This is a genomic window from Williamsia sp. R60, from assembly GCF_054063855.1.
This window is the reverse complement of record NZ_JBSSGR010000006.1, coordinates 1-55,760: the sequence shown is the minus strand read 5'-3', so window position 1 is coordinate 55,760 and position 55,760 is coordinate 1. Positions and strand designations below refer to the sequence as shown.

Annotated in this window: 63 protein-coding genes and 2 pseudogenes (1 of these 65 running past the window's edge); 41 read left to right on the top strand and 24 right to left on the bottom strand. The window is 63.9% G+C overall.

What is annotated here, in order from left to right:
- The 22 genes and pseudogenes from ACVWY6_RS23815 to ACVWY6_RS23710 form a co-directional block, all read left to right on the top strand.
- Positions 1-531, top strand: partial view of a hypothetical protein gene (locus ACVWY6_RS23815; RefSeq protein WP_051722084.1) — the 3' portion only. It extends 456 nt beyond the left edge of the window; 531 of the gene's 987 nt are visible here — the last part of the coding sequence; the start codon falls outside the window, past its left edge; it ends in the stop codon at positions 529-531.
- Positions 532-771: 240 nt separating this feature from the next.
- On the top strand, positions 772-2,007 hold the full coding sequence (locus tag ACVWY6_RS23810; protein WP_156045814.1) for a hypothetical protein: 1,236 nt from the start codon (positions 772-774) through the stop codon (positions 2,005-2,007).
- Positions 2,008-2,061: 54 nt separating this feature from the next.
- Entirely contained in the window at positions 2,062-2,715 is a 654-nt protein-coding gene (locus tag ACVWY6_RS23805) for a DUF6668 family protein (protein WP_051722082.1), read from the top strand.
- Positions 2,716-2,776: 61 nt separating this feature from the next.
- Positions 2,777-3,064 (top strand): hypothetical protein, encoded by a 288-nt coding sequence (locus ACVWY6_RS23800; protein WP_030175593.1) that lies wholly within the window; start codon positions 2,777-2,779, stop codon positions 3,062-3,064.
- A gap of 30 nt (positions 3,065-3,094) precedes the next feature.
- Positions 3,095-3,358 (top strand): hypothetical protein, encoded by a 264-nt coding sequence (locus ACVWY6_RS23795; RefSeq protein ID WP_030175590.1) that lies wholly within the window; start codon positions 3,095-3,097, stop codon positions 3,356-3,358.
- A 29-nt stretch (positions 3,359-3,387) separates the two neighbouring features.
- Positions 3,388-3,972 (top strand): hypothetical protein, encoded by a 585-nt coding sequence (locus tag ACVWY6_RS23790; protein ID WP_400730848.1) that lies wholly within the window; start codon positions 3,388-3,390, stop codon positions 3,970-3,972.
- Positions 3,973-3,974: 2 nt separating this feature from the next.
- Positions 3,975-4,880, top strand: a complete 906-nt coding sequence (locus tag ACVWY6_RS23785) for a hypothetical protein (protein ID WP_051722080.1) — start codon at positions 3,975-3,977, stop codon at positions 4,878-4,880.
- Positions 4,865-6,442 carry a hypothetical protein gene (locus ACVWY6_RS23780; RefSeq protein WP_030175584.1) on the top strand — a complete coding sequence of 526 codons (1,578 nt, stop codon included), beginning with the start codon at positions 4,865-4,867 and terminating at the stop codon, positions 6,440-6,442. Before ACVWY6_RS23785 ends, ACVWY6_RS23780 begins: the two co-directional genes overlap by 16 nt.
- A 45-nt stretch (positions 6,443-6,487) precedes the next feature.
- Positions 6,488-7,984 carry an SCO6880 family protein gene (locus tag ACVWY6_RS23775; RefSeq protein WP_030175582.1) on the top strand — a complete coding sequence of 499 codons (1,497 nt, stop codon included), beginning with the start codon at positions 6,488-6,490 and terminating at the stop codon, positions 7,982-7,984.
- Between the two features lie 22 nt (positions 7,985-8,006).
- A complete protein-coding gene (locus tag ACVWY6_RS23770; RefSeq protein ID WP_030175581.1) occupies positions 8,007-8,270 on the top strand; it encodes a hypothetical protein in 264 nt (87 codons plus the stop codon).
- A complete protein-coding gene (locus tag ACVWY6_RS23765) occupies positions 8,270-9,298 on the top strand; it encodes an SCO6880 family protein (protein ID WP_030175578.1) in 1,029 nt (342 codons plus the stop codon). The genes ACVWY6_RS23770 and ACVWY6_RS23765 overlap by 1 nt, the downstream gene beginning before the upstream one ends.
- A gap of 34 nt (positions 9,299-9,332) precedes the next feature.
- The gene (locus ACVWY6_RS23760; RefSeq protein WP_051722079.1) at positions 9,333-11,342 is read left to right on the top strand and encodes a hypothetical protein; all 2,010 of its coding nucleotides are present in this window, start codon (positions 9,333-9,335) and stop codon (positions 11,340-11,342) included.
- Complete coding sequence (locus ACVWY6_RS23755; RefSeq protein WP_023954626.1) at positions 11,339-11,704, top strand: hypothetical protein; 366 nt, start codon at positions 11,339-11,341, stop codon at positions 11,702-11,704. Before ACVWY6_RS23760 ends, ACVWY6_RS23755 begins: the two co-directional genes overlap by 4 nt.
- The gene (locus ACVWY6_RS23750) at positions 11,704-13,737 is read left to right on the top strand and encodes a transglycosylase family protein (RefSeq protein WP_030175569.1); all 2,034 of its coding nucleotides are present in this window, start codon (positions 11,704-11,706) and stop codon (positions 13,735-13,737) included. The genes ACVWY6_RS23755 and ACVWY6_RS23750 overlap by 1 nt, the downstream gene beginning before the upstream one ends.
- A complete protein-coding gene (locus ACVWY6_RS23745; protein ID WP_051722078.1) occupies positions 13,734-14,285 on the top strand; it encodes a hypothetical protein in 552 nt (183 codons plus the stop codon). The genes ACVWY6_RS23750 and ACVWY6_RS23745 overlap by 4 nt, the downstream gene beginning before the upstream one ends.
- Before the next feature lie 25 nt (positions 14,286-14,310).
- Positions 14,311-16,092 (top strand): type IV secretory system conjugative DNA transfer family protein, encoded by a 1,782-nt coding sequence (locus ACVWY6_RS23740; protein WP_051722077.1) that lies wholly within the window; start codon positions 14,311-14,313, stop codon positions 16,090-16,092.
- 125 nt (positions 16,093-16,217) lie between these two features.
- Positions 16,218-16,832 carry a DUF4913 domain-containing protein gene (locus tag ACVWY6_RS23735; protein ID WP_457541436.1) on the top strand — a complete coding sequence of 205 codons (615 nt, stop codon included), beginning with the start codon at positions 16,218-16,220 and terminating at the stop codon, positions 16,830-16,832.
- A gap of 30 nt (positions 16,833-16,862) precedes the next feature.
- Positions 16,863-18,188 carry a coiled-coil domain-containing protein gene (locus ACVWY6_RS23730; protein WP_156045808.1) on the top strand — a complete coding sequence of 442 codons (1,326 nt, stop codon included), beginning with the start codon at positions 16,863-16,865 and terminating at the stop codon, positions 18,186-18,188.
- A 60-nt stretch (positions 18,189-18,248) separates the two neighbouring features.
- The gene (locus ACVWY6_RS23725) at positions 18,249-18,968 is read left to right on the top strand and encodes a hypothetical protein (RefSeq protein WP_030175553.1); all 720 of its coding nucleotides are present in this window, start codon (positions 18,249-18,251) and stop codon (positions 18,966-18,968) included.
- Positions 18,969-19,010: 42 nt separating this feature from the next.
- Positions 19,011-19,241: pseudogene (gene nrdH / locus ACVWY6_RS23720) on the top strand (glutaredoxin-like protein NrdH); the annotation flags it as partial.
- 164 nt (positions 19,242-19,405) lie between these two features.
- Positions 19,406-19,663: a hypothetical protein gene (locus ACVWY6_RS23715; RefSeq protein WP_457541434.1), complete on the top strand. Its 258-nt coding sequence runs from the start codon at positions 19,406-19,408 to the stop codon at positions 19,661-19,663.
- A 122-nt stretch (positions 19,664-19,785) separates the two neighbouring features.
- Positions 19,786-20,031, top strand: coding sequence for a hypothetical protein (locus ACVWY6_RS23710; RefSeq protein WP_156045806.1), 246 nt, complete (start codon positions 19,786-19,788; stop codon positions 20,029-20,031).
- A 50-nt stretch (positions 20,032-20,081) separates the two neighbouring features.
- On the opposite strand, the gene ACVWY6_RS23705 is transcribed toward ACVWY6_RS23710, so the two are convergent.
- Together ACVWY6_RS23705 and ACVWY6_RS23700 are read right to left on the bottom strand one after the other, a co-directional pair.
- Positions 20,082-20,276: a hypothetical protein gene (locus tag ACVWY6_RS23705; RefSeq protein ID WP_030175543.1), complete on the bottom strand. Its 195-nt coding sequence runs from the start codon at positions 20,274-20,276 to the stop codon at positions 20,082-20,084.
- A gap of 46 nt (positions 20,277-20,322) precedes the next feature.
- Complete coding sequence (locus ACVWY6_RS23700; protein WP_156045803.1) at positions 20,323-20,475, bottom strand: hypothetical protein; 153 nt, start codon at positions 20,473-20,475, stop codon at positions 20,323-20,325.
- Between the two features lie 674 nt (positions 20,476-21,149).
- Between ACVWY6_RS23700 and ACVWY6_RS23695 the strand changes: the two genes are divergently transcribed.
- A complete protein-coding gene (locus ACVWY6_RS23695) occupies positions 21,150-22,181 on the top strand; it encodes a tetraspanin family protein (RefSeq protein WP_036398620.1) in 1,032 nt (343 codons plus the stop codon).
- A gap of 85 nt (positions 22,182-22,266) precedes the next feature.
- Here the strand turns inward: ACVWY6_RS23695 and ACVWY6_RS23690 are convergent, their stop codons facing one another.
- The 4 genes from ACVWY6_RS23690 to mobC form a co-directional block, all read right to left on the bottom strand.
- On the bottom strand, positions 22,267-22,725 hold the full coding sequence (locus tag ACVWY6_RS23690) for a thermonuclease family protein (protein WP_030175540.1): 459 nt from the start codon (positions 22,723-22,725) through the stop codon (positions 22,267-22,269).
- Between the two features lie 128 nt (positions 22,726-22,853).
- Positions 22,854-23,375, bottom strand: coding sequence for a hypothetical protein (locus tag ACVWY6_RS23685; RefSeq protein WP_156045798.1), 522 nt, complete (start codon positions 23,373-23,375; stop codon positions 22,854-22,856).
- A gap of 52 nt (positions 23,376-23,427) precedes the next feature.
- Entirely contained in the window at positions 23,428-25,323 is a 1,896-nt protein-coding gene (locus ACVWY6_RS23680) for a relaxase/mobilization nuclease domain-containing protein (protein WP_051722074.1), read from the bottom strand.
- Positions 25,320-25,769 carry a plasmid mobilization relaxosome protein MobC gene (gene mobC / locus ACVWY6_RS23675; RefSeq protein WP_051722073.1) on the bottom strand — a complete coding sequence of 150 codons (450 nt, stop codon included), beginning with the start codon at positions 25,767-25,769 and terminating at the stop codon, positions 25,320-25,322. The genes ACVWY6_RS23680 and mobC overlap by 4 nt, the downstream gene beginning before the upstream one ends.
- 586 nt (positions 25,770-26,355) lie before the next feature.
- On the opposite strand from mobC, the gene ACVWY6_RS23670 reads away from it, so the two are divergent.
- The 8 genes from ACVWY6_RS23670 to ACVWY6_RS23635 all read left to right on the top strand — a co-directional run bounded on the left by ACVWY6_RS23670 (position 26,356) and on the right by ACVWY6_RS23635 (position 32,223).
- Positions 26,356-28,167: a hypothetical protein gene (locus tag ACVWY6_RS23670; RefSeq protein WP_457541430.1), complete on the top strand. Its 1,812-nt coding sequence runs from the start codon at positions 26,356-26,358 to the stop codon at positions 28,165-28,167.
- 12 nt (positions 28,168-28,179) lie between these two features.
- Entirely contained in the window at positions 28,180-28,815 is a 636-nt protein-coding gene (locus tag ACVWY6_RS23665) for an 8-oxoguanine DNA glycosylase OGG fold protein (protein WP_051722072.1), read from the top strand.
- Between the two features lie 288 nt (positions 28,816-29,103).
- The gene (locus tag ACVWY6_RS23660; protein ID WP_156045794.1) at positions 29,104-29,745 is read left to right on the top strand and encodes a hypothetical protein; all 642 of its coding nucleotides are present in this window, start codon (positions 29,104-29,106) and stop codon (positions 29,743-29,745) included.
- Between the two features lie 32 nt (positions 29,746-29,777).
- Positions 29,778-29,984, top strand: a complete 207-nt coding sequence (locus ACVWY6_RS23655) for a type II toxin-antitoxin system HicA family toxin (protein ID WP_030175481.1) — start codon at positions 29,778-29,780, stop codon at positions 29,982-29,984.
- A 23-nt stretch (positions 29,985-30,007) separates the two neighbouring features.
- A complete protein-coding gene (locus ACVWY6_RS23650) occupies positions 30,008-30,406 on the top strand; it encodes a hypothetical protein (RefSeq protein WP_030175478.1) in 399 nt (132 codons plus the stop codon).
- Positions 30,407-30,409: 3 nt separating this feature from the next.
- Positions 30,410-30,604 carry a hypothetical protein gene (locus ACVWY6_RS23645; RefSeq protein WP_030175475.1) on the top strand — a complete coding sequence of 65 codons (195 nt, stop codon included), beginning with the start codon at positions 30,410-30,412 and terminating at the stop codon, positions 30,602-30,604.
- A gap of 86 nt (positions 30,605-30,690) precedes the next feature.
- Positions 30,691-31,038, top strand: a complete 348-nt coding sequence (locus tag ACVWY6_RS23640) for a hypothetical protein (protein ID WP_030175472.1) — start codon at positions 30,691-30,693, stop codon at positions 31,036-31,038.
- Between the two features lie 144 nt (positions 31,039-31,182).
- The gene (locus ACVWY6_RS23635) at positions 31,183-32,223 is read left to right on the top strand and encodes a hypothetical protein (protein WP_156045792.1); all 1,041 of its coding nucleotides are present in this window, start codon (positions 31,183-31,185) and stop codon (positions 32,221-32,223) included.
- On the opposite strand, the gene ACVWY6_RS23630 is transcribed toward ACVWY6_RS23635, so the two are convergent.
- The 11 genes from ACVWY6_RS23630 to nrdH (ACVWY6_RS23580) form a co-directional block, all read right to left on the bottom strand.
- Positions 32,220-37,928 (bottom strand): DEAD/DEAH box helicase family protein, encoded by a 5,709-nt coding sequence (locus ACVWY6_RS23630; RefSeq protein WP_051722071.1) that lies wholly within the window; start codon positions 37,926-37,928, stop codon positions 32,220-32,222. The two genes, ACVWY6_RS23635 and ACVWY6_RS23630, sit on opposite strands and share 4 nt — an antisense overlap.
- 62 nt (positions 37,929-37,990) lie before the next feature.
- Entirely contained in the window at positions 37,991-38,617 is a 627-nt protein-coding gene (locus tag ACVWY6_RS23625) for a hypothetical protein (RefSeq protein ID WP_081907127.1), read from the bottom strand.
- 174 nt (positions 38,618-38,791) lie between these two features.
- Positions 38,792-39,346, bottom strand: a complete 555-nt coding sequence (locus tag ACVWY6_RS23620; RefSeq protein ID WP_081907122.1) for a thermonuclease family protein — start codon at positions 39,344-39,346, stop codon at positions 38,792-38,794.
- A 90-nt stretch (positions 39,347-39,436) separates the two neighbouring features.
- Positions 39,437-40,483 carry a DUF6924 domain-containing protein gene (locus tag ACVWY6_RS23615; RefSeq protein WP_156045789.1) on the bottom strand — a complete coding sequence of 349 codons (1,047 nt, stop codon included), beginning with the start codon at positions 40,481-40,483 and terminating at the stop codon, positions 39,437-39,439.
- A gap of 94 nt (positions 40,484-40,577) precedes the next feature.
- Complete coding sequence (locus tag ACVWY6_RS23610) at positions 40,578-40,805, bottom strand: hypothetical protein (protein ID WP_400730863.1); 228 nt, start codon at positions 40,803-40,805, stop codon at positions 40,578-40,580.
- Between the two features lie 49 nt (positions 40,806-40,854).
- Entirely contained in the window at positions 40,855-41,247 is a 393-nt protein-coding gene (locus ACVWY6_RS23605) for a hypothetical protein (protein ID WP_030175451.1), read from the bottom strand.
- A 34-nt stretch (positions 41,248-41,281) separates the two neighbouring features.
- Positions 41,282-41,497, bottom strand: coding sequence for a helix-turn-helix domain containing protein (locus ACVWY6_RS23600; protein WP_030175449.1), 216 nt, complete (start codon positions 41,495-41,497; stop codon positions 41,282-41,284).
- On the bottom strand, positions 41,494-42,123 hold the full coding sequence (locus ACVWY6_RS23595; RefSeq protein ID WP_051722068.1) for a DnaB-like helicase N-terminal domain-containing protein: 630 nt from the start codon (positions 42,121-42,123) through the stop codon (positions 41,494-41,496). Before ACVWY6_RS23595 ends, ACVWY6_RS23600 begins: the two co-directional genes overlap by 4 nt.
- A gap of 30 nt (positions 42,124-42,153) precedes the next feature.
- Positions 42,154-42,453, bottom strand: a complete 300-nt coding sequence (locus tag ACVWY6_RS23590; RefSeq protein WP_033336318.1) for a hypothetical protein — start codon at positions 42,451-42,453, stop codon at positions 42,154-42,156.
- 56 nt (positions 42,454-42,509) lie between these two features.
- Entirely contained in the window at positions 42,510-42,728 is a 219-nt protein-coding gene (locus ACVWY6_RS23585) for a hypothetical protein (RefSeq protein WP_033336316.1), read from the bottom strand.
- 14 nt (positions 42,729-42,742) lie between these two features.
- The gene (gene nrdH, locus ACVWY6_RS23580) at positions 42,743-42,985 is read right to left on the bottom strand and encodes a glutaredoxin-like protein NrdH (RefSeq protein WP_030175445.1); all 243 of its coding nucleotides are present in this window, start codon (positions 42,983-42,985) and stop codon (positions 42,743-42,745) included.
- Between the two features lie 613 nt (positions 42,986-43,598).
- Between nrdH (ACVWY6_RS23580) and ACVWY6_RS23575 the strand changes: the two genes are divergently transcribed.
- The 6 genes from ACVWY6_RS23575 (at position 43,599) to ACVWY6_RS23550 (ending at position 46,222) form a co-directional block, all read left to right on the top strand.
- Positions 43,599-44,150 (top strand): hypothetical protein, encoded by a 552-nt coding sequence (locus ACVWY6_RS23575; protein WP_051722067.1) that lies wholly within the window; start codon positions 43,599-43,601, stop codon positions 44,148-44,150.
- Between the two features lie 17 nt (positions 44,151-44,167).
- The gene (locus ACVWY6_RS23570) at positions 44,168-44,371 is read left to right on the top strand and encodes a hypothetical protein (RefSeq protein WP_030175440.1); all 204 of its coding nucleotides are present in this window, start codon (positions 44,168-44,170) and stop codon (positions 44,369-44,371) included.
- Complete coding sequence (locus ACVWY6_RS23565) at positions 44,371-45,000, top strand: DUF6349 family protein (protein ID WP_030175438.1); 630 nt, start codon at positions 44,371-44,373, stop codon at positions 44,998-45,000. Before ACVWY6_RS23570 ends, ACVWY6_RS23565 begins: the two co-directional genes overlap by 1 nt.
- Before the next feature lie 15 nt (positions 45,001-45,015).
- A complete protein-coding gene (locus ACVWY6_RS23560) occupies positions 45,016-45,300 on the top strand; it encodes a hypothetical protein (protein WP_030175435.1) in 285 nt (94 codons plus the stop codon).
- A 67-nt stretch (positions 45,301-45,367) separates the two neighbouring features.
- Positions 45,368-45,781, top strand: coding sequence for a hypothetical protein (locus ACVWY6_RS23555; protein WP_030175433.1), 414 nt, complete (start codon positions 45,368-45,370; stop codon positions 45,779-45,781).
- A gap of 222 nt (positions 45,782-46,003) precedes the next feature.
- Positions 46,004-46,222 (top strand): hypothetical protein, encoded by a 219-nt coding sequence (locus ACVWY6_RS23550; RefSeq protein ID WP_030175431.1) that lies wholly within the window; start codon positions 46,004-46,006, stop codon positions 46,220-46,222.
- Between the two features lie 7 nt (positions 46,223-46,229).
- Here the strand turns inward: ACVWY6_RS23550 and ACVWY6_RS23545 are convergent, their stop codons facing one another.
- Both ACVWY6_RS23545 and ACVWY6_RS23540 read right to left on the bottom strand, forming a co-directional pair.
- Entirely contained in the window at positions 46,230-46,889 is a 660-nt protein-coding gene (locus ACVWY6_RS23545; RefSeq protein ID WP_030175428.1) for an RES family NAD+ phosphorylase, read from the bottom strand.
- Position 46,890: 1 nt separating this feature from the next.
- Positions 46,891-48,369, bottom strand: coding sequence for a hypothetical protein (locus ACVWY6_RS23540; RefSeq protein WP_051722066.1), 1,479 nt, complete (start codon positions 48,367-48,369; stop codon positions 46,891-46,893).
- 249 nt (positions 48,370-48,618) lie between these two features.
- Between ACVWY6_RS23540 and ACVWY6_RS23535 the strand changes: the two genes are divergently transcribed.
- The 4 genes from ACVWY6_RS23535 to ACVWY6_RS23520 all read left to right on the top strand — a co-directional run bounded on the left by ACVWY6_RS23535 (position 48,619) and on the right by ACVWY6_RS23520 (position 53,050).
- Complete coding sequence (locus ACVWY6_RS23535; protein ID WP_030175422.1) at positions 48,619-49,167, top strand: recombinase family protein; 549 nt, start codon at positions 48,619-48,621, stop codon at positions 49,165-49,167.
- Positions 49,168-49,209: 42 nt separating this feature from the next.
- Positions 49,210-50,070 carry a hypothetical protein gene (locus ACVWY6_RS23530; protein WP_030175420.1) on the top strand — a complete coding sequence of 287 codons (861 nt, stop codon included), beginning with the start codon at positions 49,210-49,212 and terminating at the stop codon, positions 50,068-50,070.
- Between the two features lie 652 nt (positions 50,071-50,722).
- Complete coding sequence (locus tag ACVWY6_RS23525) at positions 50,723-51,160, top strand: hypothetical protein (RefSeq protein ID WP_457541419.1); 438 nt, start codon at positions 50,723-50,725, stop codon at positions 51,158-51,160.
- A gap of 702 nt (positions 51,161-51,862) precedes the next feature.
- Positions 51,863-53,050, top strand: coding sequence for a tyrosine-type recombinase/integrase (locus ACVWY6_RS23520; protein ID WP_197038137.1), 1,188 nt, complete (start codon positions 51,863-51,865; stop codon positions 53,048-53,050).
- Positions 53,051-53,134: 84 nt separating this feature from the next.
- Here the strand turns inward: ACVWY6_RS23520 and ACVWY6_RS23515 are convergent, their stop codons facing one another.
- The 5 genes and pseudogenes from ACVWY6_RS23515 to ACVWY6_RS23495 all read right to left on the bottom strand — a co-directional run.
- The gene (locus ACVWY6_RS23515) at positions 53,135-53,593 is read right to left on the bottom strand and encodes a mycothiol-dependent nitroreductase Rv2466c family protein (RefSeq protein ID WP_197038136.1); all 459 of its coding nucleotides are present in this window, start codon (positions 53,591-53,593) and stop codon (positions 53,135-53,137) included.
- Positions 53,523-53,735, bottom strand: a complete 213-nt coding sequence (locus tag ACVWY6_RS23510; protein WP_353582244.1) for a DsbA family protein — start codon at positions 53,733-53,735, stop codon at positions 53,523-53,525. The genes ACVWY6_RS23515 and ACVWY6_RS23510 overlap by 71 nt, the downstream gene beginning before the upstream one ends.
- A gap of 39 nt (positions 53,736-53,774) precedes the next feature.
- The gene (locus ACVWY6_RS23505) at positions 53,775-54,185 is read right to left on the bottom strand and encodes a DUF302 domain-containing protein (RefSeq protein ID WP_030175406.1); all 411 of its coding nucleotides are present in this window, start codon (positions 54,183-54,185) and stop codon (positions 53,775-53,777) included.
- Between the two features lie 37 nt (positions 54,186-54,222).
- Entirely contained in the window at positions 54,223-54,453 is a 231-nt protein-coding gene (locus tag ACVWY6_RS23500) for a YgaP family membrane protein (RefSeq protein ID WP_030175397.1), read from the bottom strand.
- A gap of 27 nt (positions 54,454-54,480) precedes the next feature.
- A pseudogene (locus tag ACVWY6_RS23495) lies at positions 54,481-55,760 on the bottom strand (MMPL family transporter); the annotation flags it as partial.

The following is a 55,760-nucleotide window of genomic DNA, read 5'->3' as shown; positions in this document are numbered from 1 at the left end:
GCAGTGTTGACCGCTGCCGTCGTGGTTCTGGGCCTGATCATCACCGCGGCTGCTTTCGTCGGCGATGCCAGCGATGACAGCGGTACCTCGATCGCGCAACCACCGGCTCCCTCTGCGGTGATCGCACCGCCGGCCACGCCCGAACAGGACGCTGACTGCCCCAACCGGTCAGAGAACGGCGTGATCACCGGCCGAGATCCTGGCGGCACCAGCAGTGGACCTGCGGTGATCAAGGCCTTCGAGCACGCCTACTTCGTGCAACGGTCCGGGGTTCAGGCGCGAGCGTTCGCAGCACCGTTGGCCCGGGTACCGACCGCCGAGCAAATCCAGACCGGCATCGATTCGGGCCTGGTGCCTGGAACTCGCCACTGCCTGGCGATCACCAGCCGCGGTGACGGCTTGTGGGGAGTGGAACTGACCATGCTCCCCCCGGCCGCCGGTGAGCCCGTCAAGTCGCGGCAACTGTTCCAGACCGCCGAAGTCGAGGGCCGCACCCTCATCACTGCCATCACCAAAGACACCGACCAGTGAACGGAACACCGTGGGTGCAACGAAACGACCTGTGCTCGAACACTCTTCACCCCGTCGATACGTCGGTGTACACCGACACCGACATCGCCCGCTTCTTTGGTGCCCTCGGCGTGCCAGCTGACAAGGTCGACGCCTTGATCGCGCAGCGCCATGCCGACACCTGTTCCCACCAATCGTTTCCGACCCCCGCAAGTCACCGCTAACCCACTGCTCGTCAACCAACGAAAGGCACTACCGCTCATGCAATCTCCACGGCACGCTCTGCCCGATACACCTTCCTGCACGGCCCCCACACTCAGCGAGACTCCCGCACCGCTACGCGCCCGGGCAATGGCCGCGATGGTGGTGACCGCGATCGCTCTCGGCGGTGCGGGCACCCTGGCTGGTCCGGCGTTTGCCGATCCCGAGCAGCCCGGAGTGACCGATGTCCCGCAAACGTCAGAGCAACCCGGCATCACCGACCAGCCAATCGCTCCCGAGCCCGCACCGGCACCAGCACCCGAGCCAGTGCCCGACTACGGTCCCGGCCTCCTGCCATCGCCGCAGTGGGAGACCGAACCAGTCATCTACACCGAACCGGCCGGCCCACCCTCGACCCCGTACACCCCACTGCCCCAGCCCACCCCGGCACCGGCACCGTCTGAGCCCGCGCCGCCGCTGGCACCGCTTCTGGTCAAAGATCCCGCTGCAGAAATCCGGGCTGGCAATTTCGTGGTCGACCGCCCCGACTGGGTGGCCCCGGAAGCGGCCATCACGGCCAACGAACAACTGGCGTACGTCGAATGGCGGCTCGCCCTGTTCTTTGAGTCGCAGGGCTTCCCCCGCGAAGAAGCCGCCCGCCGTGCTGCTGCGGCAGCAGCCGGTGCCGCTGTCGGCGGGGTCGCCGGAGCGGTGGTCCTGGGTGTCCCGGCCGCTGTGCTGTTGGCGATCCTCGGCGGTGCCGGCGGCGCGGCAATTGGCAGCGCCGTTCCACCCACCCCGTTCAACACCCTGCCGGGCCTCGCTATCGGCTTAGGTGGCGGCGCAGCGCTGGGGTTCGCCGGAGGCGCGGCAACTGGCGCACTCCTAGGTGGTCTGCTGGGTTGGGCCCTGGGCTTCGGCGACGCAAACGCCAACCCCCCCGCCCCCTGGGAATCCGAACCAGCAGCACCACTGCCCAACCCCGAGGGTGACCAGTACCGGCTAGTTCTTGATGCACCCGCCGCAGCTGATGCGGGCCTGCCCGCAGTCGACTACACCGTCGACACCGACGGTGACGTGTCCTTCTCGGCCAACATCGCCGGCATCCCACCGATCAATGTCGGATGGACCGCTGAGCAGGCCGAGGCCCCCCTGCAGGCGTTGGGCCCCCTCGAGCAACCCGCCAAGGACGCGATCGCCGGGGCCACCAAACAGATCGGTGACGGGCTCACCCAGATCGTGGATGGCCTGCACATCAGCTACCCGCAGACCGTCGCGCCGGCACCCGCGGCGTGACGACTGCCGCTCGATTCACCCCAGCACAGCGACCAACCAGGAGGCGATGAGCTGATGAGCACGGCCCCGATCACCCAATCCGAGCAACCAATCACCGGCCCCCAGCCCGTGATGGCCTTCACCGCGGGGGCCATCCGGCCCCCCGATGAGGCAGACATGCTCGACTGGCGCACCGAACCTGGTTCGCCCGCGTTGATCTGGGCCGTGGGATGCCACGGCGGGGCGGGAGTGTCCACCCTGGCCACCCAGCTCGCCCACGTCGGCGACAGCGGCCAACGATGGCCCGCTCGCCCCGACGAAGCCCCGTTCGTGGTCCTCATCGCACGCGAATCCGCGCGTGGCCTGGCCGCCGCCGAGGTGGCGGCCAGGCAGTACCACACCGGCCACGCACCGGGACACACCCGACTCCTGGGTCTGGTTCTCGTTGCCGCACAACCAAAACAGTCCTCGCTCACCGGGAAGAAGCCCGCTCCCTCGCTGCGGCGACATCGTGAACTGATCGTCACCCTGTTCGACCACATCTGGCGCATCGACTGGCACCCCTACCTGATCGAACGACCCCTCACCGACCTGCCCAGCGCCGGACCCGACGAACCGGTCGCCAAAAAGTTCGACCCAGCCACCCACGTCGCGCCCGACATCCTCACCCTCGGCCGCGAGCTCCGCGACCACGCCCGCGCCGCCCTCCAACAGACCGCCACCCCCTGACCTCATCGTCACCTTCCGCCACATCCCCTGCCCGCCTGGGCCCTACAGAAAGAGAAAGTCAATGAGTATCCGCAGCACCGTTCAAGCAGCCAACGTGCACGTCACCAATGTGGCCTTCGACCCGATTCCGATTCCTGGCCTGTCAGACAAGTTCAACACCTTCGGTGGGTGGGCCATGTTCGCGGCCTACCTGGCCACCGGTGTCGCTCTCATCGTCGGCGGCGGCTACATCGCGTGGGACAAGATCACCGACCACGGCGGCGGCAAAGGCGTCAAAATCGCAATCGGCTCGATCCTTGGAACCGCCGTCATTTCCTCTGCCAGCACCATCATCACGGCCGCGCAGTAAGCCGCACCGGTCTGATCATGAGAGGTAGCAATGCATCTGACCACCACAGTGTGGGCAGCAGATCTTCCACCGGAAGTCAGCCAACCGTTCATCACCCTCGGCGGGTACTTCCTGACTCTGCTGAACTTTTTCGCGCTGTGTCACCTGATCTTCCTCGGGGCGAGCATCGCCTACGAGAAGGTGAAGGATCGGCCGATGGCCGATATCGGCAGCGGCGAGTGGGCCACCAAGATCATCGTCGGGGTCTGGATCTCAGTCGTGGCCGGCGACATCGCCGCGGTGGCGCTCAGCTGACCGTCCTGGTCGCGGCCCTGATAACTGTCGTGCTGGCGGTATCAGGGTGCGGCGGCGACAGCGGCGAAGACACCGCGCCCCAGCCCACTCCGGTGCGGTTGGACGCTCCGCCGACGAACCTGACCTGGGCCTCGTTCAACGGCATGTCCATCCCACAGGCCGACCAGGGACCGCGCACCCCCGACCAACTCGCACCACGCGGGTTCGAACAATCCCCGGCCGGGGCCGCGCTCGCGGCAATCAACGCCACCATCCGCATGTCGGTGGCCACCGACGATCAGTGGCCGCAGATTGTGCGTACGTTGCTTGCGCCCGGTCCCGCCCGAGATGCGTTCATCGCCAGTCGTATTCAGCTCTCGACCACTGATCCGGTACCGGCCGGTCAAGCGCCACTCGTGCTGGGCTGGCAGGTCACCGCGTTCACCCCGCAGCAGGCGGGTGTCGATGTGTTCACCCAACTCCCCGATCAATCGCTCGCGGTCAACCACACCACGGTGGTGTGGACCGGATTCGGCGACTGGGGGCTGCTACTGCCCGACACCAACCCCTCCGTCCCTGCGGTGCAGACGGTTTCAGCTGTTCCTGCAGGCGCAGTACGGATCAAAGGAGACTGACCATGTCGATGCCCGACCCCGCCGATGACCGGTCCCGACTGCAACGCGCACGCGACGTGCGCCACAGCGGTGGCTACAAAACCACCACGTTGCTGCTGTCGTCACTGTTGATCGGCGCCATCATCCTCGGTGCCATCTACGCGGCGGTGTCGGGCAACGACGACGGCAACAGCGCCCCTCCCCCAGCATTTCCCCAAGGCACCGGGCAACCTTCCGCCCAACCTGCCCCAGCCACCGAGCTCGCGGCCGACGCCTTCGGCATTCCCACCACCGACTCACACGGCCGCCGGATCGAAACACCCACCAACCCCCTCGGACAGGTGCTCCCGCAAACCGCCAAACCCTCCCCGTCAGCCAGCATCACCGATCCCGATGCACCACTGGACGCGCCGAAAGGCTTGATGTGGCAACGCGTCAACGGCACCCCTCTGGGCTTCTCGACCTCAGACGGACCCACCAGCATCGACAGCTCCGGTGTCCCAGCCGGGTTCTCCCACACCCCGCAAGGCGCGGTGCTGGCCATCTGGCAGATCTTTCAACGCGCGGCATGGGGTCCAGGCGAACAAACCCAAGCAGTGCTGCGTGAACGGGCGGTGGTCACTGCCCAGTCTCAGCCGGTCGTGGACCGGATGATCAATGGCCGAGACGAGATCGAGCGGCTGCGCCCCCAGCTACCGGCAGGCATGTTCGATGTCCCCATCGCGGTCAAGGTGTCCAACTACGACACCGACTACGCCCACATCCAGATCGCGGTCCCCGCCTCACCGAACCGCAGCGACGGCGTCATCGCCGCCACCTACGCCTTCGACGTCGTCTGGCGCGACGGCACCTGGAAGTGGGTGGTGCCCAACGACGGCGCTGACACCGGCTCCACCATCGTCAGCCTCGGCGGGTGGTCGCAGTGGTGACGGCAACCCTCGAGGCGGCTCAGTTGCCTGCGGCCCCACCCCTGGCACCTGCGTCGGTGATCGAACCTTCAGTTGGCGGCCGAGTGGCGCGTTGGGTCCGCCGCGTGGCCGTCACCGTCGCCATGGCCCTGTTCCTGGCTACCGGTGGCGCGATGGTTACTGGCGGAGCTGGACCGGCCGCTGCCAATCCGGTGTGCGACGGTGCCGGCGCGGTGATCGGTGTGGTCGTCGGGGAAGCATGCGAGGCGGTCACCGATTTCGCTGGCGACAAAGCTGGTGACGTAGTCGATTCAGCGGTCGGCGGCACCTTCGAGAAGATCGTCAATTCGTTGCTCGACTCCTACCAAACAGTTCTGACCTGGGCGTTGTCGTGGTGGATCCAACTCCCCACTCCTGAACTCGACAACACCAACACCCTGATGCAAGACATCCACGAACACATGGTGCAGATCCAGGTGATCGGGCTGACGTTCTCGCTGATGTTCTTCGGCTTCCGGATGATCATTGACCGCAAACGCTCTTTGGCCGACGACGCCGAGGACGGATTCAAGATACTGATCCGGGCCGGATTGGCAGTCTCGGTGATTCCGCTGATGATCACCGTCGGCGGGCAAGCCTCCGATGCGTTCTCCACTTGGCTGGTCAGCGACGCCATCAATGCCGGCAACAACGACGGCGACATCATCAAGAACTTCCTCAAACTCAACCTGTTGACCGGATCTGCCTTCGGTACAACCGGACTGGGCATCCTGGGGTTCTTCGGTTTCCTCGGAGCCCTGGCACAGCTGGTGTTTCTGGTCGTGCGCCAGGCGATGCTGATGCTGGTCGTCGCCGCACTGCCGGTCGCTGCATCGTTCTCCGGGACCGGACCTGGCTCGCAAACCTATCAACGCCTCATCGGCTGGTCCGTCGCGTTCCTGCTCTTCAAACCGGTGGGCGCATTGGTGTACTTCATCGCGTTCAAAGGCGCAGGGCAGAAGGACAACGAACAGCAAGTAGTCCTGGGCATGGTGCTAATGGCGTTGTGCGCGTTCGTATTGCCCTCCCTGATGCGGCTGGTGGCCCCCGCAATCGGCACCATGGGTGCGGGCGCATCAGGAGCTGCAGCCGGCGCAGCGGTCATCGGCACCGCCGCAGCGGCAGGCACCATGGCCGCCACCATGGGCGCTGGCGGCGGAGCCGGTGGCGGCGCTGCCACCTCACCGATCGCCGGACGCACCGGCGGCCAAACCGGCGGCCAAATCTCCAGCTCGTCGGGCAACCCCGGCCCGGGCAGCGGCGGGGACAGTAACAACAGCCCACCCTCCTCGCCGCCCTCGGTCAAACCCGGGGCCCAACCAGCCCTCTCCGGTGGCGACGACTCCGGTAGCTCCTCGGGCAGCGGCGATTCAGCCGGGCCACTCAAAGCCCTCACCGAGTCCGGTGGTGTTGGCGCCATGGCCGGGGCCGGGGTGGGCGCGGCGGGCTCGGCAGTGGGCAACGAGTCCGACGTCGGCGGTCCCCCCATCTCGATGCAGCCGCGCATGCAATCGGGATGGGGCGAAAACGCCATGGACCGCTAACCCCACCTCCCCCAACCCAGTAGCCACCCGAAAGTGAGTGCCCCGATGAGTCAGCAGCCCTCCCAACAGCGGTTGTTGTACCGGCCCGCCCACGCGTTTCGTTCCGCAGGCGCGTTCGGCCTGACCATGTTCTCCACGATGCTCTTGTTGGGTGCCTTGTTCACCTGGGTGATCGTGCTCATGCTGCCGCTCCCAGCCATCATCAAGTACCTCGGCTACCCGGCTGCTTTGGCTGTGGGGATTGTGCCGCTGGTCATTTCAATCGGCGGTCGGTCACTGTGGGAAGTGGCGATGGGCAAGGGCGCGGTCATCGCCGAGCAACGGCGCGGACAATCGATGTACCGGTCCGGACCGTTCAGTCAGATCCCCAACGGCACACCACCACCGGGGTTGCTGGCCACCAGCCGCACCTTCGACTTTCACCCCGGCGATGGCAGCGCCCCGTTCGGGCTGATCCAGCTGTCCTCCCGCAACTTCTACACGCTGGTGCTGCGGACCTGGCCCCAGGGCGGGGAGTGGAACGTCCAAGCCACCCGTGACCGCTGGGTCGCACGCCTGGGCGACATGCTCACCTTCATCGGCCAGTCCCCCGACCTGGTCGCGGTGACCATCACCATCGAAACCCTGCCCGAATCAGGCAAAAGAGCCTCGACCCTGATGCGCTCACGCCTCGATGAGAACTCACCGGTCGATGCCCGCCAGGTCATCATCGAAGCCGTCGAGAAAATCCCGTCAGCCGAAGTCAAACTCGATGCCCGCGTAGCGGTCACCTGGCGCGCGGACACCGCGTTCCGCAAACGCGACGCCACGGACATGGGCGAGGAAATCTCCCGCCGTCTGGGCCGGGTCAAGGACTACTGCCACTCCGCGGGGCTGCGGGTGCGACCCATGCTCGAGCGCGAGATCTGCGCCATCGTGCGCCGATCGTTTTCTCCCGGAGATGAACTCGACTTGGAGACCGGGCTGATGACCGGCGAGCCCATGCGGTTGCGGTGGGAAGACTGCGGCCCGGTCTCAGCCTCCGATCAACACGACTGCTACCTGCACGACGCCGCCCGCTCGCTGAACTGGACGATGGCCGGCGAACCCGAGGCCCCGTTCGATTCCAACGTGCTCTCCGACCTGCTCAACACCCGCGCCGAAATCCCCCGCAAACGAGTCACCTTCGTCTACCAGCCCTACACCCCGTCCCAGGCCACCAAGATCGTCAACAAGGACCACAACGACGCCCGCCAGGCCATCAGAACCCATGTCGGGAAACTGTCCGAACGATCGCTGGTGCGGATGGAAGCCAGCGAAGCCGCCCGCCAGGAACAAGCCCGCGGCGCGGGCATGACCCGCGTGTCGATGATCGTCACCGCGACCCTTCCGGTCGAGGGCGACACCCGCAAAGTCGAAACCCTCGTCACCGACCTCGGTTTGGCTGCCGCCGTTCGCCTCACCGCAGCCAACGACCAGCAACTCGCCGTCTTTGAAGCCGGTCTTGGGCTCGGCGTGATCTTGGCCGAAGAAGCCTCCGTCTCCGACAAACTCGCCGCCTAACCGCCCAGCTCAGGAGCACACCATGCCTGCGTTCGACTCTCCCAGTGCCGGTCCCACTCGCCGCCAGCACCTTCTGCGACCCATCGTCCACGTTCTCGTCTTTTCCGGAATCGCCTTGCTCGGTGCCACGACGCTGTTGTGGCTGGTACCCAACGAGATGGCCGCGCCACTTGCACCCATCTACGCACTGATCATGGTCGTCTTCGCACACCACTGGTTCTCACCCAAGCGCAGGACCGCCTCCGGATCGGCGGCCGCCCCCCGCGATGACGAGCGGGGCCGGTGATGGTCTCGGTACTGCGGCGATCAGGCCGCTTGGTTCGCACCAGTGCCCGGTTGCCGCAGGTGTCTACGCCGCTCTCGATCGCGGACTACCGCTCGGCCGGTGGTCACACGTTCGCGTTGGTGCACGCTGAGCAGACCGCGCACTACACGGTGCTGCTCAACTGTGAGGGCTCACTGGCCCAGTGGGCGGACCTGTTTGGGCATCGGGCGATCAGTATGGGCCCGGACGCTCCGGACGTGGTCGGGCTCTCAGCGGTGTGTGAGAGCGCCCCGGCCAGCGTCGACGGCCGCCGCCAGTGGCTCCTGGCCGACGGGCACCACTACCTCGACCCCGACACCGACATCGCCGTGCGTGCGCACGTGTCGGTCACCTTCGCCGCGGTCGCCGACGACACGCGCAAAGAGCCTGAAGAGATGGGCGTGGAGGTCGGCGCCCGCCTTCCCGCGCTGATCGGATCGCTCTTGGGCACCGGGTTGGCGGTGACCCCGATGGGGTCGGGCGACGTGCTCGACGTGGTGTGCGCGGCCTACAACGAGATCACCGACACCGACGGGGTCAGCTGGCCCGAGATCGGGCCGGTGCAATCGCACCGGGTGCGTACCCTGCTGTGCCACGACGACTTTGTCTCCTCGTCCTGGCTGATCAGCCCCCATGTTCTCGACACCGAGGTCCTCCACTCCCTGATCGCGCCAGCAGCATTGGTGCCGCGCAAAAGGGTCACCGTCACCTACCGCTCGACCCGCCTGTCCCCCGAGATCGACCCGGACGATCCGTCGGCGCTGCTGCACGCCCCGCACCTGGAGCGCTTCGGCGGGATCATCACCGCGACCGAACCATTCGGCCGCACACCCACGATCGAGCCGGTCACCGACGGGCTGCCCCTCTTTGGCCGCCTGGGTCTGCGCAAGGGCTATGACCGGCACGCCGAGTTGTTCGCTGCCGGCATGGGCATCGGGGTGCTCCTGCCCGAACACAGCGACATCACCGACGAGCCCACTCGCCATCGCCACCGCCGCGCTGCGGACTGATTCCCGGCCCTTGACTCGAAAGTAGGTAGCGCTCGTGACCATTACCGATTTGTCCTCCCGCAGCGGCCGTCACCGCGACCCGCAGACCCCACTCCCGGCCGACGAGGACGTGCTGGCATTGCACGCGGGCACCCTGACCACCCCGCCCCCAGCCACCAAGGTCAAGAAGAAAAAACAACGGGAGCTCTACTCGGAGGAAGAGCGCGAGGATCTCGCCGACCAAACCCGCCAGGGTGGCCTCGGCATCAAAGCAGCCGTCGCCCGATCCCGCCTGGACAACGATGCCCGACGCCGCCAGCAGCGCCGCGAAGCCCAAGAACGCCCCATCGAGTTCGACATTCCGTCGCTGGCCCGTACCGACGCCGGCTATGACGGTAAAGGCGGCGGCACCGTCGCTCACGTCCCCCGCCCCAACGAGTTTCGGGGCACCACCGCCCAAGTGCCCGGGTTCTATCCCTTTCCCATCGGCGCCTCGGCGCCACTGACCGGCGCACCCACTGGCATTCATCAGGTGACCGGCGCGATCGTCGGATTTTCGGCGATCGAATGGTTTGAGGCCGGCGAGATCACCGCACCGTCAGCGATGGTGTTCGGCCTCAACGGTTTCGGCAAATCGACCTTCGGTCGACGCCAGGTGATGTACGACATCGCCACCGGGGTGCGGCCGCTGATCATGGGCGATCATCGCCCCGACTTCACCGACCTGATGCGCAAAATGGTGCAGCGCGACGAGCGCGGCAACGTGGTCATCAATCCCGAAACCGGTCGGCCGTACGCCCCGCAGGTGTCGGCAGTCGGCTTCGGCCATCCGCTCAACCCGCTGGCCGTCGGCGCGTTCGGCAAACTCATCGCCCGGCTGCCCGCTGCGCACCGGGAAATGGCCGAACGCGAAATGCGGGCCCGCCAGGTGTCCGCGGCGATCGGGTTGCTGGAGATCTCGGCCGGCAAACGTATCGCCCCGCACGAACGGACCTTGCTCACCACCGCACTGCGCGTGCTGTACGCCTCGAGCAACGAGTTCACCCTCACCCACGCTCCCATCCCCGGCGATGTGCTTGACCTGCTGCGCAAGGTGCCGCAGACCTTGATCGATGCCACCGCCGCCGCCACCGACACCGACCCCGAACTCGCCCGCGCCCGCGACCTGCTCGACGCCTCGGGCTCCCTGGGCCGGCGCCCCAGCGACGAACTGGCCATCGACCGCTACCTGCTGCTGACCGAGAACCTGCGTCAATCCCTGGACCAGATGGTCTCGGGGCAGTTCGGGGAAATCTTCAACGCCCAAACCGAGACGCCCATCGACATCGATGCCCTCGGGGTGTGCGTGGACATGTCCAACATCCCCGACAGCGACCACGCCCTGCGCGCAGCGGTGCTCCTGGCGTGCTGGTCCGACGGATTCTCGGCCGTGGAGGCCTCGCACAAACTCACCGACGCCGGTATGCAAGGCCCCCGCAACTACGACCTGGTGTGCGACGAGTTCTCGCTGGTCCTCGGCGTCGGTAACGGCATCGTGCAGCGAGTCGATGAAGTGACCCGCGTGCAACGCAAACAAGGCACCGGCACCCTGTTCACCACCCACACCGTCAAAGACCTCCAGGCGTTCGACTCGATGGAAGATCGCCAGCGCGCCATGGGATTTCTTGACCGGGCCCGCGCCACGATCTGCTTTCCGCTGCCCATCGAGGAAGCCAAATTGATGGAAGGCAAAGTCAACCTCAACGCCCAAGAATCAGCCACCCTCGCCGAATGGGCCACCACTCCCCGCGGCGTGGACGACCCGGTCGTCCCCGAGATCAGCGAAGACCGGTGGGCGGCCGGTGAACGGGCCGAACAAACCGGCGGGCACTCCATCCCGCCCGGCATGGGCAAGTTCCTCATCAAAAACGGCGAAAGCGACCTGCCCGGCATCCCCGTACAAATGCACCTGACACCCACCGAACGCGCCCTGGAGCTGCACAACACCAACAGCCGGTTCAAGCGGGGGCGGCCCACCACCCTTGCCGCCGAGCAGACTGCTGACGCCACGGGGGCACGTCGATGAGTGCCGACGCCGCCACCGACGGTTCGGGCGATGAGGTGGTCGAGGACCTCCTCGAACGCCTCGGATCCCATAACCCGACGCGGGCCGCGCACCCCGTCGAGGTGCAGGAGCTGGCCGTCTCAGCCGTGCGTGAACTGCTGCGCAACACCGGCATGTCGGTCTCAGCTGCCGCCACCGAGGTCGCGGTCAGTATCGGCTGCGGGGTGACCACGGTGCTGCGCTGGTGCAAACTGGCCGGCGTCGGCCGCGACGACACCCTGGGCGTGCGTGAACGCGAGTACGAAGCCCGCCTCGCGGTGGCCCAGCGCATCAACCGCGAACTCACCGACCTCGCCCGCCGCCACTACCGCGACGGTCTCTGATGGGTGAGGGCGCCGCGAAGGGGGCGATGGCCTTCATCCTGGGCATCGTCTTGTTTCTCGGTGCCTGCGGGATCATCGTGTCCTCGGTCGCCAGCGACGACGATGCCTGCGCTCCCCTGAACTCCAGCGTCATCGACGCACCAGCTGGCGCAAGTCTGTCGCCCGGCCAGCAGGTCAAGCCGATGAAAACCGCTGACTTCGTGATCAGTTCGGGTTTCGGGCCCCGCGACGGCACCATGCACCAGGGCATCGACCTCGCCGGCGACGACGGCTCACCCATCTACGCCGCCGCCGACGGCACCGTCATCGCTGCCGGTGACGCCTCCGGGTTCGGGCAGTGGATCGTGCTCGACCACAACATCAACGGCCACAAGTGGTCCACCGTGTACGGGCACATGTGGCCCCACGGCGTCCTGGTCAAACCCGGCCAGCACGTCACCGCCGGCCAACACATCGCCGCACTGGGCAACAACGGCCAATCAAGCGGCCCACACCTGCATTTCGAGGTCTGGGACGGTGGGCACCGCGACTTCGGTGGCGGCACCGCCATCGACCCGGCCGGATGGGTCAACGACAGCCCCGAACCCGGCAGCGCACCCCCACCTGCCCAACCCGCACCTCCGGCCGCGCCCGCACCGACTCCCGCTCCAGCCCCGGTAGGCGCGCGTGCTCCCCCAGCCGCTGACTCCACCGTGGTCTCGGCGGCGGACTGGGACAAGGTCGCCCAGCTCGAATCCGGCGGCAACTGGGCCATCAACACCGGCAACGGCTATTTCGGTGGGTTGCAGTTCAATCCGCAAACCTGGACCGGCAACGGCGGCGGCCAATACGCCCCCACCGCCGACATAGCCACCCGCGAACAGCAAATGGAGGTCGCCAACCGCGTCCTGGGCACCCAAGGGTGGGGCGCATGGCCGACCACGTCCATAGAAGCCGGGGTCACCAACAAAACGCCCGCTCCCGCAGGGGCCTTCGTCAACGCCGCGACCACGCCCGCGCCCGCTCCAGACGCCAAGGCTGCTGCCGAGAGCGGACCGCTGCCACCGCTACCAGCCACCAAGGGCACCGAAGCCCAGCTCCAGGTCGATTCGGTGCGCGTTGCGCGTGCCGTGGCCGCCAAGTTCCCTCAGATCCAGACCATCGGCGGATGGCGCGCCGGCGGCGGGCCGGTCGGAGATCACCCTGAAGGTCGCGCCGTCGACTTCATGATCCCGAACTACACCTCCCAGGACGGGATCGCCCTCGGCGACGAGATCAACAAGTACGTCCTGGACAACAAAGACTTCTTCCACGTCGAATACACCATTTGGCGCCAGCAGTATTTCCCCGCAGTCGGTGCCCCGAGCACGATGGGAGACCGCGGCACCCCCACCGAAAACCACTTCGACCACGTGCACGTCACCGTCGTCGGCGGCGGCGCACCCAAGGGCAACGAGGTCTACACCGCGCCCGGGGTTAACGGTTCAGGCAGCGCTCCGACCGCCGAGTGTGACCAGCCCGACGGCGGCACCCCTGGCGGCGGGGTCGACAACCTCGCGGCTGGCAAAGTGCCCCCGGAGTACGAGCCCTGGTTCCGCAAAGCCGGGAAGCTGTGCCCGCAAATCAGCTCCGCGTTCCTCGCCGGAATCGGTAAGCAGGAAACAGGTTTCAACGCCTCGCTGGTGTCCCCCGTCGGCGCCAAAGGCCCCATGCAGTTCATGGACTACACCTACCCGTCGTGGGCCAAAGACGATGACGGCAACGGCACGGCCTCACCCACCGACATCGGCGATGCGGTGATGGCCGCAGGCCGCTACTCCTGCGACAACGCCCGCATCGTGGACGAGGCGATCGCCAAAGGCACCGTCAAAGCCCCCGCCGACGGCGGCGCACACAAGCTCTATGCCGAGTCCTACAACGCCGGGGTCGGAGCGATCCTCGAGGCCGGTGGTGAGCCCTCCGGCGGCGACTACGACGTCCAAACCCGCCCCTACGGCACCAATGTCGTGCGCTACATGCATGAGTTCGCCCAACAAGGACTGGATCAACGATGACCCGCACCCCCGCAACCACAGTCGCCGTCACCGTGCTCACAGTGCTGGCCCTGCTCGGCATCACCGCATGCGGATCGGGCGACGACCACCCCCCGCACACCGACCACGAGCACGGTGAGCACTACACCGCCCCACCAGGACTCGTCGACGCCCAGGTGCCCAGCGGGGCGCTGACCAGAGCTCTGGCGGCGATCTTCAGCTGGGAACCGGTGACCGATAAATCCCCCACTGACGCCCTGCGCCGCGCGGCCCCTCACCTGACCGGCGACGCCCTCAGATCAGCGCAGACCCCGGATGCTCGCGGTGTGCGCACCAGCACCGAATGGGCCGGCTGGCGCAGCTCCGGTGATCTGATCACCGCCCGCGTGACCGACGCCCAAGCCACCCTCACCAGCCCCGGCGAGGCGTTCGGACGCGCCAACGTCGCCCAAACCGTCCTCCACCTCAACGGCGGATCCACCCCCTACCGCTCGTTCACCGTGACCGCCCAGCTCCGCCAGGTCGAGGGCACCTGGAAACTCGCCACCTACCCCGACAACGCCGAATAACCCTGCCGCACTTTAGGAGACACCGATGAACATGATGGGCACCACCCGCCGGGTCACCCCCGGTAAACGCGACTCTGCCACCGACCCCGGGCTGGTCCTCGCCGGCATCGCCATCACCGTTCTCGCGGTGGTCTCGATCGTGCTGGTGTCCTCCGTTCACCTGTCCGGCGCCGACAATGCCCCAATCAACCCGGCAGCCTTGACGTTGGCCATTGCACAGGACAAGACGCCCTGGACCGGTGCGATGACGGCGATTGCCGTCGCCGAAACGCTTCTGCTCGTCGGACTGGCTACGGCAGGTGTGTGGCTGTATGTGCGCCGCTCCAACCCCGCAGCCCGCGACTTCGACCGGGCCGCCCGTCTGATGGGCCGCGGCCGCCAGATCGAGTTCCTCACCGAACGCGGTGCCCTCGCCAAAGCCGCAACCTTGGGCGTCCCCCGAGCATTCGGTCCGGGGCTTCCGCTCGGCAAAGCAGTCGCCGGCGGCAAACGGCTGTACTCCAACTGGGAAACCTGCACCGTCGACATCTGGGGACCTCGGCGCGGTAAAACCCTGAGCCGGATCATCCCCGGCATCCTCGCTGCGCCCGGCGCGGTGCTGGCCACCTCAAACAAGTACGACTACATGGTCAAAGCCACCCGCGCCTTGCGCCGGCGCATGGGCCGGATCTGGCTGTTCGACCTCCAAAAGATCGCCAACCACGAACCGGACTTCTGGTGGAACCCCCTGACCTACATCACCGACGACGACACCGCCGAAAAAGCGGTCTCTGTCCTGGCCGTCGACGGCGTGCCCACCGGAGGGGGCGGCGGCGGCAGCGCCGAGTTCTTCCACAAAGCAGCCTCTCGCCTGCTCAAATGCCTCCTGCTCGCTGCTGCACTCGACCGCAAACCTGCACCGATCGTTGCCGCCTGGACCGCCATCCCCTCCGACGCCAGCGAGGCCGCTGAGATCCTCGACCGCCACGGATGGCCCCGGCTGGCCAACGAAGTACGCGCCGCGGTCGCCTCCCCATCCGATCAGCGTGGCGGCGTGTTCGAAACAGCCCTGAACTGGGCGTCAGTGTTCACCATGTCCACCGTCCAAGCCTGGATCACCGACCCCGGTGACGGCCGACCACACTTCGACCCGGACGCGTTCGTGCGGTCCAAAGACACCGCCTACGTCCTGTCTCGAGGCAAGGGTGATGGCAGCTCCGCCGGACCCATCGCCACGCTGCTCACCGTGGCCGTGTGCGAGGCCGCCGAACAGTTCGCCGCCGAACAGGGTGGACGTCTGCAGGTGCCGCTGGTCTGCCAGCTCGATGAGGCCGGCAACGTGCTGCGCTGGCCCGCCATGGCCGAGAAGTACACCCACTACGGCTCGCGCGGCATCCTGCTCTCGGCGATGTTCCAGTCCTGGAGCCAAGGCGTGGCAACCTTCGGCAAAGAAGGCTGGTCGACGCTCTGGGACGCGGCAGGCGTCGCGATCTACGGCGGCGGCATCAAAGACACCGACCCCCTGGGCGACTTCTCCCAACTGATCGGCCAATACCAGTACCAGTCGGTATCCCGCAGCTCCGGCGGCAGTGGCGGCTCGACCTCGCGCAGCGCCCAAACCGAACGCGTCCTCGACGTCGCCGACCTCGGCGCGATCCCGTTCGGCCGCGTCATCGCGTTCGGAGGATCAGCCGCCCCGGTCCTGATCGAGACCGAGTTCTGGTTCAACACCCCGCTGGGCAAAAAAGCCCAGCACGCCACCGACGAGGACGACGCTGCCTCCACCAAAACCCTCCTCGAGCTGAACGACGGAGGATCTGCGCGATGACTATGAACCACAACGGGTTTGACGCTCCTTCCCCACCACGTGACCCCGGCGCAGAAACTGTCGCAGCTATCGCGGACAAACTGGTCGAGACTCTAGGTGACGCTGCCCAACGATCCATCGGACAGGTGCTTGCGAAAGCTACCGGCGATCCGCTCAGCTCTGCGATCGAGGGCAGCGAGCTGCTCCTTCAGTTCGAAGCAGACACCGCTCGCGCGGTGCACCAAGCGTTCACCCCTGCTGCGGTGGACGAAGCGATTGTCGAAGCGGTTGCTGACCTGGTGTATCCGCCAGAACCGCAACTCCAATTTGAAACCCTCGATGCGTTCGTGACCGGCTACATCGCCCGGGTATTTCGCCGAGATGTGGTGCACGGCCGCGACTACCTGTGGTGCCCACGCTGGTTCGAGCACGAACCAGCCGTCGTCACACTGACAGGGTTGTGGCTGTCGTTCGAGGTGCTGCGCAACGACCCAGGCACCGGACCTGCGGTGTGGCAGCGCGACTACCTGCTGCCCCTGATGAATGCGCTGACCTCCCCGAGCGGACCTTTGGTCGGCTGCAAAGCCACCCACCACGCGAAGTCTCTTCCGCCGCTTCCGTGCGACCCCACCCCGCCCGGGCTGTTTGAAGACACCCCGGCAGAGGTCACCGACGCCGTGCGTACCCGCACCACCCCACCAGCAGTGCCCTTGGCCGAGGGCGGTAGAACGCCGCAACCCGCGGCCTCGCCCAGCCGATAGCCCGCACACCCCTAGGAAAGGAAACCCGTTGTGAGTGAGACAGATACCGGCCATGAACAGGAAGTAGGCCGAGCGTTTCGGCAGGTGATGCGGGTGGCGTTGGCGATGGCCTCCCAATTGGCCCAGCACCGCGCCCGCCTACACCAGCAACGCCAGCAAGAACTTGAACGTGCAGCGCGCGAGCAACAGGGGGTCATCGATGCCCGCGAACAACAGCTGCGCACCGCCGCCCGCGATGCTCTGGCTGCCGATCGCGAACGCCACCAAACCGCACGCCGGATCGCTGAGTACCAGCTCAACCGGGTCGATCGTGACAAGTGGTGGGAGAACGCCACACCCGAGAAGATCGCTACGGCCTATCGCCAAGCCCAGGAATGGCGCAGTGAGTCCGGAGCGGCGATCAATGCCGCAGAGGTCATCGAAGAACGCGTCGGTATCGACAAAGGACTCAACCTCGCCGCCGTGTCCGAGGAAGACCTCGACACGGCGTTGGCGGAGGCGTACATGACACCCCGCCAACGCGCCCAACGTAATGCCGAACGCAAACGCGAACAACAGCAAGGCCAAGACGCTGGCAGTGACCGGCTCATCGCCCAGAACCTCGCCGATTCGCTCGTTGCGGACGCCGACCGTGAGGACGCCCAAGTCGACGCCGAACTTGACGCCGACGGTGGACCGGCCCACACCCCTGTCGAGTACAGCCCGGCCGCCGCCAAAGCGCGCGAGGAGATCCGAGCGATGCTCGCCGGCAAGAAGCGCAGCGCGACCGGCCTTCCTGGCAGCACGCCGTCACCGCTGCTCAATCTGCCGCCCACCCCGGCTCGCGACGACCAGGTCGAGGACATCGATCCATCGAGACCCTTGCTCAACCTCCCGCAGCCGACCAGCGACAACAGCGACACGGTCACGCCCGAGGAACCAGCTGCCTCGCTGCTGAACATGCCCAACCCCACCACCGGCCTATCCCCTGACAGCACGCCGTCGCCGCTGGCGGACGCCATCAAGTCGGGTGCGCAGCTGGCCGCCGACGCCGAACCGACAGTGGCAGCAGTCAAAACACTGGCCACCGACGGGACGGGCCCAAACCTCCATGCGGCGGCAGCGACAGCGGCAGATCAGCGTCCTGCCGGCTACGACACCGTGGAACGGCGGGAGGCGACCGAAGAGTGGGTGCGCGAGAACACCGAAGCGACCGAGGGTGCGATCTCGGCTCGGATGACCGCTGACATCAGCTCCGCCCATCCGCCACAGGCCGCGGTCGGAGCGAAAGCCAAAACTGCCGGCAAAGCCAACACCACCGGCCAGGTCCGCAACCTCACCAACACCCAGGGCCCGCAACACCGCCAATCTCGCTGACCCCAACGAACGTTCGGCATCTCTGCAACCAACCACCCCGAGTGAGAAGGAGCACCCCTCATGGCGCTATCCCGCGCAGAAGAATGGACCAAGGCCAAAGAGTTCGTCGCCGAACACGCCGACGAGCTCCGCGAACTCGATTCACCCAGCGCACTGTTCAAATATTGCGAGAAGAAGCACCACGGCGGGAAGTCGCTATGGCCCAAAGTGCGCACGGAACTACGCAAACAGCTCGGCATCGACCTCGACCAGATGCGTGCTGACGCCGCGGCGGCCCTCGCCGACAAAGCCCGCCACCTGTCGGACTCATCAGCCGATGCGCCCACCGTCGAGCTGTACACCGCCGGCGAGCTCCTCGAAAAACCCAGCCGCGACGACCCAGATGAAGTCGAGATCGTTCCGGCGTTCGCGATCGCCGACCTTGCAGGAGAACCGGTGTGGTTCGGCAACGTGCACCCCAACGACCGGGACAAGATGACCGACGAGTTGGCGGTGGCCACCGATGCCGCCCGCAAAGCTGTCTGGCTTGCTGGCCAAGTCCGCGACGATCAGGGCCTGGAAATGGTGCGAGTCATCATCCACCACAGCCACCCTGGCATCGACGCTGCTGCGCTCGCCCGCGCCGGGGTCAAACACCTGGTGGCCGTGACACTCTCACACGTTGATGATTCGGCTGAGAACCCGGCCACCGCCATCTGCCTCGACGCTCCCGGATACCGCGACTGGCACGAACACCGTCTCTCCGACCTGCTGGCCACACCGGCCGCCTCGGGCAGGTGAGCACCCTTGAGCGCACCATCGCCCCAACAGCCCGCGGACCCGATCACCGTGTACAGCAAACCGGCCTGCGTGCAGTGCACCGCCACCTACAAAGCGCTCGACAAAGCTGGCATCGACTACGAGACCGTCGACATCACCACCAATCCGAAGGCCCGCGACTACGTGATGAGCTTGGGCTATCAGCAAGCGCCCGTGGTGGTGACCGGCGAGCACCACTGGTCTGGGTTCCGCCCGGACAGAGTCAAAGCGGTAGCAGCCCAGCAGCGCTCTTCCTCACCGTCACCGCCGGATACCGCAGCAGCAATGTCGGAGCTGCTGCGCGCCACCACCGTCCCGGCGACGACAGCATCCCTGGTCGTCGGGCCACCCGAGAACACCCACGCCGCCTCCACTCAGCCGGTGACACCACCGGCTCAACGCCAGCAGGGGCGCACGAGATGGTGATCGTGCGCGCCGCACTACCAATCGACGTCCAACCCGACGCCCACTGGGCAGCCAGCCTCGCCAGGCAACTGCGAACAGTGACCGTCGACGCCCACCCCGCCAGCGCCGGGGAGGTCTATCTCGTGCTCACGCCCGTCAACGGTGCGCACCCCGCCGCCGCCGACAAGGCAGCAGCTGAACTCATCGCGACGCCAAGCACCTTCGGATTGCGCATTGCTGCGCACACCTACGACCTCAGCGACCGGGACTAGCCCGATCCGCACGGCCACCTCGAAAGGAGGCACACAGCCGCAACATTCAACGATTCGACACAAGCAATCGCATACAGCAATCAGTCTTCTGCAACTCTCTGCAACCAAAGACAAGGATCACCATGACCTCGATACGCTCCAAAATCGCCGCCAGCGCAATGACAATCGCTGCCGCTGCCACCATCGCGGTGGGAGCCGGCGGCGGCACCGCCAACGCCGACGATCCCAACTGGCCCAATTACAAAGTGGGCCCGTACCCGTCGATGCAGGCTTGCCAAACGGCGATGACTCCCTACATCAGGGTGTCGGGATGTTTCCACGACTTCTGGCCCGTGCAGGCGTACTACTTCTGGGGCGAAACGATCTAACACCCGGACCTGGAGCCGCCGACACCCCACGTGTCGGCGGCTCTACCCATTCAACCAAAGGACCTCCACCAGTGAGCATTCCCGACGATCCCGCCTACCTCCTCGATGACGCCCGACAGAACCTGATCGACGCCGACAGAGAACCCCCCGGCAGCACCCGACGCCGCTCCTTCGCCCACCACGCCGAAACCCGATGCGCCGACCTCATCCTTCGGCCAGAGTCCTCCGAGACGCAGCGCGCCCAAGCCTCAGTGTTCCTCGTCGAGCAAGCCCAAGAGATTCCAGAAAGAACTATCCACCGACCCGCCCGGCAATCAGCTCGGTACCCGGGTAGCCCAACGCCGGCAACAACGCGACAACGATCGCGCCCAAGGCCCGCCGTCGGTCCTCGACGCCACAGCGAACCACCCTCGCCACGACATCCCCCGAGCCACCAACGGACACGCGCCCTCCGCACCCATCCACGACACGCCTCACCGCAACCCAACGGGCCCAACCCGCTGACCGTTCAAGTGCCCTGTGTGTCGAAACACCTCCTGGTGACATTACGAATGTCCGTGCGCACTGCTAACGTTCACCACCGAGCCTGGTCCCAATGCGACACTCCCCCCGTCGCATCCAGGTGCTCGCACCCCCCTTAGACCGCGAGCACCGGGACCAGGCTTGCCCCATTAGATCGACAGCAATGACACATTGCCACCAGCATCACCACGGCTTCGCGGTCGATACAGATGAAGAGGCGAGGCAGGAGCGCGTAAGCCCCCTCGCCGGACCCGAGACCCTGAGCGACAACTCAACGCAGCGCAACCGACACCTAGGTAGCGCAATACTGCTGTGCACTAACTAGTTTTGCTTTCCTTCGGATCATTCGTAGTTTCACGAAAGTCAGGCCGACAAGAGCACTACAGTCAGTGCACCTAGTTCGTAGGCGAAGGGAGCATTCCGTGAACAACCCCGCCGGCCCGCCTGTCGCTCCCCAAGGCCCGCCCCCGCCTGCTGCTCCCCAAGGCCCGCCCCCGCCTGTTGCTCCCCAAGGCCCGCCCCCGCCTGTTGCTCCCGAAGGCCCGCCAGAGCCAGGGCCAAAGACAACGGGGGCGATGATCACTGACGCTGCGCGCATGGCCATTCCGCTTGGCACCGCGGTCATCGTCGGCGTCCTCATCGCCCTCGGACTAGAAGGCGATGCGCGGTCGCGGTTTATTCGCGATGAACCAAATCACGTGTTTATTCCACTTGCGTTGGTTCTCATAGGAGTGACACTCCCTGCAGTAGCTGCGGCCGTTCGCGCACAGCAGGCGCGAACCGCCGCCCAGCACAAGGCAAGTCTCTCCGCCCCCGACAGAGCCCTCATCGTCTTCATACTGGGTGTAGCGGCCCTTGTTTTCGGACTCTGGTGGGCGGACGACTTCAGCTGGTCGGCGCCCGTAGCTATTGCCTTTGTTATCTCCGGGCTGGTGATCATCGTGCTGTCCTTTGCTGCGTTGCGATTCGCACCGGAGAAAACGCCCCGACTACTCGCTGACATCCACATCATTGGGCCGGAAGTCATTGGTTCCCTGCTTGTGCTGGCCGGTGCCTTGTTGGTCGCATTCTGGGGCACTGAGGCAATCGCTCAACGTGAACAGCCCGACATTGTTGTGTCTGCTCAGACAGATTCGGAGAACGCCCGGCTTGTGAACATACAGGTGGCGGGCTCTGGTCTCTCTCTTCGAAGTAGGGACAAGATGCTCGTGCGGGTCATGGCTGTCAAGACCGAAGTTCCAAGCACCATCGAAGCGGCATGCAGGAACCCTAGAAAACCCGGCCGCGAGGTTGTCGCTGGCGCCGCTCCTGACGCCGAGGGGGAACTTGAAACTCAGGTCGAAGGTGCGACGACGCGCACGTTGTACTGGGGTGAGAGTGGACCAACGTCAACGGGGTCTACCGACATGGCAGTCACATTGCAGGTGTCCCGCGACGAGTACCAATGGGTTTGTGTCTACGCCACTTTGAGTGCAAGAGAATTTCTTGCTCCCGCTGACAGGGTCAGCGATGCGCCGCGGCTCGCACTAACAATTCTCGACCTCAACAATGCCGGCCCAGCATCGCCTGGAAAGTCCACGCCTTCCTCGACACCGAGCGGGTCCGAGCCGGCGGCCACTACTGGCTAGTTGCGCGGCGGCGAGACCCGGGAGGTTAGTTCGGGTTCGCGGGCACTGTCAGAGTCGTGATCCGTCCTCCACAACCCATGGCTGATCAGCGACACTCATCGGGATCCCAGATCCCCACTTGCGCTGCACGCGCAGAATTTTCCGCGTCAGTCTGCATGTGCATGCCATCGTGGATCAGGTTCATGGCGTCGGCCGGGTCCGAGATTCTCCTGGCCCACCCTGTCGTAAGTTGCTCCACCGCCACCGATGAGCTGGCTGTCATGCGCCCAGTGAGATGTGCGCGAGTGTTCCCTTGACCGTCGGTTCGAGGTTGGCCGTCCTGGTAATGGACTCGGACACCGGTCTCCGGGAGAACGGACTTCAGGTGCTCGGCCGACTTCTTGGCCAGACAGCGTTCCCGGTTGTCTGACGACGTCGCATCGGCCGCCTCGATGCCGATGATCTTGATCGTCGTCTCCACCCCGTCGAGATCGACCACCACAGTGTCGCCCGAAACAACCTGGACCACGGGCTTGGCTTCAGGGTCTATCCGCTCGAGAACCACCGTCTCCGAAGGCGGTCTGTTGGTATAGCTGTAGCCCGAAGTTCGATCCCAATCACCCCCGCACCCGGCCAATATCAGCAGGACCGCGCACCCTACCGCCGCCGGCTGCCACCCGCGCTTCGCGACCGTCATTGTCTCTGTAGGCCACTCGGCCGCGGCGCGAACCCGCGTGCCCAAATCTCACGGACGGCGACCGCAACCAACACCACAGCCACGGTGAGCATCGTGCTGAACTCGACAGAGTCGAGGACGCCGGGGGTAGCCAACAACAACAGTCCAAACGCCACGCACGGCGCGGCGACCGTCACGATCCCCGGCACTACCTGGCGTACTGCAATCGCCTCGACCACAGCAGCGATGAGCACCACCACGAACGTCACCACCGACCACACCTCCAACTGCGTCCACGGGTCCTGGTACGACGACGATGCAGCGAAATCCGTAATGGCCACCGGCGCTTGAATCGGAGTGTTGGCCGTCCAATCCCCCGACCACCCAGCAAAAGACGTGGCGCCAAGGAAGTAGCCGTAGCCATAACTACTGGCACCCGTCCAAGTAATGCCACCCGCAAAGAGCGTCACCACCATAAAGACCCACCACACACTATGGCCAGTGATGCGGGCCAGTGAGAACACGCGGTGCCGGGTCATGGCCACAAGTGTTGCAGGGCTTGCAATCAGCCCGTGGGGTCGGTCAAACGGTCTACCGGCGTGGCCCGTCTCGCCGGCGGCGGAGTGCGTCGTCGTATCCGCTTCGCCGGGGCGAGGCGTCTTGGTGTCGCGTATCGCTGGGCGGTTGTGCGAGTGGGCCGCGTGTTGGTGTCGGTGTTTGCAGGGCGGCGAACTCGTCGTCCGAGAGATGGCGGCGTGCGGGTTCAGCTTCGAGGACTGCCGTGGTGCCAACGATTCGTTGGGCGCGTTCAGCGAGTTGTTGCTGGCGGAGCGCTGTCAGACGTTGTGCAGCAGCGGCGTTGTTCGCCGCTGCTTGTGCGTCGGCGATCGCTTCGACAGCGGCCAGGAGTTGGCCCATGACCATCGCCCACGCCATCGCCGGGTCGGTGTGCGCTGACGCCATCATCAACACCGCGGCGGCGCGTGTGCCCGATGACCGGGTGCGCATCACCGGGCGCGGTCGGCTGTAGGTCCGTGAGGCGGTGCGTGCCAATGTGTTCGCTGCGTGGGCCAATGGCCCGGGGATCGGTTCGGTGCGCGAGGACCACGCGGCGAACACCCCAGATACAACGCCGGCCGCTCGTGCGACCTGCTCGCGGTCTTCGGCAGGGATCGACCGTACGTAGTCGGTCCACCCCGCCAGCTCGCGGCGCGCCTGGTCTAGCTGCCGCCGCTGGATCGCGGCAGCATCGACACCTTCGGCCGTTGCGACTGCCGGTTCGTCGGGCACCGTGTACGGCAGCTTCGCGCGCGCTCGCTCGACCGCGTCGGGATCACGTGCGGGTGCGCCAATTGCATGCGTGCGCCACCGTCGCCGAGCCATGCTGTCGATCTCCGAACTGGCCACACCCCACTGCTTACGCAGCTGTGTGATCGTCAGGTCGCGACCCAAACTCGTTCCCGAGTACCAAACGACGTCCGCCGCGTCCATTCTCGCTTTGTCGGTCCCAGCCGACATCAATCCGACCGAGTAGCCGACAACTTTGTTCTCGGTGTCCGACCATCGCGGCCGCACCACTACGTCGAGCTGCTTTGCCAACAGCTCGACAAAGTCGGCCTCGTCGTTGGCTGCTGTGGCGGCCGCCCGTACCCGACGTGCCAGTTCGAACCGCACTGGCTCGCCGCGCTGCTGCTTTGCTTTCTTGCCCGCCTCGGTAGCCGGGCGATCGGCCGTGCGGCCGGCCTCCACGGCGGGTGCATCAACGTCGGGGCGCATCTGCAACGCGGTCTCGACCTCAGCCTGGTGGTACGACGGCGACACAGCTTGGTCATCCCGGTCGATCTGCAAGTTGTACTTGCGTTCGAGCATCTGGATGACCTGTGAGGAACGTGGGCCGTCGCCTTGCGGCTTCTGTCCCGGCGCGGGGGGCACGAACAACTTCACCAACGACCCGTCCTCGCGGACCATCGACGCCGCGATATGGATGTGGTCGTTGCCGTTCGTGCTCTTGCCGTGATGGATGGCCACCCACCGGCTGCCTGCGTCGGTGGGATCGACCGAGTCAAAGCCCATCTCGCGCATGAACTCTTCGGCGATCTTGCCCCACAACTCATCGCTCAACTCGGCCTCGTCGGCTCGCAGAGCCAGCGAGCACTGCCACACATTCGCATCTTCAACCCGCGCCATCGCCCGCGCCCCGGTCTCGGTGTAGCCCTCCGCCAGCGCCGCCTTCTTACGTTTGGGATCGACCCACGGAACCTTCACGTCATGCAGTACATGGGGTTCATCGAGTTCGCGGGCAATCGCGATCGCGTCGTCTTTCGACAACACCCGAACCGAGTTGTCGGCCGACCACATGAACCGCTCGACCGCACCGCCCCGACCGGCAACCATGTGCGGATTGGTGTGCTCGTTGTGCTTGCCCGGACCCTGCAAGTAATAGATCAGGCCGGCCATCTTCTGGCCGCGAGTGATCTTGCCCCTCACCGCGTCACCGCCGCAGACTGCGCAGCGGTGCGACCCGACGACACCTGACGCATCCGCCGCGTCACCTCATCGCACGACCGGGTCACTGACGCCAACGCCGCCGACAACTCCTCCGGCAACTCACCGTCAGTCGAGTTCACATGCTTTGCGATCTGGTTGATGTTGCGGCCGATCGCCAGCAACAGATTCCGGGTGTCCGCAGCCTGCTCCAACGCCACCAATGCTTCCTGCCGGCGCGACATCACCGCGTCCGGACCCTCACCCCGCCACTGCGGATTGAGCGTCGACTCGATCAACAACCGCGGCACCGACACCCCTTCAGCCGCCGCGCGCAACACCAACAACTCCCGCTGCTCATCAGTCGGTTTGACCTTGAACGGCGACGCAGTCCGCCCACCAGGAACATTCGCCTGCCGCTTGCGCCGAACCGACGTACTCCCCGCCACGCGAACCCCCTGTCGATGCCGTCCCGGTGCCGAAGGCCCGCGCCCCAAGCGCGGAACCTCATCTCTTCTCGTGTTCAGCCTAGCCCCAAGCTTGGCTGAACACCACGACTTAGGGGACCTAAGTTATATCTTGCTCCGCCGGACTAACCGTCCGTAAGGCTCCCCGCCTCACGTTGCGGAGCATTCGGGAGACGGCCACGCTTCGCGCGGCCGAGAATCGGCCGCTGCGCGGCCTCGGGCTTAGGACAACGGGGCAGACAATCGACGTCAACAGCAGACAACCCGGCCGGCGGACATGACGAACCGCAGCTCCACTTCCACCGCAAGCAGCTATTAGTGATCGCCAGGTAGTCGGACCCAGCACCTATGGTCAGGTGGAAAGGCACTCACGAAGCGGGGGTAACAAATGGCCGGGAACAAGAAGCGATACGGGCGTAGCAATCCCAACCGTCCGCCGAAGAAGTCAACGCCCCGGAAGCCAGCGCCACCGCCGACCACCCAAGCAATGCCGCATCCTCGTCCCCCACACATTGACCCACGACTAGCCCAGCTAGGTTCGGGAAACCTGAACGCCGACGTCGCGCTGATGCAGCAAATGGTGGCCGAACAAAATTTTCCGGTCATGGCCCCGGACGTCGGCCTGACCGCGCTGACACACGAAGCCCGCATCGAACTAATCGCTTCCCTCGACTTGGAACTGACACTTACGTCGGTTGCTGAGCTGTTGTCGTCGTACGACATCGCAACGACGACTGACCAGCAGGCGCAACGCATCGAACGCCGCTTCGTTGATTCGATCCTCGAACCATGGGGCGCAACACTTGCCAAAAGAGTTGCGAAAGGTGACGTTCTGATTGTTCCACGCACAGTGGCTCAACTCCTCAGGGAAGTTATCGAATCGGCCAACATCACGTCGTCAGCTGCCAGGCCAACCCCCGGCCAAATCGCCGAACTCCTGATGAGCATCAACTCTGAGCACAACACAAACGAGTACTCAGAGGACGGGACCCTGAGCGCTGACGCGATAGCCCGGATGCAGACCGAGATCTTCTCAATGGACGCCGAACAGACAATCGCCAAACTGCGTGAGAACATGACCGGGGAAGTGGCCAGCGTTCTCGCTGACACACCTCTGAAACCCGAAGTTGCCCAGGGCAACTTTGCTGCCACGTGGCAACGGACTTGGCCCGAACGTGTGACAGACCCAGCTCTCGGCGAGACCCCTTCAGACACATTTGCTACCGCCAACGGAGTGGAACTCGCGGATCTGCAGATACTCGGGCAGTTCCTACTCGACGGAATCATGTCGCGAAAGCTTCGGTACACGCGAGCAGAGCTTGCGACAAGCGGGGCATCATTGGCGGCGATCGACTACTGCTTTGACGAGATGTCCTGCCCCATAAGGCAGTATCGAAAAGATCTCGCTCGAGACCGTAGACAAGGTTCTGTTCATCAGCAACGTTTCACCTTCACCCGGTTCCCTTTTTTGCGTGCGGGGTCTGGAGAAGAGATCATCGCGCTGCGTTACCACTGGGTCGTCGACCGCTTCTTCGGCCAGATGCTCTACTGGCCGACGTTCGCCGGCCTGACAGGCTTCCGCTTCGGGAAGGACCCTGATCCCGGATCACCCGCCGAATCGTTCAGCGCCGGAATGAACGATGTTTTCGAACGAACTGTCGGCGACTCCCTTGCCAACATCACCACGAACAGTCGCTCAGCGACAGAAGTCATCAGCGAAAGTCAGTTGCAAGCAAAATGGTCTACTCGCCGCGGAAAAACCCCCTCGGCCTGTGACTGGGTCGTGAAAGCTGGCCGATACTGCCTCGTTGTCGACGCAACGAACCATCATCTCGACGCCCACCTCGCACAAGGCCTGGGCAACGTCGACACCTATGCGCTCGACATGGAGACGACGTTCGGCAATCCCGGCGAGAAGTTTGATCAACTCGCGAAGACGATGCGCCAGTTGTTTGAGTCCGGATCGCAAGACTTCGGGCTTCCAGCAGACGTGGTCTTTGTGCCCTTGATCGTTGTGCCCGACGGCGGGGTGCCCAACACCGACAGCACCGATCTCGACCTACAACTTCGCAGTCGGCCGCATATGGAAGAGTTTGACGGACACATCTTGGCTCCTGCCGTGCTGACCCTGACCCAGCTGCAACTCATCGAGGGAATCTCCGAGTACTTCGGGCGCAACCCTCTCTTCCCGGACGGGATCATGGCGCTGGTGTCGTGGCGGACCGAATGCATGAAGACAATCTGGCCAGCCCCTTTCGACCAGTACATCGATTCGATCGTTCCGGCCCGCCCGATACCCACCCGAATTCTTACCGCGGCCTCCGAACTGTTTGCCTCGTTGCGAGTCCGCGGATCGACAACACCGGACAACGCTGGCTGATAGCGCTAAACAGTGACTTCCATCCCCGCCGCCTTGCGCCACTTCAGCACCACCGACGTGGCCTCTCACCGTGTGCAGTTCAATCCCGAAGCCTGGCGCACCACGTTCGCCGACCACGGAGAAGCACTCACTCAGTTGGCCCACCACGCCCACACCGAAGGTGGCATCGCACGGGCCTACATTCACCACCGCGCCGACACTGACCCTATTGAACTGTTTCTGATTTCGATGGTGTGGGGATACGGCAAAGTCGGGTACGGCCCGCGACGTATTTCCGACATCCTCAATCAGGTCGGCGCGGTCGACAAGCTCCGCGCCATCGTTGAAACCACCAGCAACGACGGTGCAGCCGCCGGATGGAACGCACTTCTCAACACCCACCGTATTGGCGGCCTGGACATGTCATTCGGAACCAAACTTCTCTACTTCGCCGGCTACACAACAGACCACCGACCACGGCCACTCATCCTCGACAACGTCGTCCGAACCGCCCTACAAGACGCCGCCCCCGGCACAGTCCCAGCATCAGGACGAGTCCACCGCGACGACTACATCCGCTACCTGCAACTGGCCGAAGACTGGGCTGCCGACCCCGAATGGAACGTTGAACCCGATGTCATCGAGTACGCCCTCTTCAACCAACGCTGAAGCCGGCGACCCACAATGAGCCCAGACCCAGCAGAGAATGCGTCGACCGCCGCCTTACCCCTAGCCGAGAACGCGCGAGCACGTCCGTCGTGCCTGAGGTGTCTGATGGAGACGTGAGCAAACAAAAGCCCGCCAAGGTCAAGCCCACCCCAACGCAGGTGTTAGCGGCATTCGTACGCCGAGGCCTGGCGAGTCGCTTTACATCCAATTGCACTTGACCAGAACGAACTTCGAATCCTGGCTGAGCTGAGCTATCACGCCGCTGAAGACCTGCCCGATGGCCGCATAATGTTCATCAGGCACCGCCCTGAAGAGCCTAGTTTTGAGTCCTTCGTAGCCCGCCTCCGACCTTTCACGGTGGTCAATGACGATCTGCACTACGGAAAAGTTCTCGACGCCATCGACTCCCTGACAAGCGGGGGACCCATCGCAATCGCCGAGAAGACTACGGACATTCGCACTCGCTGGCAGCAAGCAGTCGAACGCTCTAGTCAGACACGGGCCTACAAGGTCCTAGTGGAAGATGGCGGCCAATCAGACCTCGAGTTGGCCTACGCCTGGCTGTACCAGGATTCGGTACACGGTGACATCAAGCACCAACTGCCGGGCCTAGGCATCGAAGATCGCTACGAAGCGGCGGTCAGCGTCTTCTCTGCCATTGGGCTGATGGTGTGCGAGACGCTCGACCATGTCAACGAGCTGGCCTCCGAGCAACACCTCACCATTCCTGCTGGATCATTCTACGAGCCAGTCGTCGTAACCGAGACAGTGATCCGCCACAAACTCGAAGTATCAACGGACCCCGAAGGAACCCCACTGCCAGAAACGCTGGCAGAAGATCAGGACGCGGCATACGAAGAAGTCGACTCTGCATACTTCCGCCGGCTGCCGCTCGAACCAGACGGATCGCGAGGCATCAACCCCACTTGACTTGTTTCAGTCTAGGGGGGTAGACTAAAGTCATGATTGCGGAGCAGCCGACTCGTAAGGTGACCAAAGAACTGCGCGCTGCCGATTTCACGCGTGTGCGTGATGCCAAGGGCAGCCACGGTTTTTGGGCCTGCCCGACGGGCCGACACACCATGACCATCCCCGACGGACACAAGACCATCAGCCCCGGAGTGATCCGCAAAGTGAACAAAGCAATCGCCGAGTGCGACTGCAAATAATCCCGACCAAGGAGAAGACCGACATGACCTACGACGTTGAGGTCACCCGCGAAGGGCGGTGGTGGATGATCTCCATCCCCGCCCTCGACGGGCTCACCCAAACCCGACGACTCGCTGACGCAGAAGCCGAAGCGATCGACTACATCGCCGTGGACACCGACGTCGCCAAGTCCACTGTGTCGGTGAACGTCCGCGTGCATGTGGACAACGTGGACGCCACCGCAGCATCGGCGACCGTTCGCGAACTCAAAGAGAAAGCGGACCGCTACGAACGTGAAGCCAGCGAACACACCCGCCGGCTCGCCTGCGACCTCGCCGACAAAGGCATCCCCTACCGCGACATCGGTGCCATCCTCGGCATCTCTCAGCAACGCGCGCACCAGCTCGTTGAGACAACACACAAGCACGCAGCGTCCGCGTAGCCAATGACCGACCTCGACAACGCTGGGGCCCGGCAGGCGTCAAAACGTGCGCGCGCCAACATCGCTGACCTCACGCTGATCGTTCGCGTTCCCGGTCGACCCGCTGACGTTCGTGTCTTCACCGACGCAGAGGCAGACGACACCCACAAATATGCGAGCACCGTCGGCGGCACCGCCGAACCACTCGCCACGCACTGATTGCTCTCGACCGCTGTCACTCACCCGTGGAACACTGGAAGCACTCTGCAACCAAATATTGATCCAGTGAGTGAAAGGGGACACCTGTGTCCACAGCAATCCGTTTCGATCCCGAAGCCGCCGCCAACGCGCTCCTCGCCGAACAAAGCGAACGCGAACGCGTCGTCCGCGACCTGGCCGCGTCCTACGGCGACATCCTCCAACGCGAACAGGACCTCGACACTGCCCGCGCAGAGCACCTGCAGCTGCGTGTCCGCGCCAGCGAGTTCGGCATCACCGACGCCGCGCTGAAGAAGGCAGGCATCTCGACCGTTGGCCTGGAACGCAAACCTCGTCGCACCAACAAGAGACGAACTGCCCCGTCCGGAGCCCAGCTAGCCGCAAGCGCCCACACGTCCCACTCCGATGGAGAAGTGGGCTCGGTGAACGCCTGACAGCCAGACAGCAACACCTGGTGCCCCCAACGAAATGTTGGGGGCACCAGGTGCTTACGGCGTTGCCTCAGCTGACATCGTGGCCAACGCTAAGTGTCGCGCGGGACGGTCTTAATCCTTAGTCTGCGTGCAGACAGGGGGGCCATGACAACACTGAACGATGACCTACTAACACCCGACAGTCCCGACGACCTTCTAAAGAAGGACGTCCTGGATAGTTTCTGCGTTACGGGTGACGCCCCGTGGAGCATCATGACCTCTGCCGAGTCGAATTCGTCTTTGGCCGCCGTGCTTGCTGGTCTGCTAATTGCCACTATCGCTGTGATGTTCAACTGGCCCGAGGAGCGGCACACCATCGCACTGTTCGCCTCGGGGGTGGTCGTTCTTGCACTCGACAGCTACCTCTTCAGTCACGTCAAGGCGGTACAGCCCTTCACGCCATTCCCGATAGTTTCCGCACACCAAGTCCGGATCGATGAGGCATGTGAACGCGCATGGATTCAAGCGATGCCGGCCAGTGGCATGCTCGCCACTGGAGGGGTCGCGCTCATGTGTGGCCTCGCCTGGATGATGACGACCTACGAAACCCAATCTGCAAGGACCGAGGCGTTCCTGCCCACCCTTGGTGGGGTTCTCGCCGTTTTCGTCATCACTATCACCGACTTGTTGCTGATAGCCACGACGGTCCAGTACTTAGATGTTGTGGAACAAGCCGAGGGCTGGCCTTTACTTTGGTTCGCGATTGTGTTTGCAGCGGCGATGGTGATTCCAAGTTGGGTCTTCGTGTATCGATCGACACGGATCTTACGAGAGGCGATTAAGTCCCGAAACGAGGTCATTGACGACGCCACCAACCCGGTAGAGCAGCCCCAGATGAAGCTGAAACCTACCGGCGCACTGAAGTCGGCCACCGTAGGGACTGGTCTCTATGCTCTCGTAGGACCATTCTTCGCCGGGTTCTATGCACTCGTAAACCAAACTGGCAATGCGCTATTCATCTGGGGAGCAGTCGTAGTCGGTCTGTTCTACCCGGCGGGCGTAGCGCTTCTCATGAGCCTGTCTTTGCCTAGGCCTGCCAATTCCGTTGCCCCGTCGCCTCGACCACCACGGCACCAGCCAACACGAGTTGGTGCAATCACCATGGCGGTGCTTATTGCCATGGTGACCGCACTACGCCGGGGTTAGCGGGTTCGTCCGCGAGAAGCCGGATTATCTACGTACGTTGGTGGCCTCTCTCGAACAGGTTCCCGGCTCGGAGCGTGGCCGCGCGGATGTGCGGCTGTGGCCTCCAGAACGGACTTCGGGCCGCCGCTGCGGCGTTGGTCGCGTGCGTAGCGGGTGGCTTCGAGCATGTGCCCGCGTTGGGTTGCTGACACGAACTCATCGGCGGTCACAAACGGTGACTGCTCGACCATCGCCTTGGTGGGGTTGAGCATCAACGACCACCCTGGTGCGCGGCCAGCCTCCAGCAAGCGTTGGTCGGCTGCCTCGCGGGCAGCGATCGCTTCGGGCGTGTTCTGCGAGGCCTCGATGTCCATACGAAGCTGTTGCATCTGCACCTGTTTGGCCTGCAACTCCCCCGACTGAGCGAACACCGCATCCATCCGCGGGGACTGCACCTCGATCTCGCGTCGCCACCGATCAATCTCCCGGTCGATACCACCGATCTTGTCGGGCATCCGCTCAAACGCGTTCTCCAACCGCGTCGCCAACCCACTGGCCACCGCTGCGACGTTGTCCTGGGGATCCTCACCGAGCGCCGCCTGACGCGGCCACAACTGCTCAGGCTTCATCGTGAACTGCGGTTGCCCCGGAACATCGAGCCACACCCACAACTCGTCGGTGCGGGCGATCCGCGCCGCCTTGGCCACCACCCCACCCTCGAACTCGGCAATCTCCATCGACCGCCCCATCCCCTGGCCCTTGAGTGCCACGTGCACGGCCTGGACGCGATCGAGCAAAGCTCGGCTGCGGTCGGTGCGCTCAGCAAACTCCTGACCGTTCACAGTGAACAGTTTCCCGCCGGCCGCCCACTGCTCGTGATGGGCAGTGAGGCGTTCGAGCTCCTCGCGCTCGGCCTCGAGTTCGGGAATCCTCTTGTCGGCCTGACGCACAATGCTGCGGGCGTTACGACGCGAATCAGCGTGCGCACCCGCAAGGGCTTCAAGGTTTTTCACCTCGTCCTCCAGGTGCACCAGCGTCATGAACCGCTCATCACCGGTCGCCGCTGCCTTCGTCGCTGCGGCCGCATCCGAGATCGACTCGCCGCCGACGTCTTCGACCTCGGTCACGTTCGGGTCGAGCTGCCCGGACTTGGCCTGCTCGATGAACGCCGCCTTCGACTCGACCTTGCCCCACATCACCGTGTCGGTCGTTCCGGCCGTCACATACGAGAAGATCTGGATCTGCTCGTTCTGGTTGCCCTGGCGGATGATCCGGCCTTCCCGCTGCTCCAGATCGGCCGGCCGCCACGGCACATCCATGTGATGCAGCGCGACCATCCGGTCCTGGACGTTCATCCCGGTACCCATCTTCGATGTCGACCCCAGCAGCACCGCGATCTGACCCGACCGTGCCCGCGCCGCCAGCTCCAACTTCTGCGACGGCGACTTCGCATCGTGAATGAACGCGATCCTCTCTGCCGGGACTCCACGCTCGATGAGCCCCTCGCGCACCGCTTCATACGCAGACCAGCCACCGCCTGGTTTGGGTGTGCCCCGGTCGCAGAAAATCAGCTGCAACCCACCTGTAGTCGGTGAGATCGCCCCGGTCTCGGTGCGGTACTCGTTGCCCGAGTTGGCGTGATAGATCTGCGTGACCTGCTCGGCGACGGCGTCGCTGCGGGTGTTACCCGGATCGGGTTCGATGTTCGCCAGCCGAGGATCCAAAGCGACGTTGCGGCCATCGGAGAGCACCTTGAGGGTGTTGTCCAACTCCGGATGGCGGGGGTCGAGGTTCTCCAGACGATGTTCGAGATCAGCGATGAAGTCGGCCACCTCTTGGCCCGGTGTGGTCGTGACGATCTGCCGACCGTCATAGGTCGGCAGGTTCGCCGGCACCTGGGCGCGGGTGACCACATCGGTGTACTGCGCTGCCATGGCGAACATTTCACGGGGGTTGGCAAACGCCGACACCGTGGTGACCACCTTGAGCCGGGTACCGGTGGCATTGGTGATCGTCTCGGACTTGGTCGTGGTGAACGACGCCGCCCAATCGGTCACCGACCGCACCCCCGCCGTCTCGAGGACATCGGGGCGTAGGTACTGCTGCATCACCCACGCCTCGGACAGACTGTTGGCGATCGGGGTGCCGGTGGCGAACGTGGCCACCCGCTCCGCGCCCGCCGGCAGATAGTGCCCCAGCGCCCGCGCCTGGTCCTGCACCCGCTCACGCAGCAAGTCCAGCTTCATCGACAGGTCTTCGGCCTTCTGAGACCCGGTGTGCGCCAACGTGTCGACCGCACACGTGCGGGCCTTGTTCTTGTACTCGTGCGCCTCGTCGATGAACAGGTAGTCACACCCGGTCTGCTCGAACGTCACCCCGTCGTCTTTGCGGTCCTTGTCGAGCAACTTCTGCAGACGATCATCCATCCGCTTCTTGGCGGTCTCGATCTTTTTGATCGTGGTCGGGTTCATCGAGTCCCGACCGCTCGACAGCTCCTCGCCGAGCTGGTCGATCTGGGCTTGCAGGTAGTCGGTGCGCCGGTCTTCGCTGACGTTGATCAGCTCGAACACCGAACCAGGAACGATGACCATGTCCCAGTTGCTGGTCGCGGTCTGGGCGACGAACATCCGCCGATCCTGGGCCGACATGCCCTTGTTGCCCACCAACACCTCAGCGGCCGGATACCACTGCTTGACCTCTCGACCGAACTGCTCGATCAGGTGGGTGGGCACCACAATCCACGGCTGGGCCACCACACCACGACGTTTGAGCTCCATCGCAGCCATGAACATGGTGCCGGTCTTGCCCGCACCGACCACATGGTCGAGCAGCACCGTGGACTCCGCCGCGATCCTTGCCACCGCATCGCGCTGGTACGGGTGGGGGGAGAACGTCGGCGACAGCCCGGGCAGTTGCAGGAACCGGCCATCGTGCTTGGGCGGCACCCACGAGTTGAACCGGCGGTTCCACTCACCCACCAGCCGGTCGCGGCGCTCATCATCGGACCACAACCACGACCGGAACTCCCCCACGATTTTGCGGGCCTGGACCTGCGCCAAAATCGTGGCCTGGGCATCGACCTCTGGTGCACCGGTGTCTTCGCGTAGCTTGGCCGGGTTCTTCACCACGATTGGGCGTTGGTTGAGCAACGCCTCATACAACTCGACAGCGTCGACAGCCTTGTCCGGGTGGGCATGGTCAGCGCCGTAGTCGGTGCGCATCAGCGTTGTATTGCGCTGCCAGGTGGGAACGTTGACGTCCCAGCCTTGCGAGGTGTGGTCGACCGATACTTCGTCTGCGCCGAACACTTCCCGCACGAACAAGGCGTAGTCGGCCGGTTCGATCCACGTCGCACCCAACGTGACCGCACCGATCTGGGACGGCTGTTTCGGCTCGGGGATCACTTCCGACAGGGCTTCGGCATACTCGGCCCACTCGGTGTTGCCCGGATCGTTCTCCGCGGCCGCCAACGCCCGTTCATGTTTGGCGAGGACGTTGCCCGACAGCGCCACCGCCGCCGGCACCAACAGCCCGTTCTGGTCGGGGTCGGCGTACACCAGGCCGCGGATCTGCTCCCGCGCCTGCACTCGGCTGGTCCCCAGCAGGTCAGCGACGCGTTCGAGGTCGATGGTCCCGGATTCGCCCAGCACGATCGAGACTGCTTCCTCCGGCGACTGGGCCGAGGTCATCGGTGCTGGTTTGGTCACCACATCGCGCGAGAAGATCGCTGTCTTGGATACCTCCCCGGTCTCGGAGTCATAGCGCTCCAACGCCAGCAAGGTGGCGAGTGACGGGTCTTGGCGTAGCGCTTCGATGTGGGTTTGCCGCCGGATCGTCGGCGAGGCCTGCCACGCCTTCTCCTCCAGCTCGCTGGCCACTGATTCGGGCAACGGACCGTCGTAGGCGATGCCGTCCTGGTCGGCGTTCTTCTCCCGCCACTTTTGTTCGGCCACAGCGAACTTCGCTTTCCCTTCGGCGGGGGTGCGGTCGCGGCCACCGGTGATCTTGGCCCGGTTGATCGGACCATAGGCGGCCAGATAGCCGTCGTAGATGGTGCCCAGCTCAGCGCGCAGCGCCTCCCGGGTGTCGAAGTCAGCATCGCCGCGCTGCGCGGCGATCGTCGCCTCGGACACATCACGCAGCCGCAGCAGATGCCGGGTCTCGGTGCTCCGCGACCGTGGGATCTTCACCACCTCGCGGCCCTCAAGGCCTTGACGCACGAACTCATCGGCCTCGGTGTCGTACTCGACCCGCCCGATCGGTGTGCGGTCGCCATACAACTCGCGGGCCGTGGCCATGCCCGCGTCAAAGTCGCTGGCACGCATCACGCGCGGACGGGCAGTCAAACCCCGACCTTGGTCGACAGCGGTGGCCACCTGCCTCGACAGCACGGTGGACAGTTGCTGCGGAACCTGCGCGAGATCGTCGGCGACCACGGTGAGCTGGTTGTCGCGGTACATCCCGTTCTCGGCGCGGACCTCCCCCAGAACCGCTTCGGGGTGCAGATCGAAGAACTGATTGAGCGCCACCAGCTGGCGCTCACCGCCCCGGCCGTCGACCCACACCTGCCCCGAATGCAGCCAGTCGACCGTGGCCGGGTTCGGTACCTCGTCGCCGGGTTCGCGTTTGCGGAACACCAGCACATCGGTGACCACCTGGGTGGCCGCCACCCGGGCAAAGGCGTTGGACGGCAACCGCACCGCGCCGACCAGGTCGGCCATGTCGTGGATTTCGCGGCGGGCTTTGTCGTCGGTGGAGTCCATCGTCCAGGCCGAGGTGATCACCCCGACATATCCGCCCGGTGCGGTCAGGTGCAGGGACTTGATGACAAAGTGGTTGTGAATGCGGTGCCGGCCAGGGTTGTGGACCGGGTCCGGGACCGAGAACGAGCCGAACGGAACGTTGCCGATCGTGGCGGTGAAGCTGTGATCGGGGACGCGGGTCTGCTCAAATCCCTCGTTACGGACTTGGGCGTTCGGATAGAGCAGGTGCGCGATCCGCGCGGTCGTCGGGTCGAGCTCCACCCCCACCATCGTCGCCGACTCCGGAGCCAATCCGATGAAGTTGCCGCTGCCACAACCTGGTTCAAGAACCCGGCCACCGTCGAAACCGGCCTGCTCCAACGCCGTCCACATCACCTGGGCGATCGCCGGGTCGGTGTAGTGGGCATTGAGCGTCGACGCGCGGGCCTCGCGGTACTCACCCTCGCTCAGCAGGTCTGCGAGCTGGGCGCGCTCGGGCTCCCACTCCGGGCGTTGCTCGTCGAAAATGTTCGGGCAGCCTCCCCACCCCGACCACGCCGAGAGGATCTGCTGCTCGCCGGGGCGGGCGTACCGGCCCTCGGTGTCACACGTCCGGGCCACCTCGAGGGCGGCGATGTTCGCCCGGGCCCTCGCCTTCTCCCCTGAGGGCACCAACACCCCGCCGGGATGGGCGAACGGTACCGGCGGCACGAACACCGGCTCTGCGGCCACCTCAGCGGCCACGGTGGGCTCTTCTGCCGCCGTTGGTGCCGGTGTCTCGGTGGGTTCGGGGTCGGGTTCCAAACCGGCGATGTCGTGGGTGGCTTTGATCCACACCCTCGATCCATCGGGGCGGCGGGCTTCGCGGGCTCGGACCTTCGCCAGCTGCGAGAGCGGCACACCCATTTCGTCCTGAGCCACCAACGGCAACGCCTCGACCTCGGACGGATCGGCCGGCAACGGCGTGCCACCGGGATCGACCACCGCCGGATCGGTGGGGATCCGGAAATCATCCAGGGACTCAAACAGCAGCCCCTGGGACGCTTCTAACTGGTCTGACGCCGCCGATTGCGGAACTGCGCCTGACGCTCTTCGGCTTCGGCCCGGCGAGCGGCCACGACCTGACCCAGCTCGACCGCCAGTGGATCGTCCGGGCTGCTCGGCACCCGCATCTGATCCTCGCTGCGCGCCTGCAACAGACTCGCCGCGTACACCTTGAACCCGATCGACTCGCTCGGCCACACCCCCTCGGTCAGCTCCTCGATCTCCACCGTCGGGTCGCTGGCCACCGAGGTCGTCCACCGCTGCATCGCCGGCAACGCTCGCATCGCCCGCTCCTCGGCCGCCGCCTGCTCGATCTGGGCCTGTTCGGCCTCCCTCAGCGCCCGGTCCTCCGGGTCCTGGTAGCCCTCCCACAGATTCGACAACGCGATCTCCTGCGCCGACAACCGGGCCTGATTGATCAGGTTCACCCGCTCCTGATGGTCGGCTTCGCGGCCCATCGACGTTTCCCACGCCGCGATCACCTGATGCTCGGTCGAGGCCGTCGTCTCCGCGATCGCCTGCTCGATCTCCGCGGTCCGATCGGTCACGAAGTCCTCGTAACTCGCCCGGTCCAGGTCCGCCAGCTCGGTCCGATACCGCTGGTGAACTGCCGCTTTGACCTCGCTCATTGTCTTCGCCTTCTGTCTGATTGTGCTGGGCAAATAGATCCAACTGGTCGCCACCGCGACCAGCAGAGTTACTGGTAGCCATGTTGGAGTACGCCTATTCAATTTGGTTGCAGAGTGCTCCCAGCATCGAACAGCTATGGCGAACAAGCAACCACTCAAACAGGTGCAGCTCCCTCAGCACCTCCCCCACAAACCCTGCCCGGCCGCTCGCGCATCACTCTCATCCGAACGAAACTCATTGCGGTAGAGGTAGTCCTGCCCTTGATAGGTGTACTCACGTGCCGCCCCGGCGGCCAGCAGACGCCGCGACAGCAACGACCCGTCGGGCAGCCACACATGCGCCAGCAATCGCCCGTACCGATCTTCCTCACCGGCCACCGGATCAGACTCCAACCGCACGACCTGCCCACCAGCGAGTGCGGTAGTCATCTCCGCAGCTTCAGGCCCGAAACACTCGGCCTCGTTCTGATCCGGCGGATGGCTGACTTCGGGGGTGTCGATACCGATCACTCGCACCCTGCGCTCGTTGTCATTGGGCATCTGCACCTGCAGGGTGTCCCCATCAATCACCCGTGTGACCTGCACAGGTAGAGCGGTCTGGACACCGCCTGTGGGGTTGCGGACTCGGATGTCGGTGTCAGGTTCGCTGCAGCCTGCGACAACAAAACCCAGACACATCAACGCCGCCACGCCCCGAAAGCGCAGCGGCACAACACCACCTACCCTCATCAGACATCCACGTCGAGGTCGTTCACAGCCACGCCCATCAAGCAAAATGTCTTTGCGGCTGCGGGAATGGCGAGTGGTCTTCCTGCGGCCCTACTCGCCACGGTAGATCCCGTCAGGGCCCGCGGATCGAACGAAGTCGGCGAAGTCTGCGTTGCCTAGTGCCAGGTTGTTCTCGATCCACGACATCGCTGACGGGAGTACTCGCAGGGTTTGCCCGTGCTCGTCGGGGTGTTTGGTGCCGCCGATGTTGATGGCCAAGATGGGGTGCTCGGGATGGGTCAGGGTCACTCGGTCGGCCACGAAAACATAAAACGGTGGCGGCTCACCGATCCGTTCGAGAAGCTCCTCTACCGAATTGTTGAGGTAGGCAGGGTTATCGACCGCGACGAGGTCGGCCCTGAACCCTTCGTTCGGCTCAGGTGCGATCGCCGCCCTGCACACGTCATTCCATGCCTCGAAGTCGTCGTAATCGACGCGAATGAGTACCGACTCGTTCTTGAGTTCATCGGACCCCACGCTCGCGGTAGACATGCGCGGCAACTCCCCCACGCGATGCGGCGGGGCGGTTATGGGCGGTGGCGGAGCATGGCGAGACGTGCCTTTGATGACTGTGCGGCCGGCGGGTCCGGCGATGGGCCAGATGTCGAGCCGTATCAGCGTCTGGTCGGTGTCTGGGCGCAGATCGCGACTCGATACGCGGATCATGTTCCACCCGTCGGGGATTGAGTCCAGAACCGGATCGAGCACCCGATTATGGTCAGCTTCTGCTGTGAAAATCATCGGCTGAATCCGGGCTGGCAACAGTCCAAACTCACTTCCTCCTTGCTCGACGTAATCCCACACCTCCGTGTCGCGCAGGGGCGGCTCAGCAGCGTGGGTCTCGAGTTCTAGGACCATCCCGCGAGCCGTGTAGGGCAGCAGGAAACCCAGCGCTGGATCATGGGGCGGATAGACGTTGGCCCATCTCGGGTCATCTGGATTCGCCCGGTATGCCAGCACAAAATCCGGGTCCAACTGCACACCGATGTCCAGCCGGTAGTCACCGGTAGGCCAGTCCTGGGGGCTCCGAGTAGAAAATATGCCGACGACCGCGACGGAGTTGCTCGCATGAGGCCATTCGTATCGTGCGTACACCACGAATCATCTCCCCCGTCATGGGCACGACCAGGCTGCCGGTGCCCCTTGTCCTTAATGAAAAACGTTACGTCAGCGGTCGTTCGCGCCCACCGTCTTACACGTCCACGATCAGGTAGTCGGCGACGACACCGTCGCAGTCGTAGGCCGGTTGTTCGGGGAGGTCGTCGGGGTGGGAGGGGGTGAGGTTCATGAACTGGCCTGGCGCCAGCGGCTTTTTACTGGCCACGCGTGCGGTCGCGCCATCGCCGAACTCCACCACGTAAATCGTGTGGCCATCGCGGGTTGCAATGGGCTTGTCATCGGTGACCATGGATAACTGCAAGAGTCAGATCTCCTCTTCGTACGGTGTGCTGGTGGCATAGCAACAGGCATCAGTCGCTGCCGTCCATCGGTTTCTGGTTCGGTGCGTGGTGGTGGGCGTTGGCGTCGAACGGGAAGTCGGGATGCTCAGACCATAAGAACGCCAGGGATATGAGCTGTTGGTCGTTGGCGGTGGCGGCCACCGAGTGCAGAACATTGGCCATTCTGAAGACCTCGTTGGGGCCGAAAGTATCGATTAGTTGGGTGACCGGGGTCTGTTCGAGTTCCCCTCGGGGGTCGTCTTTGTGACGTACGGCGATCGCGCCGTCAGTTCGCCGGCCCCAGGCCCACCGCTGCAGAACACCGTCAGGTTCGTTGTCTGTGGTGAACGTGGCGTTGGCTGCCCTCGCGAGCGCAGTTTGTTCGCGTAAGCGGTCTTTGATGAACGCAGCAACATCGGTCATGCGTGTCCCTCCCCTGGGCACAGTCGTGAAATTGTTAGATATCGAACAGCCCCGGTTGCAGATTCGCGGCGTGGGCATCGGTGCGGGCGATGTAGGCGTCCATCCACTGCCGAATCTCGCCGGGGCTGACCTCGAACATCTCAGAGAGCACCGACAGCGAATGCCCCTGATCGTGGTGCAACCGGTAGACCAGTTGCTCACGGTATTCGGGGGTTTCATGCTCGTACAGGGTGTTGTCGCTGGTTGTCATCGATCGGCACCTTCATCGGCGGGACCACCAGCTCGGGTGGCGGCGAGGCGATCTCGCAGGTCGCGGGCGCGGCGGCCGTGGGCGGCCATGTACTCGAAAAGGTCGTCTTCGGGCAGGGTTTCAGCAGCGGTGATGAGCCCTTCGCCAGCTGTCCGGTACAGACGCCGGTAGGCCAGTGCGAGGACTTCAGCGGCGTACGCGGGTGCTTGGACTCCGGTGATCTCCGGACCTTGCGCCCAGGGGTTGGCCGCGGTGGCGGTGTCTGCGACGTAGTTGAGCAGCATGGTCAGCTGGGAGGCGGTGTGGGCTTGGCCGCGTCGACGCAGCTCACCCAGGACAACGACAGCGGTGTGCGGGTTCTCCTCGCCGCCGTGGGTGAGGATCTGGCGGATGATGCCGAATACTTCAGCAGCGGCAGCACCGTAAAAGTCCGAGGCTCGGACGTGGTCGGTGGCAGCCAGGGCGGTGTCCCGGTCGGCCCACATCAATGCGCAGAGGAAAAACGATTCGGCCTGTTCGGCGGGGTCGCGGTCCTCGACCAGCTCCGGCCCGGGTGGGTTCCCGGTGTAGAGGTCGAACACCTGCGCTGAACGCTCTGTCCCCTGGTCATCTGCTGGTGTGCTCATCGTCGTCTCCCCCTGTGGATGCGCGTGTGGTCAGTCGGCGACTGCGGTGAGGGCTTCGGTGGCCCACTGCTGGCACTGACTGGCGAGGTCTTCCAACTCGGCTGCATACCCGGTGTCCCCCTCAGCCCGGGCCCGTTCGGCACCTACCCAATAGCGGGCCGCGCGCTGTTCGTACTGCGCGTGCAACCGGGCCTGCTGCGCCCGGTCCTCCTCGTCGTCAACGGCCGGCGCATTGGGGCAGCCCGGCCCGTGAGGATCGCTGAAGTGCTCGCCGCACGCGGGGCAGCAATCGTCGGTGTCAGGAAGGGCGGTTGTGGTGGCTGTAGTCATCTCTGGTGTCCCCGTTCTGGTGTATTTGGTGATTGCGGTTGGCGATGAAACGTGGCTCAGACGACGATCGTGTTGCCCTCAGAGTCGACGTCGAAGCACAGGTAGTCGCCGGGGAACTCCTGGTTGACGCAGCGGGCGTGCGGGTTGTCGCTGGCGGGGCAGCTGTAGTCACCGCACCCGCAGAACGGGCCTGCGTAGTAGTTCGTCGCGGCGCCGTGGTCCTCGTTGACCAAGCGCTCTTCGCGTTCGGCGTCGATGGTGTGTGTGGCGGTCATGATTGTTGGTCCTTTCAGGCGGCGGTCTGGGTCAGGGATTTAATGCGATCGGGGCGAAAACCGGACCAGTTCTGTTCTCCAGCAACAACAACGGGCGCTTGCAGGTGGCCCAGGCTCATCACGTAGTCGCGGGCCGAGTCGTCGGTGGTGATGTCCACGACGTCGTAGTCGACTCCAGCTTTGTCCAGGGCCCGGTAGGTGGCGTTGCACTGCACGCACGCGGGCTTGGTGTAGACGGTGATGGCGGTAGCAGTCATGGTTTCGGCCTCTCGGGTTCGGTGCGACTGGGGTCTGTCTCTGCTTCTATTATAGCGCGTATCCTGTTGTGCTGCAACACATTTCGCTAACGTTCTTGCAGATCAGAGCGTGTTTCATAGCTTCCATTTCCTGATATATGCCGATCTCGTAGGCGCTGAGGTGTGGGTCCAGTTGTCCGGCGATAGAACTGCCGCGAAATAAGCGCAGCGCGTGGCTGTTGTGTCGACGGACTGCTTGACGCTCACCCCAGCGCTTCGAGACACTGTCGGCCCAGGAAATGCGCCCGACCGCACCCAAAGAGTCAAAACTGTTGGCAGTCCTGACATTTCCATCCCCGTTGGGTCAACGCGCAGGTGCGGCTTTAGCCGCACTCCTGGCAGTGCACGCTCACGTATCGAGACCCGGCCAGCAGCTCGGCCACGTCCCTGTCCAGGATCCTTGCCGACCCGAACGCCTCTTGGCACCAGCGGCAGTACCTCGAGGTCTCGTCGTGCCGCACAGGCCGCCCGCACCCAAGGAACTGGCACAGGTCGATGTCGGCAGCAACAGAGAAGACATGTCCTTCATAGCTTTTCGTAGACATACCATTACTATACCTGGTATAGTAATGGTATGGGAAGAACCTCCGGAACACTGAGCAAAGATCAGCGCTGGCTCTGCTACGCCGTCGGCGGCTGGCAGATGCTCGACTGCCTCATCGACCCCGCGACCGGTATCTCCCGCCTGATGCAGTCGATGGCCGGATCGTCTGACGGTCAACCCGATGACGAAGGTCCGGACTGGCTGCGCGAGGGCTTTCGCTGCGCGTACGGGACTATCGCCTCGGGCATGTCCTACAGCCGTAATCACCACAGCTCAGTCGTGGTCACCACCGCCGAGCTGGCCGCGTTCGCCGCCACCCTGCCCTCCGACCTGATCGCCGAGATGAAGCACTGCCGTCACCGCTACCAGTCGGTGCGGGTGGCCCGGTGGGACTGGTGCAACTGCGGAGGCCGCTGCGGCCGCGACAAGCGGCACTACACCCCTACTGAGTACCGCGAAGAACTCGACCTGGCCCACCACACCCTCAGCGAGGAGAAACGGCTGCTGCGCATTGCTTTCGGGATTGACGCTATGGCCGAACCCGATGACCTGTTCGACCTGCTCGCCCTCACCGACCACTGATCGAAAGGACGTATCTCATGGCCAGTTATAGCGTCTACTTCCACGACGGCACCTACATCAGCGACATGACAGTCGCCGACGCCGCCCAAGCCGCCCGACGCGGCGAAGACGGCAGCGGCAAGCAGGTCGTCGGCGTCATCGACACCGACCTGTTCGGTATCGACTGCGGCAGTGACGCCGCCCGCGCCATCCGCCTGGCCATGCTCGGAGGCGACAGCTGATGACTCTCCAACTCGACCTCTTCGAGATGGCCGCCGCCGACGCCCAGGCCGAACGCGAAACCCACGGCATCCCCACCCTGTACGCCTTCGACTCCGACGATCTGGCCGACTACGACCGCGTCTTCGGCCAATGGCAACAGGACTGGGGCCGCTTCAACTCCATCGCGGTGTCTCATGCCTGGCGGTTCGCCATCAGCGACTCGTTCTGCCGTCCCCGCCCGATGAACGGATGCCAGCCGGTGATCATGCACGCGCACACCGGCTGCCACCACCACCGCTGGACCGAACAGTGCTTGTGCGTCGGCGCCTACAACAGCCCCTTTCGCGCCCGGTGCCGCGGTTGCACCTGGCGCTCGGAGCTGGTGGCCAGCGAAACCGACGCTGTGCTTGCTGCTCTGGACCATTCGCACCCCGGCTGGCGCGACAGCCCCATCGTCGGATCACGCCCCTTCGACGGCACCAAGAAGCAGCAACGGTGGGACGTCGAAGTCGCCGGCCTCTACGGCGATCGCCCCGACGGCTGGCCCATCATCACCGCCCGCCCAGGAGACGGTGATCGCGCCGTTCCCGGCCGCTCCCCCTGGGGCGGCTACGACATCGACGCACGCTCCCTCACCCCACCCGCCTGAACCAAGGAGATACCCGTGGACTACGTCCAGGCCCCCGCCATCGCCACACTCACGCTCCCCCAGACTCATGCCCAGGTCATCGCTACCGGAGAGCACTTCATCCTCTGGTGGACCGACTGCGGGGCAAAAGACTGGGCCGAAGCCCACCACGACCTCGGTACCGCACTCAGTCGCCTTGCCGTGCTGCACCACTGCGTGACCAACGGTGAGGGCTTCGCCCACACCGACCCCGCCGACTTCGCGGCGGCCGCCGCAGCATTCCTCGCATCGGCCATCACCCAGCCCGCGCCGGCCTCGTGATGTCAGGAGCCCATGTGACACTAGAAATCTCTGCAACCACACAACAGAATCAGCACCGGGGGGCCACATGCTGACCGCACTCACCAGCACCATCGAACCAACGCCAACGATGTTCGGCGAAGCACTCCTGACGATCCTCTACATCATCAGCGCACTCACCATCCTCGCCAGCGTCGGAATCCTCGAAACCGCCAAACGTCGGGACCGGAAATGGTGGAACCAAGCCGTCACCGGAGACCCCAACGACCCGCACACGGCCAACCTACCCACCACCCTGCTGCGCATCATCGACCTCGCGCACTACGCCTGGTGGCCAGCAGCCCTCGGCGCCGCCGCCGGCCTCGCCGCCATCTGGATCTCAACCACACCCACCCAAATGGCCGTAGCAGGCGCCCTCACCCTCGCCGCGATCGCCACCGCCAGCTACACCCACACAGCCCGCGAACGCATCACCGACCGAACTCACAGCGATGGCAATTGAACGCACACTCGAGCGCCTGGCCGCATCACGGCCGCGCCGAGCGCTCACTCTCGACTCCATGGTCGCCCTGGTCTCCCGACTCGGCCACCCCCTGACGATCGACCAATCCTCGGCCGTCAAATCCGCCTACCAACGCGCCCTACGCCGTACCTCCCCTACGCTGAATGACCTTGCACAGGAACTGCGGCGATCACCAGCCACTAGGTCGGTATAGTCGCAGCGATGACCGACTCCACCAAAGACACCGAACTCGCAGCACTACGCGACACCGTCAAGGACCTGGACGAGGCAAAACAAGCGGTGAACGATCTACTGGCACAACGCGACACGCATATAATCGCCGCCAAACAGGCCGGGGCATCCTGGAAAGAACTCCAGCAAGACGGCGACCTCACCCCCGGTGGCCTCCGCAAAGTTCTACAACGGCACGACCTGCTTTGACGGGCGGTTAGCTGCGCTGCCCCGGAATTGGCCCCAGGTAGTGGAGGCCATAGTCCGTAGCCATCGTTTCTAGAATCAGTTTGCGGCCCTGGTCATCTACCAGGACGTCCCGTTCCTCTTTGACCGACATCCTCGGACCGTCTCCATCCCGTGTGACCAGCATTAGGGCGGTTGCTGCAGTGTTGTTACGGCACGTGTACTTGATCCCACGGGCTTCTTCCTGCGCCAGGAGGATCTTGGTGCCGATCTCGCGACAGTCCGTGTACACATCGGCGCCACCGCACAGCAGTGAAGCATCCAAATTCAGCGCGAGAGCGTGCTGACCGTAGATCGCTGCAACAAGTATGTCTTCCTCTAGCTCCATCGTCGCGATCTTCTTATCCTTCAACCACATGTGCCGAGCGATGCCGCTCTTAGGGATGTTGACGTTTCGCAAGATGCCTTCAGCCACGGCACCGGTCACAGACTCAGCAACGTAGGTGTATCCCCCAAGTTCCGTGGCCGCCGGCTCGAACCGGCCCTGTAGCGGATAGCCCAAATTCACGAAGGTTGGATTGTAAGAGTTCGCAGCGTAAGGCGCGAACGTCGGCAGAATGCGGTGCAAGAGTGTCCCGGCAGGCACCTTTTCAAGGGTCGCGAGCCGCCCATTGAAGTCGTTGGTAGGCATGTCAGACCATGCCTTGTTCCGCGAGGTCGAACGCTATGTCGACCATCTTCTCCGAGATACCCTCGGCAGTCAGCAACAGATCGACTGGTCGAGAGTCATGGAACGACGGCTCAGGTGAGTACCACCAATCGAGGGCGCCCCACGGGTCTGCGCTGCATTCGAGCCGCCGGTTGGCGTAGGCGACGATCGGGATAATCTCTTTGCGTTCAGTATCGACCTGAAACTTAGGGTATCGGTACTGGTTGCCGACCTTGACGCCTAAGAGTTCGTTGGATTCCCTGCGCTGCTTCGCTATTGAGCGATGACCACTGTTAGTTGGCGATAGAAGCTCACCAATTTCTCGCGAGCCATATGTATCGTTCGTTGTCACTGGCAAGGTGTACTCGAGAGTTCCAGTGGGGGCGTCAAGTTCAACCATCTCGGGCGCTGCTTGCTCATGTGCTCGTGCCTCGGTCAGCAACCGGCGGAACAAGTCGAGATTCTGCTCGGCGGCCTCCACGGCCTTCTCCAGTTCCGCAACCCTCGAACTGGTCGATCCGGACCCGCCGCCAGCGAAGCTATTGCCGGGCTCACCCGACTCGGTTCCCGCCGATCTCGGCGGTGATGAGATCCCGCCTCGCACTTCTTCGGTTGGGGCAGCTGCTTCATTTAAGGCCTTCTCCGCTGACGAGACCTGTTCTTCCACAGCGGAAGTAGTATGGGAGCGCTGGGCGGCCACGTCCGGTCCCTCGGCGAGTGAGTTGTAGATCTCGGTTGCCACCTTAAAGTAGATCTCGGCAGCGTTCCGCAGCTCTTGCGGAGTTAGCTTGGTACGCAGATCTTCGACGGTTGAGGGGACATCTTCCGGCAACCCTGCGATTCGCTGGTGGGTTCCCTCGATAGAGCCCAGCGGGGTGCCGAGTTTCTCAAACTGCGCGTACGCTCGCTCCTCGAAACGCGCGTGCGCCTGGGCGAGCCAATGGTTGTGGAACTTAGACGTTGACTCGCCGACACCGACAACGCCGTGGTCGAAGTCGTGGTCGAATACCAGCGCGGCATCTGGCTCAAGCTCCCAGCTGTCGCGATGGTTCAAGGCAATATCCTGGTGTACCAATCCCTTTCGAGTCCAGAAGGATTTCAAGCGCGACTGGGCGAACATCCGCTCTGCGTTCGTTGAGAGACGCGCAGTGGTCGAGTCACTAAGACGTGGAGGATCACCAAACGTGGTGACTGCTATCAGCATGGGTAAAACGTTGCGATGCAGAACGTGTTCGGCGCCGATCTTGGCGAATAGAGCATCCGGAACGATCGGCATGGTCGGCACAGCCACCGTAGGTAAAACGGGTGCACCGATCCCGCAGTCCAAGCGTCGGCGTTCGTACCGGGCGTACAACGTATTGCGTTCCGCCTCGCTCCAGCACCCCGCGTCGAGGAGCTTCAGAACCTCGAGCGTGCCCCAGTAGTCCGGGCAAGAATCGCCTGTCCTCGCGTACATGCTCATACCGACTCCACTACGTTCGCAACGTTCTATTAGAACAAGCGTAGCAAACGTAGGGCACGTAAGCCGCAGGTTCGCTACCCCGGCACTCACCAGGCCACAGCGAAACTTCGGCGAAGTGCCATAAACGAACGTTTTCGGGACAGTCCGCAATCGGAACGCCCTTCGCGGGCGACGCAAGTGCCAAAACTCATGTCATAAATCTATGACTCACAACCTGCCATGTCGTTGAGTTATGGAACACTTCGAGCCATGGGCGAGCTATTTGGGTACGCGAGGGTGTCAACGGCCGAGCAAACCGCGCAGGCCCAGAGCGACGCTCTGACGGCCGCCGGCTGTTCCCAAGTGTGGATTGACACCGCCAGCGGAGCGACCACTGCCCGACCTCAACTCGATGACCTCCTGGGCGACCTCCGCGCCGGTGACACCCTCGTGGTTTGGCGGCTGGACCGCCTGGGTCGATCTCTGCGCCATCTCCTCGAGACTGTGGAAGCGCTCGAGAACCGGGGTGTCGGGTTTCGCTCCCTCACCGAGTCCATCGACACCACCACCTCCGGCGGCCGACTCATCTTCGCCATCTTCGGAGCGATCGCCGAGTTCGAACGCAACCTCATCCGCGAACGAACACAGATCGGTCTAACAGCAGCCAGGGCACGCGGCCGCACAGGCGGCAGACCACCTGTCATGACCCCAGCCAAAATCCGCCAAGCAAAACGCATGCGCAACAATGGTATTCATATGTCTGAGATAGCCGAGGTCTTAGGGGTTGGACGAACCACACTGTATCGGCACTTGACTTGAACGCACATACCGTGGTCGACGAACAGATGAGAAGGAAGCCAGTTGCCTAGAACAGGCCCGAAGCCCGGATCGGTCGCACGGTTTCGTGCCCATCGCGAGTACGAGGAACGAAAAGACGCCGCGAACAACGCCCTGATGGGGTTGCTTGCTGGCGCGCAGCTGTCGGCGCATTTTCTTCAGCTGACTCGCGGCTCGGATCTGCTACTCCCAGACATCTTTCCAAACATCGCACATATCAAGCGATTCAGTCTTCGCTCCGATCGAGCGGCAGACATTCTCGGGGCAGCCGACGCCCACCTCGGCATGATGGCAGTCCCCTATGTTCTGTCCCTGCACGAAGACTATCTGCGTACCTGTGCCGAGCTACTGCGAGCCGAGGGACTATGCAACAAAGCAGCTGCCAGCGCCAACCTCAACGAACTCCACGCGAACATCGCCAAAGCCACAGGGCAGGCGTACACCTCGGACATCATCGCCTACATCGACGCACTACGACTTATGCGCAACTGCGTCATTCACAACGGCGGCCAGGTCAGTCAACAACTTCTCGACAGTTTGACGACGTGGAATCAACAGCTCAAAGACGGCTGGTACGCAAACGCCAAGCGAGACCCCACGATCTTGTCGCTGAACGACGTCATCGAGTTCGGACACGGCGAGATGATCACAGTGTTGGCCGTGACCAAGCGCCTCGATCGGGAGACCAACATCATGCTTCAAACATCCCTGCCTCGCGATACCTGGGCCGACATGGTGATCGCCGACGTCGAGGAACAGACCCCCTCGCTATGCATCAAGAACCCCGAGCTCGCGCTGCGCAAAGCAACGGGCATCGCCCGGCATCACTATCTCCCGCTCGGCCTGGCGGTCACCGAACTCAAGGCCGCGGTCGCAAGGCAGTAAAAATGAACGACGCCGCGACGGGAGTACTCCCTGAGCGGCGCCGTTCTCTATTTTTTCTTTTCTTTTACAAAGCGGGGCTCTACGACTTGAGCTATCCAACTCCAAAGGAGTCAGACCGGAATGTTAGACCCGGATCTCCGCGCTTCTGTGGAACGCCCGGTTGCGAACCGGCAGGCCTGATAGCCCGCTCCCTGCCAACACTGTACCAAACTCGGCGGGAACCGGGCAGCAGCAAGTTCTCCGTCACCGTCTCTCGTGCCGCGCCACGCCTCGGCCGTTTGCCGCCCCGCCGTCGAGGGACCCTCTCAGACGGGAAGTCAGCCTTCGCAGCACCTTGACGGAGAAAATTCTGATGACCCCCGATCGATAGTCTTGCTTGCATTGTGGTTCTGCGCTGAATCGGATGGTCGATGAAGGCTGCTCCCCGAATTGTGGTTGCCTACCTGACGGGCGAGGTCGACAACGACCTCCCGCCGACCCCGAGAAAAAAGCGCGGCGGTTGCGGATAGCTGAAGACTTGTGTCGCAGCCAAAGTCCGAGATGTAACCAGTTTTGGTGACACCGGTAGCCGTATAGATCCGAACCACAACTGTTTTCGACTTTCGGCTATTGTCCTGGCATGACGATGAAGGGGATTACTACACGTGTACTGGTGACGTTCGCAGCTTTGGCTGCGTTGTTGCTGGCTACACCGGGAGCAGCATCGGCAGGACCGGCACCGAAGTTGGGTGTCCTGGGGGACGACATCTGGGTGGTCGGCAACAACGCTCTGTGCCACGGCGCAATTCACGTCGGTATTGACACCGACCCCACCAAACCCGCACAGGCCACCGCCTGGCTGACCTCACGCGGATTCAACGGCGTTCAGCCTGAGTGGAGCCGGAACCCGACCTGCAAGATCAACGTGGCGATCGGCTGGTGGTTCGGGACGCAGTATCGCGAGAAGGTCGTGCCGCTGACCGTGGGGCCACGTCCCGGCGCGCCGGTACGAGTTGATCTGCGGGGCGTCGGTCAAGGCCTTCAGCTGATGTCGTTCACGACGCACCCTGACCTCAACAAGGGTGTGTCGTATTACGTCATTATCCCCTAACCCGTAACCCTCTCAACCAGATACACGAGTGCCCCCGGCTGTCACTGCAGACGGGGGCGCTCTAGTCAGCCGTGCGTTCTTGCGTGGATCTCGGGGCATCTGATGGCCGATGCGCCTCGCATGGGTCCCGTGGTACGTTGCAGATCCCGTCCGGGCTGGGTAGCGGCATGTACTGCCGCGCCGCCCGGGCTGGGTTTCTACGGGCCGCTGTTCGCGTCTGCGAGCGTTCGGCCAAAGACGCCACTATCGTTGGCCAGTAAATGTTTTGGATGCTCCCAGGACGACTGCTTTGGTCCATATATTGGCGTTGAGCCCACCCTGGCGCTCGAGGATCTTGGCCCAAAGATGATGCATTGTGGGCGCGTGCAGTGTCAGTTGTTCGTTGATCGCGGCGTGCAGCTCGTCCGAACTCAAGGTTGCCGATGCTGGACAGTAGCTCTCGACGAGAGCGATGGTTCTGGCGAGAATCTCTGGCGTGGTGCTCCCGTGGACCGTTTCGCCATGGTCGGCCTTGAGTGAGACGTGTTCGCGCTGTACCTCGACCTACAGAGCTGGGCTGCCATCGAACCTGAACGATGGGCTCGCTGGACGGCACCATGCCCCATCCCACCGGCTGCTACCTCCGGATACGCACGAGGGCGCCGCCGCCAGACCGAACGCATCGCTCACCGCACTCGCGACCGGCAACCAATGCTCCCCGCCATGATTGCCCATGTCGAGCGTGAACGGCGAAGGACACTCGAGTTGCTGACACGCGGCGACTCCGCGGCGATCGGTGAGACATTCGAGCATGACGGCAGAAAGTTCACCCGGGTGGCCTTTGACCGCGACCACAAAAACACGAATCGAATGGGCACGGCCCGCGTTCGAGTCGTCAACGCTGCCACCGGTGTGACTACCAGTCTTCAAGATGCCGAGGACCGCGCATTCTGGGACTGGGCGCTACTCGGAGTGCTCCGGCTCGCTGGAGTTCGGCAAGAGGAACTCCTAGAGTTGACACAATTGAGCGTCCGCCAGTACACCCGTCCCGGGGGCGAGGTGATTGCCCTCCTAGTCATCGCGCCATCGAAAACCGATCGCGAACGTGTCATACCGATGTCGACCGAGTTGTTCCACATCATCGCGGCGATCATCGGCCGGCACACCTCTGGCGGCCGGAAAATCACTGCACTGCAGCGGTTCGACCCGTACGAATCCACCATCGGGCCAGCCCTTCCCTACCTCTTCCAGAACACGCTAGGACCGGTAGCGCGCTGCAACAGCAGCGCATGGATGGGCGCTTCACTCGCCCGCATCTGCGACGCAGTCGTAGCAGAGCACCCAGAATTCACGGGCCTTCGATTCACACCACACGATCTGCGTCGGCTTTTTGCGACCGAGCTAGTGAACAACGGCCTGCCCATCCATATCGGAGCCGCCGTGCTCGGCCACACCAATCTGCAAACAACCCGCGGTTACGTTGCAGTATTCGACGAGGACGTCGTTCAGCACTATCAGCAGTACCTCGAACACCGCAGATCACAACGTGATTCCGAGGAGTACCGTCCCGCCACCACGGGCGAGTGGAGCGAGTTCGAGCAACACTTCGACAAACGAAAAGTCGAACTGGGAACCTGCGGCCGGCCCTACGGCACCCCGTGTACACACGAACACGCCTGCATCCGCTGCCCGATGCTGCACGTCAGCCCAAACATGCTCGACCGGCTAAACGAACTCGAAGCAGACCTGCACACCCGCCGAACCATAGCCCAAGCAAAGGGATGGATCGGCGAGATCGAAGGCCTCACGATCACACTGTCATTCCTGGCCCAGAAGCGCACCGACCTCGAACGTCTAAATCCCATTACGTCTACGCCACTGGGCATTCCGGCCGTCGGAGTTCCCCTCTAGCACGTCACCGCAACGACTGGCTGATCTTGCGGCCAGGCAGTCCAACTCTGGTGCACTGCTGCGAGCGCGGGCAAGCTCCCGGTCCTAGGAACTGAACGTTGGCGGTCCGCTGTGTGGTCGTTGTAGTTGCGCGAAGGCACTGGTTGCCGCCAGTGTCTGTAGGGCGTCGAACAGCTGGTCGCCCTCGCCGTCGTCGGGGATGGCTGTAAGTACGGGCCCGAAGAAGCACTGTCCGTTGAGGCACATGATCGGGCTACCACCAGAGTCACCGAGACTGTCTTGGCTTTCCTGGTGAGCTACGCGCACTGCACTGTCGTAGGTGGAGTCGTTGAGACTGTCGGCGAGCTGGGGATCGAGGCCGCTCTCGGAGAGCGCTTCGGCCACCATTGCTGTGGTGACGTCGGCACTCTGGTGGTGCACACGCTGACCCAGGGCGGTGTAGAGCGGTCCGAGTGCGCTGTCGCCTGCCCTGTCATGCGCAGCGGCCAGGACACGGCCCAGTTGCTGGGACTTCCATGTGGTGCCGTTGTTGCTCGGGAACATCAGATCCCTCGTTGAGCACTGCCAAACTCATCTGCCGCCAATCAATCTCGACGTCGCGGCGCTGTGCGGTGTTGAGCAGCCACCGGGAGGCAGCCCACGCGAACGGGCATGCTGGGTCAAAGTAGAACGTTATTGCGCTCATAGGTACTCCTTCAGGTCGCGAACTGTTGGACGTGCTGGCTCACTTGGAGGCTGCGGCTTCCAGCGCGGCGATGGCAGCCGAGAGTTTGGCTGATGCATCGGTGGCCACCGGCGCGAGTTCGGCTTCCCCGGAGACCTCGACCATCAGGTCGGGGTTCATGGCTTCAACGATCGAGTTCGATGGATTGGTGGGGTCTGTGCGGACTACGACGTTGCAGGGCAGCAGCAGTCCGATCTGCCTTTTGACTCCCAGTGCGCGGTGCGCCAGGGGTGGATTACAGGCTCCGAGGATGAGGTAGTTCTCCATATCCACATCGAGTTTTGTCTTCAGGGTGTCTTTGACGTTGATCTCGGTGAGGATCCCAAAACCCTGGTCAGCAAGTGCGGCGCGGGTTCGTGCGACGGCCTCGTCGAACGGGAGGTTGAGAACAGTGGAGATGGACAGTGACATAACAGCTTTCCTTCCGGATGGGTGTACGTGGTCAGATCTAGCGGAGTTCGGTGTTGCGTGGTAGTCCCAGGCGGTGCATGAACAGGCTGGCCGGGCACCAGCCGACGGCGGCGAACAGCAGTAGATTCAGTGCTACGAATGCGGTCAGCAGCAGCCACCAGGTCGACAAGCCAGTAGCCAGGGCCAGGCTCACAAGAATCATGAATCCTGCCAGAAGTGGCACTGCTCGGTCGACCGTCCACCTAGCGGTAGTTGTTCGATTGTTCATCGGGAAGAGGCCCTTTCTGGTGGGTGCTCAGTGGGAAAACGAGATCGCGGGCAGAACTTTTTGGAGCCAGGTCGGTGACCACCATGCTGCCCGCCCGGTCAGGCGCAGCAGAGCCGGTAGCAGCATCAGCCTGATCAGGACTGCGTCGAGCAGAACGGCAACACCGAGGATGATGCCCATCTCTTTGGGCGGCAACGGGTCCGCCAGTGCGAAGGTGAAGAACACGGCGACCATCACCGCTGCCGCGGCGAAGATGATGCGTCCCGAATGAGCCATGCCGTCGATCTGCGCAGCATCGGCATCGCCGGTGCGTTCAAAGTGTTCTTTGGCCGTGGCAAGCAGGAAGACGGTGTAGTCCATGGCGATGGCAAAGATCATCGCGAAGAAAAACACCGGTCCCCAGCCGTCAAGGAAGCCTTGCGGAGTGAACCCAAGCAGCCCGGACAGGTGGCCGTCCTGAAAGATCAGTTTCGCGACACCGAACGCAGCCGCCGTCGACAAGAGGCTGACGACGGTGCCGATCAAAGCGATCAGCGGGGCTTGTAGCGAGACCAACAGTAGGACGAACCCGAGGACCAAGATGATGCCCACGATCAGCGGGAAGTAGTCGTTGAGGGCCTGTTGCAGATCGAGGTTCTCGGCCGGGGCGCCGCCGACCAGTGCATCAGCGGGGAGTCCGTGGCGCAGGTCATCGACGATGGTGCCGAGTTGGGCATCAGAGGGATCGACCGCAGGCAGTGCTTGCAGCATCACGTAGTCGGTGTCGTCGAGCGCCGGTAGCGGAGGGGTGACCATGCTGATGCCGGGTGTCTGTGCCGCCGCCGTGGCAGCCTGCTGCGCCTGGGCCGAGGGTGCAACGATCTGGAGCATGCCGGGGGCGCCCTCGCCCATCTGCTGCTGAACCAGTTCATAACCCTGGCGCACTGGCGCATCCTCGGGGACCACCGAGATCGACGGCATAGCCACTTTGAGCCCGATGACCGGGATGGCCAGCACGATCAGAACGGCCAGCGAACCGAGTGCGAACGGCCACGGGTGGTCGTGCAGGATCTTGCCCCACCGTTCGAACAGCGGCGAACGATGCTGCTGGCGTTTGGCGTACGGGAGCGAAGCAGCGTTCACCTTCGAACCCATTGCGCCTAGCGTGGCCGGGAGCACGTCAACGTAGCGGCGAGAACAAACGTCACCGCGAGCATGATGCCCACAGCCATGGTCCGCACCGCCGGAGCCGGCACCAGCAACACCGCCGACAAACTCACCAACACGGTCAGGCCCGACAGCACCACAGCTTTACCGGCGGTATCCAT

What these genes read in the sequence shown, in the direction of transcription:
- ACVWY6_RS23650 (WP_030175478.1), top strand. Translation starts at nt 30,008, where the DNA reads ATGACCTACGACGTTGAGGTCACCCGCGAAGGGCGGTGGTGGATGATC.
- ACVWY6_RS23510 (WP_353582244.1), bottom strand. Translation starts at nt 53,735, where the DNA reads ATGAGCGCAATAACGTTCTACTTTGACCCAGCATGCCCGTTCGCGTGG.
- ACVWY6_RS23810 (WP_156045814.1), top strand. Translation starts at nt 772, where the DNA reads ATGCAATCTCCACGGCACGCTCTGCCCGATACACCTTCCTGCACGGCC.
- ACVWY6_RS23740 (WP_051722077.1), top strand. Translation starts at nt 14,311, where the DNA reads ATGAACATGATGGGCACCACCCGCCGGGTCACCCCCGGTAAACGCGAC.
- ACVWY6_RS23800 (WP_030175593.1), top strand. Translation starts at nt 2,777, where the DNA reads ATGAGTATCCGCAGCACCGTTCAAGCAGCCAACGTGCACGTCACCAAT.
- ACVWY6_RS23710 (WP_156045806.1), top strand. Translation starts at nt 19,786, where the DNA reads ATGACCTCGATACGCTCCAAAATCGCCGCCAGCGCAATGACAATCGCT.
- ACVWY6_RS23785 (WP_051722080.1), top strand. Translation starts at nt 3,975, where the DNA reads ATGTCGATGCCCGACCCCGCCGATGACCGGTCCCGACTGCAACGCGCA.
- ACVWY6_RS23695 (WP_036398620.1), top strand. Translation starts at nt 21,150, where the DNA reads ATGGCCATTCCGCTTGGCACCGCGGTCATCGTCGGCGTCCTCATCGCC.
- ACVWY6_RS23635 (WP_156045792.1), top strand. Translation starts at nt 31,183, where the DNA reads ATGACAACACTGAACGATGACCTACTAACACCCGACAGTCCCGACGAC.
- ACVWY6_RS23685 (WP_156045798.1), bottom strand. Translation starts at nt 23,375, where the DNA reads ATGACCCGGCACCGCGTGTTCTCACTGGCCCGCATCACTGGCCATAGT.
- ACVWY6_RS23670 (WP_457541430.1), top strand. Translation starts at nt 26,356, where the DNA reads ATGCAGCAAATGGTGGCCGAACAAAATTTTCCGGTCATGGCCCCGGAC.
- ACVWY6_RS23515 (WP_197038136.1), bottom strand. Translation starts at nt 53,593, where the DNA reads ATGTTCCCGAGCAACAACGGCACCACATGGAAGTCCCAGCAACTGGGC.
- ACVWY6_RS23745 (WP_051722078.1), top strand. Translation starts at nt 13,734, where the DNA reads ATGACCCGCACCCCCGCAACCACAGTCGCCGTCACCGTGCTCACAGTG.
- ACVWY6_RS23605 (WP_030175451.1), bottom strand. Translation starts at nt 41,247, where the DNA reads ATGACCGATGTTGCTGCGTTCATCAAAGACCGCTTACGCGAACAAACT.
- ACVWY6_RS23660 (WP_156045794.1), top strand. Translation starts at nt 29,104, where the DNA reads ATGTTCATCAGGCACCGCCCTGAAGAGCCTAGTTTTGAGTCCTTCGTA.
- ACVWY6_RS23565 (WP_030175438.1), top strand. Translation starts at nt 44,371, where the DNA reads ATGACTCTCCAACTCGACCTCTTCGAGATGGCCGCCGCCGACGCCCAG.
- ACVWY6_RS23595 (WP_051722068.1), bottom strand. Translation starts at nt 42,123, where the DNA reads ATGAGCACACCAGCAGATGACCAGGGGACAGAGCGTTCAGCGCAGGTG.
- ACVWY6_RS23655 (WP_030175481.1), top strand. Translation starts at nt 29,778, where the DNA reads ATGATTGCGGAGCAGCCGACTCGTAAGGTGACCAAAGAACTGCGCGCT.
- nrdH (WP_030175445.1), bottom strand. Translation starts at nt 42,985, where the DNA reads ATGACTGCTACCGCCATCACCGTCTACACCAAGCCCGCGTGCGTGCAG.
- ACVWY6_RS23555 (WP_030175433.1), top strand. Translation starts at nt 45,368, where the DNA reads ATGCTGACCGCACTCACCAGCACCATCGAACCAACGCCAACGATGTTC.
- ACVWY6_RS23645 (WP_030175475.1), top strand. Translation starts at nt 30,410, where the DNA reads ATGACCGACCTCGACAACGCTGGGGCCCGGCAGGCGTCAAAACGTGCG.
- ACVWY6_RS23520 (WP_197038137.1), top strand. Translation starts at nt 51,863, where the DNA reads ATGATTGCCCATGTCGAGCGTGAACGGCGAAGGACACTCGAGTTGCTG.
- ACVWY6_RS23535 (WP_030175422.1), top strand. Translation starts at nt 48,619, where the DNA reads ATGGGCGAGCTATTTGGGTACGCGAGGGTGTCAACGGCCGAGCAAACC.
- ACVWY6_RS23600 (WP_030175449.1), bottom strand. Translation starts at nt 41,497, where the DNA reads ATGACAACCAGCGACAACACCCTGTACGAGCATGAAACCCCCGAATAC.
- ACVWY6_RS23505 (WP_030175406.1), bottom strand. Translation starts at nt 54,185, where the DNA reads ATGTCACTGTCCATCTCCACTGTTCTCAACCTCCCGTTCGACGAGGCC.
- ACVWY6_RS23750 (WP_030175569.1), top strand. Translation starts at nt 11,704, where the DNA reads ATGGGTGAGGGCGCCGCGAAGGGGGCGATGGCCTTCATCCTGGGCATC.
- ACVWY6_RS23545 (WP_030175428.1), bottom strand. Translation starts at nt 46,889, where the DNA reads ATGCCTACCAACGACTTCAATGGGCGGCTCGCGACCCTTGAAAAGGTG.
- ACVWY6_RS23575 (WP_051722067.1), top strand. Translation starts at nt 43,599, where the DNA reads ATGGGAAGAACCTCCGGAACACTGAGCAAAGATCAGCGCTGGCTCTGC.
- ACVWY6_RS23775 (WP_030175582.1), top strand. Translation starts at nt 6,488, where the DNA reads ATGAGTCAGCAGCCCTCCCAACAGCGGTTGTTGTACCGGCCCGCCCAC.
- ACVWY6_RS23540 (WP_051722066.1), bottom strand. Translation starts at nt 48,369, where the DNA reads ATGAGCATGTACGCGAGGACAGGCGATTCTTGCCCGGACTACTGGGGC.
- ACVWY6_RS23570 (WP_030175440.1), top strand. Translation starts at nt 44,168, where the DNA reads ATGGCCAGTTATAGCGTCTACTTCCACGACGGCACCTACATCAGCGAC.
- ACVWY6_RS23500 (WP_030175397.1), bottom strand. Translation starts at nt 54,453, where the DNA reads ATGAACAATCGAACAACTACCGCTAGGTGGACGGTCGACCGAGCAGTG.
- ACVWY6_RS23590 (WP_033336318.1), bottom strand. Translation starts at nt 42,453, where the DNA reads ATGACTACAGCCACCACAACCGCCCTTCCTGACACCGACGATTGCTGC.
- ACVWY6_RS23585 (WP_033336316.1), bottom strand. Translation starts at nt 42,728, where the DNA reads ATGACCGCCACACACACCATCGACGCCGAACGCGAAGAGCGCTTGGTC.
- ACVWY6_RS23715 (WP_457541434.1), top strand. Translation starts at nt 19,406, where the DNA reads ATGGTGATCGTGCGCGCCGCACTACCAATCGACGTCCAACCCGACGCC.
- ACVWY6_RS23795 (WP_030175590.1), top strand. Translation starts at nt 3,095, where the DNA reads ATGCATCTGACCACCACAGTGTGGGCAGCAGATCTTCCACCGGAAGTC.
- ACVWY6_RS23620 (WP_081907122.1), bottom strand. Translation starts at nt 39,346, where the DNA reads ATGAGGGTAGGTGGTGTTGTGCCGCTGCGCTTTCGGGGCGTGGCGGCG.
- ACVWY6_RS23625 (WP_081907127.1), bottom strand. Translation starts at nt 38,617, where the DNA reads ATGAGCGAGGTCAAAGCGGCAGTTCACCAGCGGTATCGGACCGAGCTG.
- ACVWY6_RS23770 (WP_030175581.1), top strand. Translation starts at nt 8,007, where the DNA reads ATGCCTGCGTTCGACTCTCCCAGTGCCGGTCCCACTCGCCGCCAGCAC.
- ACVWY6_RS23755 (WP_023954626.1), top strand. Translation starts at nt 11,339, where the DNA reads ATGAGTGCCGACGCCGCCACCGACGGTTCGGGCGATGAGGTGGTCGAG.
- ACVWY6_RS23765 (WP_030175578.1), top strand. Translation starts at nt 8,270, where the DNA reads ATGGTCTCGGTACTGCGGCGATCAGGCCGCTTGGTTCGCACCAGTGCC.
- ACVWY6_RS23550 (WP_030175431.1), top strand. Translation starts at nt 46,004, where the DNA reads ATGACCGACTCCACCAAAGACACCGAACTCGCAGCACTACGCGACACC.
- ACVWY6_RS23805 (WP_051722082.1), top strand. Translation starts at nt 2,062, where the DNA reads ATGAGCACGGCCCCGATCACCCAATCCGAGCAACCAATCACCGGCCCC.
- ACVWY6_RS23725 (WP_030175553.1), top strand. Translation starts at nt 18,249, where the DNA reads ATGGCGCTATCCCGCGCAGAAGAATGGACCAAGGCCAAAGAGTTCGTC.